The sequence below is a fragment of the Nostoc sp. DedQUE07 genome (genome assembly GCF_034530975.2).
In the GTDB taxonomy this organism is placed as follows: Bacteria; Cyanobacteriota; Cyanobacteriia; order Cyanobacteriales; family Nostocaceae; genus Nostoc.
On the sequence record NZ_JAVRCC020000019.1, the window covers coordinates 57,672 to 115,342 of the forward strand.

The 57,671-nt window shown below is 41.5% G+C and carries 48 protein-coding genes, 2 tRNA genes and 1 CRISPR repeat array (2 of these 51 cut by a window edge); of the genes, 20 read left to right on the forward strand and 30 right to left on the reverse strand.

Annotation, left to right across the window (positions count from 1 at the left end):
• Positions 1 to 76 carry the beginning of a DHA2 family efflux MFS transporter permease subunit gene (locus RMZ95_RS16475; protein ID WP_322673600.1) on the reverse strand. The gene continues 1,514 nt to the left of window position 1, outside the view, so the window shows 76 of its 1,590 coding nt (coding positions 1-76); it begins with the start codon at positions 74 to 76; its stop codon lies off the left edge, out of view.
• Positions 77 to 352: 276 nt separating this feature from the next.
• On the opposite strand from RMZ95_RS16475, the gene RMZ95_RS16480 reads away from it, so the two are divergent.
• On the forward strand, positions 353 to 949 hold the full coding sequence (locus RMZ95_RS16480) for a TetR/AcrR family transcriptional regulator (protein ID WP_322683535.1): 597 nt from the start codon (positions 353 to 355) through the stop codon (positions 947 to 949).
• A gap of 244 nt (positions 950 to 1,193) precedes the next feature.
• Here the strand turns inward: RMZ95_RS16480 and patD are convergent, their stop codons facing one another.
• On the reverse strand, positions 1,194 to 1,547 hold the full coding sequence (patD, locus tag RMZ95_RS16485) for a heterocyst frequency control protein PatD (protein WP_322673602.1): 354 nt from the start codon (positions 1,545 to 1,547) through the stop codon (positions 1,194 to 1,196).
• A 295-nt stretch (positions 1,548 to 1,842) separates the two neighbouring features.
• Here patD and RMZ95_RS16490 point away from each other — a divergent pair, with 295 nt between their 5' ends.
• A complete protein-coding gene (locus RMZ95_RS16490; RefSeq protein WP_322683536.1) occupies positions 1,843 to 4,113 on the forward strand; it encodes a bifunctional (p)ppGpp synthetase/guanosine-3',5'-bis(diphosphate) 3'-pyrophosphohydrolase in 2,271 nt (756 codons plus the stop codon).
• A 79-nt stretch (positions 4,114 to 4,192) separates the two neighbouring features.
• Here the strand turns inward: RMZ95_RS16490 and RMZ95_RS16495 are convergent, their stop codons facing one another.
• Entirely contained in the window at positions 4,193 to 5,395 is a 1,203-nt protein-coding gene (locus tag RMZ95_RS16495) for a HAMP domain-containing sensor histidine kinase (RefSeq protein ID WP_322683537.1), read from the reverse strand.
• A 583-nt stretch (positions 5,396 to 5,978) separates the two neighbouring features.
• Here RMZ95_RS16495 and RMZ95_RS16500 point away from each other — a divergent pair.
• From RMZ95_RS16500 to RMZ95_RS16515, 4 genes are all read left to right on the forward strand, one after another.
• Positions 5,979 to 6,695, forward strand: a complete 717-nt coding sequence (locus RMZ95_RS16500) for a class I SAM-dependent methyltransferase (RefSeq protein WP_322683538.1) — start codon at positions 5,979 to 5,981, stop codon at positions 6,693 to 6,695.
• A gap of 415 nt (positions 6,696 to 7,110) precedes the next feature.
• A complete protein-coding gene (locus RMZ95_RS16505; protein ID WP_322683539.1) occupies positions 7,111 to 8,190 on the forward strand; it encodes a M4 family metallopeptidase in 1,080 nt (359 codons plus the stop codon).
• Positions 8,191 to 8,363: 173 nt separating this feature from the next.
• Positions 8,364 to 8,663, forward strand: coding sequence for a protealysin inhibitor emfourin (locus RMZ95_RS16510; RefSeq protein WP_322683540.1), 300 nt, complete (start codon positions 8,364 to 8,366; stop codon positions 8,661 to 8,663).
• A gap of 340 nt (positions 8,664 to 9,003) precedes the next feature.
• Positions 9,004 to 9,402 carry a nuclear transport factor 2 family protein gene (locus tag RMZ95_RS16515; RefSeq protein ID WP_322673609.1) on the forward strand — a complete coding sequence of 133 codons (399 nt, stop codon included), beginning with the start codon at positions 9,004 to 9,006 and terminating at the stop codon, positions 9,400 to 9,402.
• A 36-nt stretch (positions 9,403 to 9,438) separates the two neighbouring features.
• Here the strand turns inward: RMZ95_RS16515 and RMZ95_RS16520 are convergent, their stop codons facing one another.
• The 6 genes from RMZ95_RS16520 to RMZ95_RS16545 all read right to left on the reverse strand — a co-directional run bounded on the left by RMZ95_RS16520 (position 9,439) and on the right by RMZ95_RS16545 (position 16,583).
• Positions 9,439 to 9,915: a hypothetical protein gene (locus RMZ95_RS16520; RefSeq protein ID WP_322683541.1), complete on the reverse strand. Its 477-nt coding sequence runs from the start codon at positions 9,913 to 9,915 to the stop codon at positions 9,439 to 9,441.
• 118 nt (positions 9,916 to 10,033) lie between these two features.
• Positions 10,034 to 12,430 carry a response regulator gene (locus RMZ95_RS16525; RefSeq protein WP_322683542.1) on the reverse strand — a complete coding sequence of 799 codons (2,397 nt, stop codon included), beginning with the start codon at positions 12,428 to 12,430 and terminating at the stop codon, positions 10,034 to 10,036.
• 621 nt (positions 12,431 to 13,051) lie between these two features.
• Positions 13,052 to 13,633 carry a hormogonium polysaccharide biosynthesis acetyltransferase HpsU gene (gene hpsU, locus RMZ95_RS16530; RefSeq protein ID WP_322683543.1) on the reverse strand — a complete coding sequence of 194 codons (582 nt, stop codon included), beginning with the start codon at positions 13,631 to 13,633 and terminating at the stop codon, positions 13,052 to 13,054.
• Between the two features lie 2 nt (positions 13,634 to 13,635).
• Positions 13,636 to 14,592 carry a glycosyltransferase family 2 protein gene (locus tag RMZ95_RS16535; RefSeq protein WP_322673613.1) on the reverse strand — a complete coding sequence of 319 codons (957 nt, stop codon included), beginning with the start codon at positions 14,590 to 14,592 and terminating at the stop codon, positions 13,636 to 13,638.
• 24 nt (positions 14,593 to 14,616) lie between these two features.
• The gene (locus RMZ95_RS16540; protein WP_322683628.1) at positions 14,617 to 15,549 is read right to left on the reverse strand and encodes a glycosyltransferase family A protein; all 933 of its coding nucleotides are present in this window, start codon (positions 15,547 to 15,549) and stop codon (positions 14,617 to 14,619) included.
• Positions 15,550 to 15,755: 206 nt separating this feature from the next.
• A complete protein-coding gene (locus RMZ95_RS16545) occupies positions 15,756 to 16,583 on the reverse strand; it encodes a hypothetical protein (RefSeq protein WP_322659702.1) in 828 nt (275 codons plus the stop codon).
• A gap of 403 nt (positions 16,584 to 16,986) precedes the next feature.
• Here RMZ95_RS16545 and cobU point away from each other — a divergent pair, with 403 nt between their 5' ends.
• Together cobU and RMZ95_RS16555 are read left to right on the forward strand one after the other, a co-directional pair.
• Positions 16,987 to 17,562, forward strand: a complete 576-nt coding sequence (gene cobU, locus RMZ95_RS16550; RefSeq protein ID WP_322683544.1) for a bifunctional adenosylcobinamide kinase/adenosylcobinamide-phosphate guanylyltransferase — start codon at positions 16,987 to 16,989, stop codon at positions 17,560 to 17,562.
• Positions 17,563 to 17,615: 53 nt separating this feature from the next.
• Positions 17,616 to 18,035, forward strand: a complete 420-nt coding sequence (locus tag RMZ95_RS16555; protein WP_322683545.1) for a hypothetical protein — start codon at positions 17,616 to 17,618, stop codon at positions 18,033 to 18,035.
• Between the two features lie 202 nt (positions 18,036 to 18,237).
• Here RMZ95_RS16555 and RMZ95_RS16560 read toward each other — a convergent pair whose 3' ends face one another.
• Positions 18,238 to 19,986 carry an endonuclease gene (locus RMZ95_RS16560; protein ID WP_322683546.1) on the reverse strand — a complete coding sequence of 583 codons (1,749 nt, stop codon included), beginning with the start codon at positions 19,984 to 19,986 and terminating at the stop codon, positions 18,238 to 18,240.
• A gap of 504 nt (positions 19,987 to 20,490) precedes the next feature.
• Here RMZ95_RS16560 and RMZ95_RS16565 point away from each other — a divergent pair.
• The 3 genes from RMZ95_RS16565 to RMZ95_RS16575 all read left to right on the forward strand — a co-directional run bounded on the left by RMZ95_RS16565 (position 20,491) and on the right by RMZ95_RS16575 (position 25,736).
• Positions 20,491 to 21,450, forward strand: coding sequence for a ribonuclease Z (locus tag RMZ95_RS16565; RefSeq protein ID WP_322683547.1), 960 nt, complete (start codon positions 20,491 to 20,493; stop codon positions 21,448 to 21,450).
• Between the two features lie 741 nt (positions 21,451 to 22,191).
• Positions 22,192 to 24,384: a polysaccharide biosynthesis tyrosine autokinase gene (locus RMZ95_RS16570; RefSeq protein WP_322683548.1), complete on the forward strand. Its 2,193-nt coding sequence runs from the start codon at positions 22,192 to 22,194 to the stop codon at positions 24,382 to 24,384.
• A 206-nt stretch (positions 24,385 to 24,590) separates the two neighbouring features.
• On the forward strand, positions 24,591 to 25,736 hold the full coding sequence (locus RMZ95_RS16575; protein WP_322683549.1) for a SpoIID/LytB domain-containing protein: 1,146 nt from the start codon (positions 24,591 to 24,593) through the stop codon (positions 25,734 to 25,736).
• 206 nt (positions 25,737 to 25,942) lie between these two features.
• On the opposite strand, the gene RMZ95_RS16580 is transcribed toward RMZ95_RS16575, so the two are convergent.
• Complete coding sequence (locus tag RMZ95_RS16580; RefSeq protein WP_322683550.1) at positions 25,943 to 27,241, reverse strand: hypothetical protein; 1,299 nt, start codon at positions 27,239 to 27,241, stop codon at positions 25,943 to 25,945.
• A gap of 216 nt (positions 27,242 to 27,457) precedes the next feature.
• Between RMZ95_RS16580 and RMZ95_RS16585 the strand changes: the two genes are divergently transcribed.
• On the forward strand, positions 27,458 to 27,937 hold the full coding sequence (locus tag RMZ95_RS16585) for a hypothetical protein (RefSeq protein WP_322673622.1): 480 nt from the start codon (positions 27,458 to 27,460) through the stop codon (positions 27,935 to 27,937).
• Positions 27,938 to 28,026: 89 nt separating this feature from the next.
• Here the strand turns inward: RMZ95_RS16585 and RMZ95_RS16590 are convergent.
• The 6 genes from RMZ95_RS16590 to RMZ95_RS16615 form a co-directional block, all read right to left on the reverse strand.
• Positions 28,027 to 28,098 (reverse strand) — tRNA-Gln (locus tag RMZ95_RS16590).
• A 252-nt stretch (positions 28,099 to 28,350) separates the two neighbouring features.
• Positions 28,351 to 29,148, reverse strand: coding sequence for a WecB/TagA/CpsF family glycosyltransferase (locus tag RMZ95_RS16595; protein ID WP_322673623.1), 798 nt, complete (start codon positions 29,146 to 29,148; stop codon positions 28,351 to 28,353).
• A gap of 492 nt (positions 29,149 to 29,640) precedes the next feature.
• Positions 29,641 to 29,895, reverse strand: coding sequence for a hypothetical protein (locus RMZ95_RS16600; RefSeq protein ID WP_322673624.1), 255 nt, complete (start codon positions 29,893 to 29,895; stop codon positions 29,641 to 29,643).
• A 33-nt stretch (positions 29,896 to 29,928) separates the two neighbouring features.
• Positions 29,929 to 30,012, reverse strand: a tRNA-Leu gene (locus RMZ95_RS16605).
• Positions 30,013 to 30,117: 105 nt separating this feature from the next.
• Positions 30,118 to 31,242 (reverse strand): alpha-hydroxy acid oxidase, encoded by a 1,125-nt coding sequence (locus tag RMZ95_RS16610; protein ID WP_322683629.1) that lies wholly within the window; start codon positions 31,240 to 31,242, stop codon positions 30,118 to 30,120.
• A gap of 567 nt (positions 31,243 to 31,809) precedes the next feature.
• A complete protein-coding gene (locus RMZ95_RS16615) occupies positions 31,810 to 32,043 on the reverse strand; it encodes a hypothetical protein (protein ID WP_322673625.1) in 234 nt (77 codons plus the stop codon).
• A 160-nt stretch (positions 32,044 to 32,203) separates the two neighbouring features.
• On the opposite strand from RMZ95_RS16615, the gene RMZ95_RS16620 reads away from it, so the two are divergent.
• Positions 32,204 to 34,369 (forward strand): flavin-dependent dehydrogenase, encoded by a 2,166-nt coding sequence (locus tag RMZ95_RS16620; RefSeq protein WP_322683551.1) that lies wholly within the window; start codon positions 32,204 to 32,206, stop codon positions 34,367 to 34,369.
• A gap of 61 nt (positions 34,370 to 34,430) precedes the next feature.
• Here RMZ95_RS16620 and RMZ95_RS16625 read toward each other — a convergent pair whose 3' ends face one another.
• Positions 34,431 to 35,954 (reverse strand): hypothetical protein, encoded by a 1,524-nt coding sequence (locus RMZ95_RS16625; RefSeq protein WP_322683552.1) that lies wholly within the window; start codon positions 35,952 to 35,954, stop codon positions 34,431 to 34,433.
• A 1,018-nt stretch (positions 35,955 to 36,972) separates the two neighbouring features.
• On the opposite strand from RMZ95_RS16625, the gene RMZ95_RS16630 reads away from it, so the two are divergent.
• The 4 genes from RMZ95_RS16630 (at position 36,973) to RMZ95_RS16645 (ending at position 41,911) form a co-directional block, all read left to right on the forward strand.
• On the forward strand, positions 36,973 to 38,427 hold the full coding sequence (locus RMZ95_RS16630; protein WP_322683553.1) for an aminotransferase class V-fold PLP-dependent enzyme: 1,455 nt from the start codon (positions 36,973 to 36,975) through the stop codon (positions 38,425 to 38,427).
• A 131-nt stretch (positions 38,428 to 38,558) separates the two neighbouring features.
• A complete protein-coding gene (locus RMZ95_RS16635) occupies positions 38,559 to 39,845 on the forward strand; it encodes a sulfite oxidase (RefSeq protein WP_322683554.1) in 1,287 nt (428 codons plus the stop codon).
• Positions 39,846 to 39,984: 139 nt separating this feature from the next.
• Positions 39,985 to 40,776, forward strand: coding sequence for a sulfite exporter TauE/SafE family protein (locus RMZ95_RS16640; RefSeq protein ID WP_322683555.1), 792 nt, complete (start codon positions 39,985 to 39,987; stop codon positions 40,774 to 40,776).
• Positions 40,777 to 40,918: 142 nt separating this feature from the next.
• Positions 40,919 to 41,911 (forward strand): RNA ligase (ATP), encoded by a 993-nt coding sequence (locus RMZ95_RS16645; protein WP_322683556.1) that lies wholly within the window; start codon positions 40,919 to 40,921, stop codon positions 41,909 to 41,911.
• 66 nt (positions 41,912 to 41,977) lie between these two features.
• Here RMZ95_RS16645 and RMZ95_RS16650 read toward each other — a convergent pair whose 3' ends face one another.
• On the reverse strand, positions 41,978 to 43,474 hold the full coding sequence (locus tag RMZ95_RS16650; protein WP_322683557.1) for an Ig-like domain-containing protein: 1,497 nt from the start codon (positions 43,472 to 43,474) through the stop codon (positions 41,978 to 41,980).
• On the opposite strand from RMZ95_RS16650, the gene RMZ95_RS16655 reads away from it, so the two are divergent.
• Positions 43,389 to 43,610, forward strand: coding sequence for a hypothetical protein (locus RMZ95_RS16655; protein ID WP_322683633.1), 222 nt, complete (start codon positions 43,389 to 43,391; stop codon positions 43,608 to 43,610). The genes RMZ95_RS16650 and RMZ95_RS16655 overlap by 86 nt on opposite strands.
• A gap of 42 nt (positions 43,611 to 43,652) precedes the next feature.
• On the opposite strand, the gene RMZ95_RS16660 is transcribed toward RMZ95_RS16655, so the two are convergent.
• From RMZ95_RS16660 to RMZ95_RS16680, 5 genes are all read right to left on the reverse strand, one after another.
• Positions 43,653 to 44,426 carry a TIGR03943 family putative permease subunit gene (locus RMZ95_RS16660; protein ID WP_322683558.1) on the reverse strand — a complete coding sequence of 258 codons (774 nt, stop codon included), beginning with the start codon at positions 44,424 to 44,426 and terminating at the stop codon, positions 43,653 to 43,655.
• A 105-nt stretch (positions 44,427 to 44,531) separates the two neighbouring features.
• Complete coding sequence (locus RMZ95_RS16665; protein ID WP_322683559.1) at positions 44,532 to 45,584, reverse strand: permease; 1,053 nt, start codon at positions 45,582 to 45,584, stop codon at positions 44,532 to 44,534.
• A gap of 685 nt (positions 45,585 to 46,269) precedes the next feature.
• Positions 46,270 to 47,340 carry a WD40 repeat domain-containing protein gene (locus RMZ95_RS16670; RefSeq protein WP_322683560.1) on the reverse strand — a complete coding sequence of 357 codons (1,071 nt, stop codon included), beginning with the start codon at positions 47,338 to 47,340 and terminating at the stop codon, positions 46,270 to 46,272.
• 78 nt (positions 47,341 to 47,418) lie between these two features.
• Positions 47,419 to 47,712, reverse strand: coding sequence for a hypothetical protein (locus RMZ95_RS16675; protein ID WP_322675596.1), 294 nt, complete (start codon positions 47,710 to 47,712; stop codon positions 47,419 to 47,421).
• Between the two features lie 365 nt (positions 47,713 to 48,077).
• Positions 48,078 to 48,248: a hypothetical protein gene (locus RMZ95_RS16680; RefSeq protein ID WP_099099534.1), complete on the reverse strand. Its 171-nt coding sequence runs from the start codon at positions 48,246 to 48,248 to the stop codon at positions 48,078 to 48,080.
• 479 nt (positions 48,249 to 48,727) lie between these two features.
• On the opposite strand from RMZ95_RS16680, the gene ald reads away from it, so the two are divergent.
• Positions 48,728 to 49,819, forward strand: coding sequence for an alanine dehydrogenase (ald, locus tag RMZ95_RS16685; protein ID WP_322683561.1), 1,092 nt, complete (start codon positions 48,728 to 48,730; stop codon positions 49,817 to 49,819).
• Between the two features lie 305 nt (positions 49,820 to 50,124).
• Positions 50,125 to 51,230: direct repeats of the CRISPR family, unit length 37 nt; unit sequence ATTGCAATTCATCAAAATCCCTATTAGGGATTGAAAC.
• 36 nt (positions 51,231 to 51,266) lie between these two features.
• Here ald and RMZ95_RS16690 read toward each other — a convergent pair.
• The 4 genes from RMZ95_RS16690 to RMZ95_RS16705 all read right to left on the reverse strand — a co-directional run bounded on the left by RMZ95_RS16690 (position 51,267) and on the right by RMZ95_RS16705 (position 55,019).
• On the reverse strand, positions 51,267 to 51,821 hold the full coding sequence (locus RMZ95_RS16690; RefSeq protein WP_322683562.1) for a Uma2 family endonuclease: 555 nt from the start codon (positions 51,819 to 51,821) through the stop codon (positions 51,267 to 51,269).
• Positions 51,822 to 51,971: 150 nt separating this feature from the next.
• Positions 51,972 to 53,027, reverse strand: a complete 1,056-nt coding sequence (gene dusB, locus RMZ95_RS16695; protein ID WP_322683563.1) for a tRNA dihydrouridine synthase DusB — start codon at positions 53,025 to 53,027, stop codon at positions 51,972 to 51,974.
• A gap of 187 nt (positions 53,028 to 53,214) precedes the next feature.
• On the reverse strand, positions 53,215 to 54,036 hold the full coding sequence (locus RMZ95_RS16700) for an Rpn family recombination-promoting nuclease/putative transposase (RefSeq protein WP_322675600.1): 822 nt from the start codon (positions 54,034 to 54,036) through the stop codon (positions 53,215 to 53,217).
• Between the two features lie 125 nt (positions 54,037 to 54,161).
• Entirely contained in the window at positions 54,162 to 55,019 is an 858-nt protein-coding gene (locus tag RMZ95_RS16705) for an acyl-CoA desaturase (RefSeq protein ID WP_322683564.1), read from the reverse strand.
• A 172-nt stretch (positions 55,020 to 55,191) separates the two neighbouring features.
• Here RMZ95_RS16705 and RMZ95_RS16710 point away from each other — a divergent pair, with 172 nt between their 5' ends.
• Positions 55,192 to 56,421: a TetR family transcriptional regulator gene (locus RMZ95_RS16710; protein ID WP_322683565.1), complete on the forward strand. Its 1,230-nt coding sequence runs from the start codon at positions 55,192 to 55,194 to the stop codon at positions 56,419 to 56,421.
• A 140-nt stretch (positions 56,422 to 56,561) separates the two neighbouring features.
• Here RMZ95_RS16710 and RMZ95_RS16715 read toward each other — a convergent pair whose 3' ends face one another.
• The gene (locus RMZ95_RS16715) at positions 56,562 to 56,975 is read right to left on the reverse strand and encodes a hypothetical protein (protein ID WP_322683566.1); all 414 of its coding nucleotides are present in this window, start codon (positions 56,973 to 56,975) and stop codon (positions 56,562 to 56,564) included.
• A gap of 652 nt (positions 56,976 to 57,627) precedes the next feature.
• Positions 57,628 to 57,671, reverse strand: the 3' end of a protein-coding gene (locus tag RMZ95_RS16720) for an NB-ARC domain-containing protein (protein ID WP_409882834.1). The gene runs 2,875 nt beyond the window's last position; the window shows 44 of its 2,919 coding nt (coding positions 2,876-2,919); its start codon lies beyond the right edge, outside the window — the gene reads right to left on this strand; the stop codon is at positions 57,628 to 57,630.

Genomic DNA, 57,671 nt, shown 5'->3' on the forward strand with positions numbered 1-57,671 from the left:
ATGCGATCGCCCACTTCAATGGCCCGTGGACATAACCAAATTGGTCAAAACTAGAACCTTTAATGTTGATAGCCATTATTTAGCACAAATAATATTTGGGAGATGTCAAGCAATGCCAAAGCTAAAATTAAGTATTGTATATATACGCTACGGTAGCGTATCATATAAAAACGGTCAAGAGAGTTTTTTCTGAAAAGTGGCAGAAATACCTATGCTAAAGATGGATGGTCATTGCTGCTGTTTTAGTGCGTGAGAATTGGGTTATAAAGCTTATTTGTTTCCCAGAAGCGATGTTCTATGCCCAACAGTGGAGTAAATGACCAAAAAGATATTGCTTGGGGATGATATTTTTATGAGTAAGCAAATCAACAGCACCTCTGGACGCCCACGCAGCATCCACGCCGACCAAGCGATTCTGCAAGCAACTTTGGATCTGCTTGCAGAGGTAGGATATGAAAGCATGAGTATAGAAGCGATCGCTTCTCGTGCTGGAGTTGGTAAAACAACCATCTATCGGCGTTATACTTCCAAAGAAGAACTAGTTGCAGACGCGATCGAAAGTCTCAGAGATGATTTAGCGATCCCCGATACCGGCAGCTTTTGGGGAGACATGGATATCCTGATTAAGAATGCCGCCAAAAAAATAGATAGTCCCCTTGGTCGTCAGACACTTGCACTGATTATTAGTACAGCGTCTAGCAATCCTCAGTTTGCCGAGGTTTACTGGACAAAATATACAAAACTCAGACGTGAAGCTTTTTCTAAAATACTTAAACGTGCCAAGTCCAGAGGCGAAATTCACAAGGACGCAGACGTAGACTTAATTATCGACCTTGTAAGCGGTTCACTATATTATGCACTGATTTTCAAACCCACAACCGAGCCAGTAGAAGCATACATGCGCCGCACCATGAATCTTCTCCTCAAAGGTATTGGGAATGGGGTATAGGGCATTGGGCATGGGGCATGGGGCATGGTGGGGCATGGGGCATGGGGCATTGGGCATGGAGCATGGGGACAAGACTAAGATAAAGCTTCCTTAAATCAGAACTTTAGAGGGACAACGAGAATAACCAATTCCCAATGCCCAATGCCCAATTCCCAATTCCCAATTCAACTTGTTAGCAAAATAACTTTTCATCATCGGTCATAAATGAGATGATGGAGAAATTAGAGAAAAAGGTGAACAATTGTTATTTTTCTCCTTCCGCTTCTGGTTGCAGAATAGCATCACAGTATTGAATGAGGGTTGTCAAGCGATCGCTAATCGTTTGAAGTCTCGTTTGTACAGTAGATGCTTGCCGCGCTCCTTGCAAAAACATCACATCTATTTCCAACAGGCGCAATTGCTTGCTCATCTCCGTTTGATAAGACTGCACTCGCCAGTTTTCATCAGCCAAAGGCACAATCTGTTGCCCGAAAAATTGCTGCAACGTGGCTACACGCTGCCGCAGTTCTGGCGCAGCGATTTGGGTAGTTGTGGCATCGGAGCGTAATTGCTCTAATAAAGTTACGAATGCCAGATATTTCTCACGGTTTAAAGACATCCAGTGCTAGTTAAGATAGTATTAATGTCAAGTAATTTTTCTTCTACAATAAACTTTCTTAAACACTTATCAGCACTAAAAGCCTCAAATCGTAATTTGGGGCTTTGTTTGCCATCAATGGATTTTCTTTAACGATTCTTGAAATTCAAACTGGATGACTACCACTGGCAATTGGAGAATCGTCCTTACACTGCTTTTTCCAACCCGTCTTTGGGCAACAGCATCTTTATCAGGGCGATGCTGCTAGTTTTATTTATCATTCACTTATCTACCGATCCATTCAAACCCAAATTGTATGAGCAGTATAGCGATAAATTCATCAGTTGACCTTGCCATTCCCGAATGGTTAAAAAAATGTTTGAAGGAGTCATCGACAACTAGCGGCGCAGCAGAAGATGACCGAAGACATAATGATGCAGTCTTAATTGGTCGGGCATTTGAATTTGCTTACCAACTGCATGAAGGTCAATACCGCAAATCGGGAGAACCATACATTGCTCATCCCATTGCTGTGGCTGAATTGCTGCGTGACTTGGGAGGCAGTGCTGCTATGATAGCAGCTGGATTTCTCCATGATGTCGTTGAAGATACAGAAGTTACAAGTCAAGAAATAGAAGAACGCTTTGGCCAAGAAGTGCGGCAATTGGTTGAAGGTGTCACCAAGCTTTCTAAAATCAATTTCACCAGCAAAACCGAAAGCCAAGCCGAAAACTTCCGACGGATGTTTTTGGCAATGGCGCAAGATATTCGGGTAATTGTGGTGAAATTGGCAGATCGTTTGCATAATATGCGAACTTTACAATATATGTCAGAGGCCAGCCGCCGCCGCAGTGCCCAGGAAACGCGAGATATATTCGCACCTTTAGCCAATCGCTTGGGGATTTGGCGGATTAAATGGGAACTGGAAGATTTGGCTTTTAAGTATTTGGAACCGGAAGCTTACCGCCAAATGCAAGAGCATGTTTCTGAAAAACGCACGGCGCGAGAAGAGAAGTTGGTTAGAGCTACGAATATGTTGCAAGAGCGTTTGCAGCAAGCCGGAATCCACTTTCAGGAGATTAGCGGTCGTCCCAAGCACCTTTATAGCATTTATCAAAAAATGCACCGCCAGCAAAAGGAATTTCATGAAATTTACGATTTGGCAGCGCTGCGAATAATTGTTCAAACCAATGAAGAATGCTATCGGGCGTTGGCGGTGGTTCATGATGCTTTTCGCCCAATTCCTGGGAGATTTAAAGACTACATTGGACTGCCAAAACCTAACCGTTACCAGTCGTTGCATACTGGGGTGATTGGATTAACTGGCCGTCCTTTAGAGGTGCAAATTCGGACAATCGAAATGCATCATATCGCCGAGTATGGGATTGCCGCTCATTGGAAGTATAAAGAAACAGGTGGTTCTAGCATTAGCCATTTGACAGCGACAGATGACAAATTTACTTGGCTGCGGCAACTGCTGGAATGGCAAACCGATCTCAAGGATGCCCAAGAATATCTTGATAGCGTCAAAGATAATCTATTTGAAGATGATGTCTATGTCTTCACCCCTAAGGGAGATGTTGTTCCTTTAAGTCCCGGTGCTACCACTGTAGATTTTGCTTATCGCATTCATACAGAAGTCGGAAACCACTGTTCAGGAGCGCGGGTGAATGGGCGAATGGTGCCACTGTCAACGCGGTTGCACAATGGCGATATTGTAGAAGTTCTCACCCAAAAGAACTGCCATCCGAGTTTAGATTGGTTGAACTTTGTCAGAACTTCGGCAGCGAAATATCGGATAAAACAATGGTACAAGCGATCGCGCCGGGAAGAAAATGTTGCCCGTGGACGGGAATTGTTAGAAAAGGAACTGGGTAAAACTGGTTTTGATAGTTTGCTGAAGTCGGATGCGATGCAGATTGTCGCCGAAAAGTGTAACTACCACAGCGTAGAAGATTTACTCGCCGGTTTAGGTTACGGAGAGATTACCTTGAACCTAGTACTAAATCGCTGGCGAGAAGTAGCCAAGGGACAACAACCAGTTGCCACTGTGTCGCTATTTATCCCCAAAGAACCAGCGACATCAAAAGCTTTGCGAGATGCACCTGCAACTACCTCACGTTCCACTGATTCGCCAATTTTTGGGGTGGAAGGTTTGGTATATTATTTAGCTGGGTGTTGTACCCCGATTCCTGGCGAACCAATTATTGGTGTGGTAACGCGAGGTAGGGGGATTTCAATTCATCGCCAAGGCTGCCATAATCTGGAGACTGTGGAGTATGAGCGCTTAGTACCAGTTAGGTGGAACCCAGCCGCCGAAAATAGTGGTCGTCCGCACACGTACCCCGTAGATGTTCAAATTGAAGCTCTGGATCGCGTAGGGGTGCTAAAGGATATTTTGTCACGGTTAAGCGATCAAGGGATCAATGTCCGTCATGCCCAGGTAAAAACCTCTACTGGTCAACCTGCATTGATCGACTTAGGAATAGATATACGCGATCGCCCCCAGCTAGAGCAAGTGTTTGTCCAAATTAAGAAAATGAGCGACATTTTGAATATCCGCCGCGTCGGTCAAATTGACGAGTAGATGCGCCAGTTAGGTGCGTTAACGGAGTGTAACGCACCAGTTTAAGTTGCGATTTCACTTTCAAATTTCGCTGAAATAGTCAGCCGTGGTTATAGGTGAGCGCTTCTAATGGCAAAATTACAGTAAATGTAGATCCTTTTCCTAGCTGTGAATCTACTTTAATTTCACCATCCATTAACTGAACCAATCGAGAGACTATTGCTAAACCTAATCCTGTACCATCAGAACTTTGCACTTGGGGAGCAGTTACTTCCCGAAAATAAGGATTGAAGATTTGTGCTTGAGCATCCAAAGAAATACCAATACCACTATCAGTAACAGAGATAGCCCACTGCTGTTGAGATACCGTCCAGCACTCCAAATGAATTGAACCAGATTCGGTGTAGCGAATTGCGTTACTGAGCAGATTTGTCAGAATTTGCTGAAGCCGAAGAGGATCTGCGATCGCCTGACTTGGGGCGCGATCGCATTCAACAACCAAGGATAATTCTTTCGCACGCGCTAATGGCTCAATCATCTCTAAAATAGAGTTGATTAAACTACGGACATCGGTTAGAGTCGGCTGCAATTTCATCTGTCCGGCATCGTAACGCGAAATTTCCAGAGTATCGTTAATTAACCGGACAATAAGTCTACCACTTTTGAGAACTCGCTCGATACTTTCAAGATTTGTATAGGTGTCTTTGAGTTCTGATTGTTGACGCTGCTGGCGCAGAAATAAGTCTGCATAACCGATGATTGAAGTAAGAGGCGTCTTCAGTTCATGAGCCAAATGAGAGAGACTTTCTTTACTAGCACGAACCAAACGAGTTAGCTCTTGGTTAGTCAACCGCAACTGACTTTGGAGTTGTTTAAGCTCTTGTAATCGTCCTTGAGTATAACTATTAAAGCATCGCGCGATCGCTTCATCAATTACTGTATCAATCAGGCGAACTGCCCTTAGCACCTCTTTTGCAGATCCCTGTAATAAATCTTCTTCTAAAAAGGAAAAAATCACAAACCGGAGTAAACGATACTCTCGCGCAATTTCCTCTGGTTCAAATCCCTGTTCGGCACGAAGTGTACCGTGTTCCAAACTTGCATCTACTACTGTCTGCAAATCGCTGGTTGCAGATTCAGAAAGTACTGTTGCTAATGCTTTCAAAACGCGGGGTAAGCTATCCCGTACAGCTTTGAAAGTAAGTTCATTAGTAGCTTCAATTTGTTGATCCTGGTAAACTGCTTCTACCCATCGATCGAGAATGGCATCACTTTTTGCAATTAGAGTCTGACTAAAATCCATCTTTTGCTCAACCAAACACAGCGAAGCCTCTCCCACTAGAGGTAGATTAGTACGTTTTATGTCAGTTCGCACCTGACAGAAGATAGAGGTTAGTGAAAAGACAGGTTCTTATTGAACTAATAACTTCAGCTTATTTCATCATAAATGCAAGAGCGATCGCTAAAAAGACTGTCGCACAGAAATGAGCAATGCGGAAATTATTACAACGGCAATAATCGCGGCAATGTTTTTTGATGGCAATCATAGTAAGGCTTGCAGCTATATGAAAGACCAAACATTCATCCTATATGTTAGAAAAATCACGATTTAATCGGCAATTACATAGAATCTCAATGCTAATTAACGATTTGTTTCATCTGGAAGCATATCGTTATCTGTTATATCAGGCTGCTCAGAATTAACTTTGCTCATCCTCACTCTGAACGACTTTAGCAATTTCTCAGCAAGATTGTAGGTTGTTTTTGAAAAAATATATTTTAGTCCATATATTTTAATACTAAAAGTTTCTCTTATCGATGTAGCATATACCACAGTAATGATGGATGATTAATATTGATTAATTTGTCTATTTTTTCCAAATCCTATGCAACAGTTATTTCCTGGAGAGGTATTCGCCAACACTGCGGATTTTGACACTGGTATTCGCCAACTGTTACCGCGATACGATGAGATGTTAGAGGTAATTACCCGTTGTTTAACTTCTACAAGTCGGCGTATTTTAGAATTAGGTAGTGGTACAGGCGAACTTAGTCTCAAGATACTCAACCGCTTTCCAGATTCTCAAGTAATTGCCCTAGATTACTCACCTAGAATGTTGCAATTTGCTCAAGATAAAATCACAGCAGCTGGATATCAACAACGCTGGACTGGTATACAAGCAGATTTTGGCGACTGGGCAAATAATCCAGAGAACTTGGATATTGGTAGCGAATTTGATGCTTGTGTCTCATCTTTGGCAATTCACCATCTCCAAGATGAGATGAAGTTGAAATTATTTGAGCGAATTGCTGCTAGCCTCACTCAAGACGGCTGTTTTTGGAATGCAGATCCTACCTTACCAGAATCACCAGCCTTAGCAGAAGTTTACAAAGCGGCACGAGAGGAATGGGCAATTGAACAGGGAATTAATTTGACAGAGATTCACGCTAAACGTGCCACCAGCAGCACTCAAGGTTACTCCAGTCAAGACCAGTTAGCTAGCTTAGATGCTCATTTCCAAATGTTGAGCAAAGCTGGATTTAAGACAGTTGCAGTACCTTGGAAATATTATGGTCTAGCGGTATTTGGTGGCTGTTTGTGAAAATTTTAAGTTTTGGATGCCTAGATTTGAGATTCCCCTGTCTCCAATAGGCATTTATAGAATTAACAACTTGATAGTAACAAAACAGCAATAAATAATATTATTTCTGTTGATAAGAACTAATATATAAACTCAATAGGCCTGTAAAGGAAGTCTTGCTAACTTACACAAGGGTTTTGACTGAAACTTGCGTTAATTAAGCTGGCTTGGTGTTTTTATACAATATTTCCACATCATAAGTAGCCGTGAGGATACTATCAATCCTCTACAGACCTATCCAAAAATACAGAGTAGAAAATTTTCTTCAAACAAGAAACCAGGAACACGCGATTTGGATTCGTTTTTCTGCTCCTTTCTCCAGTGGAGTTAAAGCCACTGTTTGCCATCACTTAGTTTCAAAAGGAGAATATCTTGGATGGCTCGAAATAAAAAGAAATCAGTCGGTTTCAAGCATGAGCAATCACCATACTCTAGATGCCCTATTTGTTGTATTATCCCACCCCATATACTAAAAAATGTCGTGGTCAATGGTAATCCCCAGCAACGTACTTGGGCATTTCATACATTAAATATTTCGGCACAATTTCAGGGACGGAGAAACGTCGTAGGTAATATCTCATTCGCGCCTTCTCCTGGTGAGAAACGCCGTACCATCTACGATGCCAAAAATGGGCAGCAACTTCCTGGTACGCTGGTGCGTGCTGAGGGCGATCCTCCCAGCAGCGATCCAGCAGTGAATGAAGCCTATGATGCTGCTGGTGCGACTTATGACTTGTTTAATGAGATGTTCGATCGCAATTCCATTGATGATAAAGGACTACGTTTAGACTCAAGTGTGCATTATGGTGTCAAATATGACAATGCCTTTTGGAACGGCGACCAAATGGTTTATGGTGATGGCGATGGAGAACTATTTCAACGCTTCACGAAATCAATTGATGTGATTGGGCATGAGTTAACTCACGGTATAACCCAGTACGAAGCAGGTTTACAGTATTATGGCGAACCTGGGGCACTGAATGAGTCATTTTCTGATGTCTTTGGTTCCTTGGTGAAACAAAAGACTAAAAATCAGACTGCACAAGAGGCAGATTGGCTGATTGGTGAAGGTCTTTTAGTACCGACTGTCAAAGGTGTTGCCCTCCGCTCTATGAAAACACCTGGAACAGCATACGATGACTCTGTAATGGGTAAAGATCCTCAACCAGCCCATGTGAAAGATAAATATACTGGTACTGAAGATAATGCTGGGGTACATATCAACTCAGGAATCCCTAACTATGCCTTTTATCTAGCGGCTGTTGAGATTGGTGGCTATGCCTGGGAAAAAGCTGGCAAAATATGGTATGTAGCTTTACGCGATCGCTTGCGTGCCAAAGCAGATTTTAAAAAAGCTGCCAGCGTCACCATTCAAGTTGCTGGCGAACTCTACGGTAATGACAGTAATGAGCAAAAAGCTGTGCGAAATGCTTGGCAAAAGGTAGGAGTTATTTAAAGTTAGGAGTGAGGAGTTAGGAGTTAGGAGTTTTTTCTTAACTTCTAACTCCTAACTCTTAACTTCTAACTTTTTAGATGTGTTGTTTGTTGTTGTTAAACTGGGAGTTGAGAAGTATCATCTCCCAGTCTTAGTATGTATTTCAACTAAATAACACAACGGAGAGCAAAAAAATGCGGGTATCACTTGAACGCACGGGTGGCTTTGCTGGAATTACCAAGAAGACAACCGTTGATACAGATACTCTCCCGCCACATGAAGCTGCCACACTTGCCCAACTAGTGGAAGTTGCTGATTTATTTAGGCTACCGGAACTAATTACTTCGCCAAATCCCCAGAGCGATCGCTTTCAATATAAATTAACAGTAGAAGATAACGGCAAGCAACATACAGTGACTGTCAGTGAGTCAGCATTGCCAGGAACCTTAAGACCCCTAATTGAATGGCTACAGATGGTAGCACAGAAAAAGTAAAAATAATTGATTAATTTAATTTTTGAGTGTAAGCAAAGGGGTATTTGATACCTGTGTTGCAAATTTGCCGATGCGAGGATATTTAGTAGTGGTTGGTTTTATCTCCAAAATACGCAAAAAACTTTCTTGTACTTTATTATAAATAATACAGAGACACGCGATCGCTTCTTAAACTTCTTCTACACGGATAAACCCAAAGTTGCTCTTGGACCAACACAGTTTCAAGGCATAAAATCTATACCTAACACTGTAGAATATCTCCTCAGTACTCAGAATTGTGGCACAGTGGTAGTGAGATTTTAAGCAACACGGTATTAGTTTATATCCAGGCGAGGGTAAAATGACACAAAATTCAGAAAATACTTTAAAAGTTGCTCAACAGGCATTTGAGGGTCTAACGCATGGTATGGCAACAGGAGAGTGGGAAGCATTGTTAGATATGCTCACAGAAGATTTCACCCTTTGGTTTCCAATGGCAAAATTCCACGGTTTAAACGTGGGAAAAGAAAGAGCTAGAGAATTTTTCGAGTACGTTTCTGAATCCTTTAGTCCTGGGTTGAAGCTGATTGGTCTAGACCGTGTTACTAGTAATGAAACGACTGCTGTCTTTGAGTTTCGGGACGAGGGGCTTTTATTCGGACAGCCTTACAGAAATCGGGTAGCAGTTTCTTTTGATGTGCGTGGAGACAAAATTTGTGGGTATAGGGAATATTTTGGCAGCGATGGTAAATCGTATTAAATAAGTCGGAATTATGAATTATTTAATTGATTTTTATTAGTTACTCTCAGGGTTGAGTTCGTTAATTTCTCTGCACTTAGCCTCTGCGGCTTGATATGCTGCCAGATAATCTTGACCACCCAACATTACATCACCGTAATATTCATAAGGTGGATCGCCATAAATTGGCAATGGATCGTCTTCTGGATAATCTTCTTTTGATTCTTCAATGATAGCTTTCAGTTTTTTAACAGTCAGACTATGTGCTGCAAAATACCAGATTTCTTGAGGATTTTTGTTCAGGTGAGGTAACGTGGGATCGATAATCCGAACATCAGAGGTATCGTCTAGCTCAATCCAACTGTGTTCGATCGGTCTATATGGTTTTCCAGCAAAAGCTAAAAATCCCTGAATATACTTTGCTCCCTCAGTAGATAATGCTGCTTTATAAGCATTATCAAACGGAGTGCTAGCTCTGCTGTTTATCTGTTCAGCAATTTTGATTGACAGCGTTTCATCCAATAGTTTGTTCATCAATAGCAAGGATTAGAGCAGCCATAAAAACATATTACCACTGCTACTGACCATTTTGCTTGGGCATTGGGAATTAGTTATTCACTAATGACAAATGACAAATGACTAATGACAAACTCTACTTTGTGCTAATCACCATCTGTAAATTTATTAATAAGTCGCTTGAGGTGTAGGGCTTGGACAAAAGGGTTTTAACACTATTACCAAGGTTTTTAATCATTTCATGATTGGAGGCTAATCCACTAACACCAATAATTTTGATATCTGGATTAATTTTTTTCAATACATTGATAGTTGTTGGCCCATCCATAGATGGCATCATCATATCAACTAACACCACACTAATTTCTTGTTGATGTTTTGTATATAGTGCGATCGCATCAATACCATCACTAGCCACTAAAACTTTATAAGCATTTTGTTCTAACCAGGTTTGAGTAACCTCTCGAATTGAATCTTCATCATCAACAACGAGAATTAATTCTCCATGCCCTGCTGGTAATTCCTGATATCTAGCTAATTTACTATCTGCTTCGATTGTTTGCGTTACGGGTAAGCAAACTTGAAACTCTGTACCTTTGCCCACTTCACTAACTACATTCACAAAACCGCTGTGGCTTTTGATAATGCCAAGGACTGTTGAAAGACCAAGCCCTGTGCCTTTACCCACTTCTTTTGTTGTGAAAAATGGCTCAAAAATTCTATCTACTATTTCTCTTTTAATTCCTATACCTGTATCGCGCACGGTAATCATCACATAAGAACCCGCTTTAGCATCAATATTCATCCGAGCATAATGGCTATCAACCCAGAAATTCTTCGCAGAAATCTTTAGGATACCGCCATGAGGCATAGCATCACGAGCATTAATGCAGAGGTTCATCAGTACTTGGTGTATCTGAGTTGCATCACCAAAGACATCCCACAGGTTTTGCCCAGGAACATCAATGTGGATTTCAATAGCTCTGGAAAATGTTTGCTTAACAATGTTTTCGATTTCTAAAATTGAATTCCGTATCTGTAAGGTTTTAAAGTTACCTACAGAGCCACGTGAAAACCATAGCACTTGTTTAACTAAATCTGCTGCACGTTTAATATTAGTTTCCATAATTGTCAGCCATTTCTGACTATTTTCATCCGGCAGCTTTGCCTCTAAAAGTTGTACTGTCATCATCATCGGTGTCAGTGCATTGTTGAGGTCATGAGCGATGCCACTTGCTAGAGTGCCAAGACTCTCCATCCGCTGGGCCCGGAGAAACTGGGCTTCAAGTTGCTTTTTCTCTGTGATGTCGGAGTTGACAATCAGGATGGATTTGGCTTGCCCCTCATCATCATTTACTAGTGTCCAGCGACTAGCAACGATGATTTCTTTGCCTTGTTTTGTGACTTGATATAACTCACCTTGCCACGCACCACTCTCAACTAAAGTTTCCTGGATGTTTTTCAATTGCCAAAAACTTTGCTTTTGATAAAAAAGCTGATTTGCATTCTTGCCCACTACTTCTTCTGCCATCCAGCCGTAGAGATGTTCAGCCCCTTGATTCCAAAATTGAATTTGGTTAATCAAATTTTGAACGATAATCGCGTCTGTGGTGATGTTAAGCAAAGCAGCTTGCTCGCGGATTTTCTGTTCTGCATCTTTGCGATCGCGTAGCGCAGCTTGCTGTTCGGTAATATCAATTACAAAGCCTGCCATCCGAGCAACTTTACCTGTAGAGTCTAAAAAGATATACCCATTGTTCTCAACTGTGATATAAGTGCCATCTTTACGACATACACGAAATTCAAGATGGAATCGCTCTTTTGTGGATAAAACCCGGTTAATCTCTTTGTTAAAAAAGCTGCGATCGTCAGAATGAATCAATTCTAACCAGCGGTTCAAACCTCCCAACATCTCAGGCATAGAGTAACCTAATATTCGCTCTACATTGCCATCATATTTAATCTCATTAGTATGCAAGTGCCAATCGTAGAGAATCTGACCACTTGCTTGAATTAGTGCTTGATAGCGATTGTTCCACTCATCTAATGCATCTGAATGACATCGTAGTTTTTCCTCTACCTGCTGACGCTCCAAGATTTCGCTCTCTAAACGGTTATTTTGCTCTGTAAGTTTTTTTGTGAGGTTCCGTAAACGTAAATGGGTATTTATCCTAGCTAAAACTTCTTGAGATTCTAAAGGTTTGGTAATGTAATCTACAGCCCCAAGATTCAAACCTTTAACTTTATCTACCTTGTCACTCATGGCAGTTATAAATATTACGGGAATATCTTGAGTAGCTGTATTTTTTTTCAAAAGTCTACAAGTCTCAAAACCGTCAATTCCTGGCATTAATACATCCAGTAAAATCAGGTCAGGTGAAGCATATTCTGCCATATAAACGGCACTTTGTCCATCTTCAGATACTAAAACTTGAAAGCTGTAATAATCTAAAAAGTCAAATAATACTTGTAAATTAACAGGAGTATCATCGACTATTAAAATAACAGGTTTTTCCTTTTTATTAAAATTCATACTTGCCTCTTATTAAATTTATTTTAAAATTTCTATAATTTGTTTTCCTTGAAAAAAAATTATAATACTTACGTAAAACTACAGGTGGTAGGGGCAATTCATAAATTACTCCTATCTAAAAATCAGGGTTTCAGCTATTGTTTGTGTAACTCCTGCTTTAGCAAGTTGATGAAGATGTGTGGCAGATGGCACTCGATCGCCTACTTGTTGGAATAGCAAAAATAATTTTGCTATTTAAAATGTCTCTTGGCTGATTTGAGATACCATACTTTCTGCCAATTTTTTAGATACACACAAATTTTAGACTTAAATTAAAAAGATTTAATTAAATAAAAGTAAACTATTTCCACAAAATAGCGGTTTCCAAGTGATGAAGTATATATAGGAATCCGGTTTGATTCCTGAATTTACTTGCGTGAGCAGGGAACAGGAAAGAAGGCATAGATCCGTACTGAGTCTTGTTCAAAAATAAAATAGGAGTCCTATACCTCATTCTTATTAGAAAAAGCTATATAGCGATCGCACTTTTATTCTCTTTCCAAAAACAAATAAATATATATATGGAAAAGTTAAGGGCGCACAGCTAGCTGCACGCCCTTACTATGTTTATCTATAAAAAATCTATGGAGTTGTGGAGGGATCGAGTTTTAGCCGAGCCGTTTTGGGGTGACAGGGACTTCCCCAACAAACCTGCCCAGAAGGCATATTAGTAAAAACACTACTCCGAGCGCCAATTACAGCATTAGCCCCGATTTGCACTCCTGGCCCAATAAAACAATCTGCCGCTACCCATGCACCATTTTCAATGGTGATACTTGCTGTTTTCAACCCAAAGGCAGGATCTTGGAGATCGTGAGTACCAGTACACAGGTAACTTTTTTGGGAAACTACGCAATGTTCGCCGACTTCGATCTGATCGAGGCTATATAAAACTACGTTATCTCCAATCCAACTGTAGTTACCAATGGTAACTTTCCAGGGGTAGGTAAATCGGGCTGTAGGTCGAATTAATACACCTTTGCCGATACGAGCGCCAAATAATCGTAACAAAGCACAACGTACAATATTTAACGGTTGAGGAGTTAGAGGAAAGGCGATCGCTTGTACAAACCACCATAATAAAACATACCAACTTGGACGCCCCCGGTCAAACCAAGATTGGTCATATTTGCGTAAATCTACGAAAGGTTGGTCATTAGTCATTATCAGGAATCAATGGTCAATAGCTTTGCTTCTGCTTCTCTGCTCCCCTGCTCCTCTGCTCCCTCTTTTGGGATAGTTGCAGTATTTAAGTGACCACCACAGTTGCGTAATTCGTAAAGTTTCACGCCAATTTGATATTCATATTGACTGAGTAAACGTGCATAGATATATCCTGCTTTGCCATCTAAAAAACCGCGTTGAATTATATAAAATAAAACAAACCGCAAAACGGGTTTAAATGGTAGGTGTACCCAAACTTTTTTCAAAAATCTTTTGCGTTGTACGGCATCGCCAAATAGATTAGCGCCGATAGTACCACTATCATCTTTACCTGTAAGAATATTAAAATAAACCCTGGCTTCCCAGTTGGAATATCTGTTGTGCCGTTCTAACCAGTGGTAAAGGTCGCGGAAGTCTTCGTGGAGCATATCATTTTTGAGATACCCAACTTTCCCTTGCAAAATCACGTGTTCGTGAACTTCGTTATCACCAGTATTAGGAATATCTTCTGTATTTAAATTTTCGTAGCGACCTTTTTTATGTTGAAATAAACGTAGATTCCAATCAGGATATTTCCCGCCATAACGAATCCATTTTCCTAAGAAAAATACGCGGCGGTTGAGATAATAACCTGTATATTCATCATTTTGAATTGCTTGCTCAATTTCTGACCAAAGTTCGGGGGTGATGCGCTCATCACAATCTACAATTAGCACCCATTCATTACGAAAAGGCAAATTATCTAAAGACCAATTTTTCTTTTTAGGCCAGCGTCCATTGAAGTTGAATTGTACGACATTTACACCGTAACTTTTAGCAATCTCAATGCTGTTGTCGGTACTTTGAGAATCTACTACAAATATTTCATCTGCTCTGCTGAGGCTAGTAAGGCAAGCAGGCAAGTTAGCTTGTTCGTTCTTTGCTGGAATTAGTACTGAAACTGGTATTTTAGATGACATATTGAGTAAAAATTATGTTACTGGTTATTTCTTATTTGATGTAGATAAAAGACCCTGAATAGCAGCATTTAAGTAACCAATCTGACCGTAAGCATACACCAGTTTGTCAAACCGTTCTGCTGGATCGGAGAAATACTGTAAAGCTTTATACAAGCCTCGCACAAACCGTTCGCTACCTCGCTGTAATTGAGCGATCCCAGCTTTACCAGCGAGTTGTTCTCGATAGCATTCACTGATACCCTGCCACCAGCCCCGGTTTAAAAACCAGGAGCGTTGGAGGCGTTCTGGGGCTACATTGTGAGCGACGAGTGCTTCGGGAAGATAAGCAACTTGCCAACCACGCTGTAGAGCAAATTCGGTCATTTGCAGTTCTTCGTTAGATAATAAATTTTTACCCACTCGACCGAGATGGGGATCGAAACCGCCAATTTCTTCGAGGAAACTGCGGCGGATGGAATAATTTAAGCCTCTGGGTGTTAAACCAGGTTGCTCAATGTAAATGTTACTGTCACCTAAGTCGTATGCACCCAGATTTGCAGCTAGCCCCGGAGATAGCCATCGTGGTTGTTGAATTCCTGGAGGCCACAGGAGAGTGACTTTGCCACCTGCGATCGCTAGCTTAGAATTATTGTAATAGGCAGAATATAAAACTTGTAGCCAGCCCTTACTGGCAACGGCATCATCATCTAGATAAGCAAGAATATCACCACTGGCTACCTTTGCACCCGTGTTGCGGGCGACAGATAAACCAATGGTGGGTTCAAAAACATACTTCAGGCGCGGATTGTGGCTTCTTTGTTCTACAACCTCACGAGTGCGATCGCTAGATCCATTATCAACTACCACAATTTCAAAGTCAGCAGCAAAATCCTGCTCTAAAAGACTATCAATTGCAGCCCCTAAATAGGTATCTCGATTGTGGGTACAGATAATGGCAGAGATTTGGATGTCTGGCATAGATTGAATTTTGGATTTGAGATTTGGGACTTCGGCTCCTTTCGACTCCGCTACCTCGGCTTCGCTCGGCACAAGTCAAGGCAAGTCGCTCAGTCGAACGATTTTAGATTAAAATCTAAATCCAACGCTATAACTGCTGAGAGTTAATCTAAACCAAAAGTTACCGACCTACCAACCGAGTTTCTTCGGAAATAATCTTTAAAACTTTACGTTTGTTGAATATGACTGTGTAAAACTACAAGAGTTTGCGCCAGTTGACTAAGGCGGGTTTCCAAAGATTGCTTGCGCCCTAACAGTTGACGTAACTTTTGGTAACGAGCGATCGCCATACTAACATTGGGAACCTGATCCGGTGGACATGGACGCGACCAAACTTTACCAGTATCGTCTACACCACAGAGGCGATAGCCAGTAATAGATGATTGATAAGATACTTTTCCACCAGTGGCACAAATTTCTTCTACGTAGTTCATCAGGCGGTCAACTTCTGCATGGCGCAGTGTCGCAGTTCCTCCTGGTTCTGGTTCGGGGGGATTGGATTCTAACCAGCCATTGACAATTGGCCCTTCTAAGTAAATATCCTGAATTTGTTTCAAAATATTTTGCAATTCTGTTTGCCAACCAGCAACAGTTTCCTGAATTTCTTGCAATAGATTCATTGCCAATGCTGGATTCGCTCCGTGGCGATGGCTACTAAAAGTGGGAGTTTTCAACTTGGGTAGGCTGGGTGTTTTGTTACCATTCTCTTCTGCTTGAAAGGTCTGCACAGATTCATGGTGAGGAAAGAAATTTTGGTCAGAAGGAGAATAATTTTCAGTATTTACGCTTAAGTCAACTGTTTGTCCTTGTGACTTTACTTCCTCATCCTGAGAGGATGGAATTTGTGTACTTTCTGTAGGTTCGTTAGCTCCGACGCTGATTCTAAAGGAGAAAGGCCGTTTTGTTGTCGAATCAGTTGTTTCGGCAGTAGAGGCAGTGCCGCGATTCCCTAAATCGTGTAGAGTTGCTTCAATGCGTTTTAAGCCTGCGTTCATAAAGACATCCTAAAGTTTGCTGTCCCCAGTAGTATTGAATAATTAAGAATGGGGTAGTTGGGATTTTTGGCTTTTGCCAGTTGTAGCATCTAATGATGCTGGTGCTAATTTTATCCCTTAAAAGTTATTTGAAACCAAAAATCTCACCCATGAAGTAAAAAAATGTGGCGATCAATTGTAACCGTGGGTATGTAGAGGAGGCAGGAGGCAGGAGATTGGAATTTATCTGTTGCTCTTAACCCCATCTAATTCCAGACCACGAAATTGTAGATTTTGCTGGAGGACTTAAACCACAAGCTTACTTGCGATAATAACCATAGGAGGCGACGGCAATATTCCTTCTGCCTTCTGCCTCCTGCCCTCTGCCTCCTGCCTCTCTTGTTAAAATACTCAGTAAAAAACTTTGGGTAAAATCATTTTAGTAACAGGGCCAGCACGATCTGGTAAAAGTGAATGGGCAGAAACTTTAGCTATGCAGTCAGGAAAAGCAGTTGTTTATATAGCAACAGCCACCGATAACCCAGATGACCAAGAGTGGCACCAACGCATTTTAGAACACCAACAACGTCGTCCCCAAGACTGGGTAACTTTATCTGTACCTGTGGAACTGTCTGCTACCCTTGCTGATGCCAAACCCTATACTTGCCTCTTAGTTGATTCTTTAGGGACTTGGGTTGCCAATCTCCTAGAACAGGATGAATCTAGCTGGGAAAATACCCTTGCAGAATTATTAGAGACGGTGGAATTGGTTGCTGCTGATATGCTGTTTGTAGCAGAAGAAGTGGGTTGGGGTGTGATCCCAGCTTATCCCCTTGGAAGGATGTTCCGCGATCGCCTCGGTTCTTTAGTACGCCAGCTAGCAACACTTAGCGAAATTGTTTATTTAGTGACTGGCGGCCATGTTCTCAATCTCAGCATCCTTGGTTCGCCATTGCCAAATAGAGTTGATGCTGGAACACTCAGAAGTCAAGATTCTTAACTGTTGATTCAAATTAATCCAAAATCTAAAATCTAACAATCTAGAATTGTAATATGGCAACCAAACAAGAAGTAAGAAAATACCTTGCCTACTGGTTTCAGTTGGGTAAGAGAGTGATTACGGGCAACGGTGAGGCAAGCTTTTTGCCCCAATCGGTGCTAAATGGCGATCGCTATAGTGAAGAATTTGAAGAATGCTGGCAAAAAATTATTTCATCGGAATCGGGTGATTGTTACCTTGAGGGTACACATGAAACTATTGCTGAATTGTTGACGCCAACATGGAATATGCTACCTTGCAGCCGATGCAGTATGCCAATAGCTGCGCGAAACGTCGGGATGCCGGCGTTGTTATGTCCCTGCAATGATTTACCTAACTGGCCGAATACTGAATTGCCAGCACCGCGAGAGCCAATTAAAACTCAAAACCAACTCCAAACAATTCGCGATCGGCTTGTAAAGAATATTACATAAAAAAATTGCTATGGGACTTCCAAAGAAAAAAATATCCCACAATTAACAGTCAGCAACTTCAAGCGGGATAATTTATTTTTTGGAGTTCCCTATAAAACCAATTGCAACTTCAACGGCTGTCGAAAAACCCATCTGCTCAATTTCTCAAAAATGCAGGTCTAAAACTCTTCCCACCAGGATAGAGTTAAGACCTATGTATTTTTTAGTTGCAGTAGGTTCGTTGTGGCAGGGTAGAATCTAATACAAAGGGATTATCATTACCTTGGGGTGTTTTAGCGATCGCATGACTGCGTGCTACCTCACCAGCATCAATTGGATCGTCTGCTTGCCACTTACAGAGAGTATCCTTTTGTGCTTCAAAGAAGCTTGCATTCGCCAGTTCTGGATAGACTGTGCGGAAATAGAAAATTACCCGAGCAATATCTCCTTTCTTTGCCTCCCGTGGTTCAAAAAATCCCCGTCTGAATTCACTGTATTTGTCAATATCCTGCGGACTTGGTTGGAAACTTAGCTCATCATCATCGAGATACCAAGACGTAGTTTGATTATCAGGAATATCTCCAAATGGAAAGTTTGCGCGATCGCTGTTAACTTCCACACGTGAAGCAAAGAGGTTATGCAAATCGCTTTTTGCTGGGCCTTCAGCTCCCATACTCTGTGGCCAGACGTGTTCAGCATTGATTCTGTGTCGTGCTGCTTCCTCTCTGGGTTTATCTGAATTTGGGTCGAGCGGAACACTGTAACCAGCGTAGATGTCCGTTACTGTACCGCCTTGGTTATCTATTTTGGTGTAGAGCAAATCACGGGCGCTACCATATCCGAGGCTAGCACGAGGGGAGTAAAGGCTGTCTAGTTTTTCCAGTAAATCGTCTCCTGTAACACCAGAAAGAATTGTGCCTGGTGTAACTGGTGGTTCAGGACTGCTAACTGGGACTGATGGAATGGGAGTAGTCTCACCAATCGCTGATAGAGTAAATCGAGCAATCACAGGGTCGTGATCGCTGACTACTCTAGAAATCCCTGCGTTAACGTGAACAGCATTGATCTCAGGATTTCCATTGTTAAACAAATTTGGGGTAATCAGGATTTGGTCAATTTGTTCCTTATTCCCTTGAAAGACATAAGAGAAGCGGTCATCTTGAGGAATTTTGTTTACCAAATTTTTCAGCTGATTTCCTTCAAGGATTTTAATCGGCTGGGAGTCTGGAGTATCGTTTAGATCGCCAAGGACGACAATATTTGCATTTGGGTCAGTAGTTAAGCGATTTTCGACAAATTTGTTAACAATTGTTGCCTGCTGTATCCGTTTTGGGTTGGAAGCTGCTCCTCCACTTTTAGAAGCAAAGTGATTGTTTATTAGGGTGATGGGAATATCGTTGAAAGTAAATTCACCCACTAAAGGTTTGCGACTTTTTAAAAAAGCTGGATCGTCCGCAAAGCGTTCAAGCTTTTGTAGCTTAACTCGTTGAGGATTGAACAAAAAGCCTACCCGAATATTGCCACCTGGTTGGCCTCCATCAAGTCCGTTCTGAGGAGGAATTTCCCGATATTCATAGGCTGGGCCTCCTACAGATTGGATAGAACTGATTAGAGTCTCAGCAGTCAGAGTAGCATCAACTACAGAACTTAACTCAGCTCCATCATTGTCTTGTACTTCTTGCAAAGCAATAATGTCTGGTGCTTCAAGATTAGTAACAATCTGGTTTGCCAAAGCTGCAAACTTACCGTTTTTCACATCATCATCGACGTTTCTCGCCGACCTATTATCAACCTTAGAGACGTTTTCCTTTTTAGGATCGAGGTTTTCGACGTTAAAGGTGGTAATCGTTAATTGCGTAGGACTTCCTACCAAAGATGTAACTTGTACACCATGAGCGATTCCTGAAGGAAACCAGAATGCAAGAAAAACGATAAAGCACGCTGTATGCAAGACTTTTCGGAAAGAACTCATGAACATTCTCCTTAATTGCAAATAGAGACTTAACTCAGTTGGAGCGCCATTCCGAAGATATGAGAAACAAAGAAATTGAAGTTTTTCTAAAGCCATTTGACTAAGAAAAACAAGCAAAACAATCTATCTGTTTCAGTCCAAAATCAAGTATTGAGTGCAAGCTTATGTTTGTATTAAGAGATGTACTTCGATTCCCAAGAATAAGTCATAACACAACCAATAATACAGCAGTCATTTGGTATTTATCAACTTATTATCTAGTCACTTGCAGATACTAAATTGCGATCGTAACTAGTAACAAATGCCTTATGCTTCTCAAGAGTGCTGAATGGGGAATCTTACTTTTTTACTCAGGACTGAGAACGGGCTAAATGCCCCGCTAATAAAACTTTGAACTGTTTTGGCCCATACCCAATGTTCAAATTCCTAAATATTTTGCTCAATAACCGTGCCACTATAGAAAATAGAGCTGCAAATTGAGCAATAGGAAGACTAAAGAACACTGTGCAGATAACATTCTTAGGGACGAGTTCCGGTGTACCCACGCGATCGCGCAATGTTTCCAGTGTCGCTCTGAGATTACCCCAAAGGGCAGAACTGTGGTTATTTGACTGTGGCGAAGGTACTCAGCATCAAATTATGCGGAGTGAACTGAAAATCAGTCAACTCTCCCGAATTTTTATCACCCACATGCACGGCGACCACATCTTTGGCTTGATGGGACTTCTTGCTACTTGCGGCTTGGCTGGCAATGTGGAACGAATTGATATCTATGGCCCACCTGGATTAAATGATTACATTCAATCCGCCTCACGTTATTCCTACACGCATTTTTCTTACCCGATCAAGGTTCACGCCATCCGTCCAGGGATAATTTATGAAGACAATGACTTCACCGTTAGCTGCGGTAATTTGCATCATCGAATTACAGCTTTCGGCTACCGCGTAGCCGAAAAAGACCGAGCCGGACGCTTTGATGTGGAAAAAGCCAAGGCGTTGCAAATTCCTCCTGGTCGGGTTTACGGTCAACTCAAGCGGGGTGAAACAGTTACCCTTACAGACGGACGGGTGATTGATGGCACCCAATTGTGCGGCCCTACAGAAATTGGTCGAAAGATTGCCTATTGTACAGATACAATTTATTGTGATGGTGCAGTGGAATTAGCTGATGATGTCGATGTATTAATTCACGAAGCAACCTTTGCCCATCAAGATGCAGATATGGCTTTCCAGCGGTTACATTCCACAACCACAATGGCAGCGCAAACAGCTTTAGCTGCTGGCGCGCATCGACTGATTATGAGTCATTTCAGTCCCCGCTATGCTCCCGGAAATACTTTAGAGTTGAAGGATCTCCTCAAAGAAGCTCGTGCTATTTTTCCCCGTACTGATATGGCTTACGATTTTATGATTCATGAAGTACCCAGACGACGGGAAATAGAGTTAACCAAGGTAAGCGTTTAAATTTTGGACTTTCCTGCGTAACGCTACGCGTAGCTTCCCTGGAAGGGTACGGCTACGCTAAGTCTAACGATTTTAGATTTTAGATTTCCTACTGAGCGCTTCTAATCTAAAATCTAAAATTAACCAGGTTCTATTTTAGATTTTAATAGTCTCAATCATAAAATCAAGCAAATAAACAGTAGCTTTATTTTCTGAGTAAGTAAACTATTTAACCAACAATTTACGGTTAACTAGATGTATCAAGAATATACAAATAGTATGGTTTAAATATTTTTATCAATGTGTTTTTTCTATTACAAGTTATTAAAATAACTATAATATATCTAGTAATATTATGAGTTGGATAATTTTATACTCAAATACTTAGGAAAAATAATTAATTTTTCGTCAAGATTTTTATTCCTTAAATAAAATATTTATTAAAAATTTATCCTTCTAACACTGATTCAGAATTTATATGCATGAATTGATGAACATGAAAGCGCCAATTGGCATAATGTTGTGCCAAATTAGCTTGTCATTGTTGGAAGAAGAATTAAGTATGCGATCGCAGCTATTATACCATTTTGAAAAATGATTGCGACACATGGATTCACACCAAGCCAGACGCACCAAGGCAATTTCCAATCCAAAATCTAAAATCCAAAATCTAAAATGGTATTAGGTGTAAAAAAAATCATTTCATATTTCTCATCAATCTTCCAAATAAATATAGTGTTTCGATATTAGAGGAGTTTAATAGTGGCTAAGACTAGTCTGAATCAAAAGCAACAGGTTACTACTTCAACACAAGGCGCAGTTGACATCAGACAACTATCTACTATTTTGCTTCGCCGACGCTTTCTGATCTTTGGGGTTTCCTGTGTAGTTATGTCAGTTGCTAGCCTCTTGGCTATCAATACCAAACCTACTTACCAGAGCAATATGCAAATATTGGTGAATTCCCATTTATCTCAAGGATCGCAGTCAAATACTCAGGTTACTAATTCAAATTCTCAAGTTGTTGATTCCACTACTCAGATGAAACTTATGCTGAGTTCTAAGTTGCTTCAAAAAGCTGTAGATTTACTCCATTATGATTATCCTGAGCTTACTTTAGAAGATATCAATGGTCAAAAACAACATAACAAAAAAGCACCTTTAGAAGTAACTCCAGAAGCGGGAGGTATAGGAGCAAATAAAGTTTTTAATCAAGCATTTAAAGTTTCTTTTAATGATGACGATCCAGTAAAAGCACAAAGAGTACTTCAAGCGCTACAGAAAGTCTATCAAAACTACAACAAACAGCAGCAAAAAGAACGTCTGAATCAGGGATTAGCTTTTGTAAACACTCGCCTACCTGAAATGAAAAAAGAGGTAAGTAAAGCTGAGAAAAACTTAGAACAGTTTCGCAAAAAACATAAATTACTCGATCCCGAAGTCCAAAGTAAAATTCTGCTAGAATCTCTAGCCGATATTCAACAACAATTACAAACCACTCGTGCCAATCTTCAAGATGTAAACGCTCGCTACGAGAATCTAGAGCAATTAATAGCGTCTTCGTCTCAGCAGAATACACTACTTTCTTCTCGTTTAAATCAGTCAAGCCGCTATCAAGCATTATTAAGTGAAATTCAAAAGACTGAACTAGCGTTGGCTAAGGAGCGGCTCCGCTACACAGATGATTATCCATCGGTACAAAAATTAAAACAGCAACGCCAAAGTCAACTTTCCCTCTTGCGAGAAGAGGTGAAAACTATTACTAATACTAGTAAGGAAAAGCCTTTATTCAAAGGACAAATGTTAGGGGTCGATCCAACGCTAGTAGATGAGTTTGTTTTGGTACAGACAAGTGTTTTAGGACTCACTGCCAATGAAAAAAATTTAGTCGAATCAGAACAGCAACTACGCTCTGAGCTAAACAAATATCCAAGCTTAATAGCAGAATATAATCGTCTGTTGCCAAAGGTAGAAACTAGTCGTAAAAACCTTGAACAACTAATCCAGGCGCAACAGTCATTAGGACTGAAAATTGCTCAGGAAGGATATAACTGGCAAGTTTTGACAGAACCTTCTCCCGGTATTTATATGGGCAACAACAGATTATTCCTTTTGGTTGGAGGAGCAGTAATTGGGCCGATTTTAGGTATCTTAGCCGCTCTGATTTTGGAAAAGTTTAATGACGCTATTTATTGTGCCGAAGATTTAAAGAAACTGACGAACCTACGTATATTAGGATCGGTACCAAAACTACCGTCACGTGGTGTCAAAAAACGGCGATTTGGCCTGCCTTGGAATGTCCGAAGTAGGTCAAATTCTTCTGTAATAGAAGCCAGCAGTAAATTGCCCGTCCATGAAACTTTGGACATGATTTATCAAAATATTCAAATATTAAAATACCCCTTACCATTCAAGTCGCTGATGTTCACTTCAGCATTACCAGGGGAAGGAAAGACAACCTTAGTATTAGGACTTGTAGCTAGCGCTGCCCGGATGCATAGACGGGTATTAGTAATTGATGCTAACCTACATAATCCTAGCCTACACAAAATCTTGGAACTATCCAATGATTGGGGACTCTCTCTGTTATTAGTTGATGAGACAACTACTCATTTTCAAGATTACATCCAGCCGATTCACCCCTCTATTGATATTTTGACTGCTGGGCCAGAACCAGAAGACACAGTGAAGTTGCTCAGTTCTCAACGAATGAAGGAACTAATAGAGCTATTTGAGCAAAGTTATGATCTAGTACTAATAGATGCTCCATCTATTTTAGGCACGGTTGATGCCAGGATTGTGGCATCTTTTTGCAATGGTATTGTAATGGTAGAGCGTATGGGGAAAGTGACTCGAACTGAACTGACTCAAGCAACAGAAATTTTGAGTAAGTTGAATTTAATTGGAATTATCGCTAATGAAGCGAGCAATTCTCAAAAGGTATTGGCATCGTAAATCGAAGAATAAAAGTTTCTCTTCCACAGCAGTCAGATTTGGACGATTCACTTTCCCCGATTTCTGATTTCTACCTTATATTTAAAGCAAAATGCATAATTAGTAGGAGGTGGCAACCTCCCGCGTTGGAGAACTGTCTCATCTTAAAGTAGTAGACGCCATAATCCAGAGCGTCAATTAGATACTAGTGTGATTAGATGATCGGTATGAAATTCCAACTTTACTTAGGCTCCTTATTTTCTCAGATTAAAGTACGTTATTGGTGGGTAAGTATCTTTTTGTGGATTGCTTTGGTTGCCCCAGCCCAAGCGTCTGTAATTTTACGCGTGGCAATTGAGAGGGGTGTTAATCAGGTAAAAGTAGGCAGTTCCACCACTGGGATTGTTAAGGATAGTACTGGCCGGACTCTCGGACAGTTGCCAGCGATGAGCGCATATTATGCCCAAGCCGTTCCTGGCGGAGTTGCTTTAGATAAGTGGCAGTCTGGTTTATTTTGGATTGAGCCAACTGGTAAAGGATTTGTTTATATTGGCGATCGCTGGTATCGAGGCAGAACTCTGGTTGTCCCCACAGAAAAAGGCTTAACGGCTGTTAACTGGGTTGACGATCAAGAATATCTTTACAGCGTTCTTGGTGGGGAAATGGATGCTAGCTGGCCCCAAGAAGCACTAAAAGCCCAAGCGATCGCAGCCCGCACTTACGCCCTCTACGAACGAGAAAGACAACGCAATAATCCCGTTTACGATTTAGGCAATACCCCCGATCGCTGGCAAATTTACAAAGGTGTCATCAGTGAATCTCCTGCTACTTACGCCGCAGTGGATTCTACTTTAGGGCAGGTACTAACTTACAAAAACCGGATTATTCTCTCAGTCTTCCACGCTTGTTCTGGGGGACACACCGAAAACGTAGAAGATGTTTGGGGAAATACCCTCCCTTACCTACGTGCGGTTCAAGACTACGATCAAAATATCCGCGAATGTAATTGGGTAAAAACTTTCTCGCCCAGTGAAATTAGCGCTAAATTTCCTGAAGTGGGCAGCGTGACGGCGATGATTCCAGAGACATACTCACCTTTTCGCAGTGTTAAAGTTTTAAAAATTGTCGGTAACAAGGGTACGAAGGTGCTACAGGGTGAAGAAGTGCGAACAGCCCTCAAGTTAAAAAGTACCAAATTTAGCGTCACCAAGGGGAGCGATGGTAGTTTTGTACTGCAAGGGCTTGGCTATGGTCATGCTTTAGGCATGAGTCAGTGGGGGGCGTACAATCTGGCTCGGCAAGGAGTGAACCATCTGCAAATTTTGGGACATTATTATCAAGGTGTAGCTCTAACACCAATTCAGGCGAAGTAATCAGGGATTGGGGATTGGGCATTGGGCATTGGGCATTGGGGATTGGGCATTGGAAAGAGGACTTGGAGACAAGGAGAATTGGGGACAAGGGGAAAGACTTGTTGTAAGTTCTAAACTTTTGTCACCTTGTCACCTTGTCCCCTTGTCCCCTTGTCCCCTTGCTTCCCCTGCTCCCCTGCTCCTCTGCTCCCCTGCCCCTCTGCTTCCTATTCCCCACTCCCACGTTCTAAGCGCCGTTGCCATTCAGCATCAATTTTTGCAGAACGTTCAACTTCTTGGTCGAGTAAGTCAGTTTCGCTAGAATACACTAAATCTTCGTTGCCAATGACTTTTTCTGTTGCAAATTGTTGAGCATAGTTGATTTTTTGTTGTAAAAGTGCATCAGGACTTGCCAATAGCCTTGCTCTGGAAAGGCGATCGCGGTTGCGATCGCCTATTTTGCGATTACGCCACCCAATCCAGAAATAACGCAATAACGGTATACCTAAAAAACCTACTCCGTAAGCCAATAGCAGCCAATAAATTCCTTGTACAAAAGCTACCAGTCCACCTAACTGGACGGCAACAGTTCCATCTCTCAATAAACTTCCCAGTACTAAAGCACCAACAAAATTTAGTATCCCTAACCCAGCACTCAGCATAATTTGCCCGGAACTTGCGGCACTAAAACGCCAAGGAAATTCCTCTAAACGATCTGATATTGCATGACGACGCTTTTTAACTGCACTCACCTGCAACTCTGGGAAATAATAAACAATTTGCCCTTCTGGACTTACCCCTGGTTGCCCATTAAACCGCGTCAGAACGGGCAGCATATAATCTTCGTACTCTCTTGTGTATCCTTCGCCAATGTCATCCAAATATGGGGCAATTTGTTCTGCTACCACTGCACCACGGTTACTCCGAATCACCGTAGCAATTTCTTGCCAGCGACGTTCTTCTAAGTTGGCGTTCGGATTACCATCGCCAAACAAAAACGAAAACACAGCTTCAAAGAAATTCAGATTGCTTTCTTCCCGCCTTTCAGGTCGGCGTTCCTGATAGTGGGTGTCATAATTTGGGCTAAGATACCAAAAGAAATTTGGAAAATAGAAGAAGCCTCCACCGCCGGAATTACTGCCCCGATTATCGCCGTCACGGTCTGAATTGATAGAGGTAATGATAATGAAGATGGTAACAGTTATCAGAGCGATGGAAACAGTTAAGAAAATTCCAAAAGAAATGCGAATCAGGTAAAACAGAACACTCCAGACTTTTTTCCACCATTCCTGCAATCGTAGCCGAAAGTATTTATTACGCAAAATTGCTCGAAAATTTTGTGGAAAAAGGAAAACTATATCACCTGAATCCGCTACCTGCAAATGCCCGCCAGCATCAGATGCCAGAGCTAACAAGCTTTGATTAGCTTCAGCGACGTTCAATCCTGCCTGAGTTGCCACATCACCAACGGTGACACGGTAGCCCAGTTGTTCCACAGCCTGCATGATGGTGGGACTGGGAGCCATTGCTCTCCCCTCCTATTGAAAATTATTCCTTTTCTTAAGTATAAAGTTTTATTTTGAGCGACTTAGCTGGGATAGAGGTAACAATTCAAAATTCAAAGTGTTGACGTTCGGTCTTCAACTCTTTAATTGACTAGACAATCAACAAATGATCGGACACGCAAAATGATATAATTACTTGCCTCAGCTTGGTTAAATCAGCAAATTTACTGCTCAAATATGGTTCAATACACTCTCGCTCAAAGCCCAGAAATTATCCTTACTGTTTCTGGAAAAGATTCATCCAAAGCTCGTGATAAAGCAATGGATCAGCTAATGGAACTGATGGATGCAGGTAAGCTACCCACGGAACTGGAAGAAGGATTTGGCCCTCAACAATTAATTGAGGTAAAAGAGTCAACTATTGATACTGCTAATGGTGAAGATACGATTACACAAGCTGTCCAGATTCTGAGTAACCTGGCCACGCTCAAACTGAAAGTTCAGGAGTCACGATCTGAAGCGTTGGAAATTCGTAAAGCTGTTGATATTCTATTTACCGATGACTCGGTGACAGAAGAGGAAATGACTCGACTCAAGGAAGGTTTTAAAGTTCTCAAAAACTTTGCCCAAGCTAATGTGCGTTACCAAGAAGCACGAGCTAAAGCAGAACTAGCTAGGCAGACCCTAGATCAAGCTCTCAAATCCCCTGATAAGTAACATTCACAGAATTAGATGCATTGAGATAGATCTTAAAAATTCAATTAAATACTGTAAAAGACAGGTATGATAACCTGTCTTTAGATTAACTGGGGCGCTAGGATTCGAACCCAGGGATGGCGAGACCAAAACCCGCTGCCTTACCACTTGGCGACGCCCCAATAATTTCACTATGGTTAATATAACACTTAGTCCTGGGTTAATGTCAAGTACTTTAATAGTTGATTTCAGATAATGGGTTTTTACAACAGGATAGTGATTGGTGGGAATCCTTGTATTTGAATTCTTTCATCACTTCAGGTGAACCCTTGAATCTTCGTGCTTCAAGCAGAAGATTTTTTCCTGAGCATCTAAAGTCTGGTTATTTTGATGATGAACCGCTTTGAGTCTCGTCTTAACCTATTTGTTTTTCTTTAATCTCCAGTCTCGTGAAGAAAGACGCCTGCAATCCGACTTGATGACAGTAGTTGCTTAGTAGCCAGCCATATAAAGAGTGGAATAGTCTTAGCATAGCGGCCGCAAAGTCGGCGCGGTTCTTGAATCCATCGATACAGCCATTCAAGTCCTAAGTCTCGAACTATGCGGGGTGCGCGCTTATGAATTCCGGCATAAACTGGGAAAACTCCACCCAGTCCAATCATTACAGCTTGTATTTTGCCCTTATGTTGAGCTATCCAATTTTCTTGTTTGGGACATCCCAAAGACACTAAGACAGCGCTAGCACCACTAGAGTTAATCTTTTTAACCAAGGCTTCGTCTTCAATTTCAGTTAGGGGACGAAAGGGTAGAGGTTCCATTGCCGCAATCTTTATCTGCGGAAATTCTTTCTCTAACCTGTTTTGCATCCTAGAAAGAATTTCTGTTTGGGAACCTACAAAGAAAATGCTCAGATTTTGTGTTTGAGTTAGCTGACACAAGGCGAGAAAAATATCCATCCCTGCCACACGGTCTTGGTAAAGCGCTCCCATTTTTCGCATCATCCACACCAGAGGCATACCATCAGGAGTAACTATATCTGCATTTCGCAATACGATGGCAAACTCTGGATTCCAATGGGCTTCAATGAGCATGTGTACATTGGCTACATATACTGTTTTACTCTCACGCCTACTCGCCCACTTCAGTATTGTTTGTATCTGCTCGTCAAACCGTAAAGCAGTAATAGGAAAATCAAGCACTTTTTTAGTAGGTAGAAGCACTCTCGCCACCATCAATAACTCCTGTATCCAAGAAAACAATTCATAGATTACCTAGACCAATCACAACGATTTAATATTTAGATTGGATGACTCCTGACTTTTTGTAAACTTGTGTGATTGTTGGAAGTTAACACGTGGAGGTGCAATTGCCTTTTTAGTATACTTTTGGCTTAATCGGTAATACTAGAATTATTTACTGTTGTGTCCTAGCTTACTGTTTTATGTTAAGGATTTTAGACACTGCTTGACAAAATTCATACTTCCTTCATAATTAATTTTCAGTTAGTTCATCCAAGCATTATAATTGCGATAAATTCCTAGAGAAAAACTGTATATTAAGTAGTATACACTACTTAATTACTTAAGTATAAATGTAAAATGCTAACCAGTTAATCTGCGGGTTTTATACGTCAATATGCGCTTAAGAGGTTGAATTAATTTAGTATATTTTAAAAAATAATAATTTTCTTTTCTCTTATAATAATTTCCAAATTTATTACAGATTTAATAATGTAGTGTCTGTATTGAAAAATCTCTAAATTTTCTTTTTTTCTGAAATAAAAGCCCAAAAAATAAGGGAAAGATAAATTTATCTTTCCCTGGTCTATCGTTTTTGCTATTGTCTGGCTTGTTACTTTCTTTAAGTCTTTGGCGTAACATTTGCCTTTGTTTTTTTAGTTGACGCTTCCTAGCAGAACCGCCTCTACCTTTATCATTTCTGCCTTCTTTACGGGGAGATTCCCATCTTTTCAGGCGCATAAGTTTTTAACCTCTTTAGTACTTGTTTGGTAGTGGGCAGGAGGAGAATCGAACTCCTATGACCGTAAGGCCGCCACATTTTGAGTGTGGTGCGTCTACCAATTCCGCCACCCGCCCTTGTATCTAACCTTAACTAGTATACTCTAATTAAGGGATTTTGTAACAAGTCTGAAAATTATTTCTGAAAGTTTTGCTGGAATCACATTTCTAACAGTTCTCCGACTAAAAGCGTGGCAGGGTTAATAAACTAGGGTCAATATCCTGCATTTTGGCACAGCCGCTAAGTGCCATTGCCACATTTAACTCATCTTGTAGGAGCGAGATGACATGAGATACGCCGATTTGCCCTGCTATGGCTAGTCCCCACAATATAGGTCGTCCGATTAGTACTACTTTTGCTCCTAATGCCAGAGCTTTGAGAATGTCTGTGCCTCTACGAATGCCGCCATCCAACACTACTTCTACCTTGCCATCCACTGCGGCTACTATTTCAGCGAGGGCATCTAAAGAAGCGATCGCACCATCAAGTTGTCTGCCACCATGATTGGAAACAACAATTGCTTTGGCTCCATATTCTACAGCCCGCACAGCATCATCTGGGCGTAAAACTCCTTTGATAATTAAAGGTAGTGGAGATAAAGACTGCAACCATTTCAAATCGTCCCAAGTGACTGCTGGGTTGAGTTGTTGGGCAAAGTAGGTAAATAAACCAGATTCGCCTTTTTCATGGGAAATATCTAGTCCTGAGATACTAGCAAGATTAGCCAGGTGTAAGTCTTGAGGTAAGGCAAATTCATTACGTCTATCTCTCTCGCGCTGTCCGAGAACGGGTGCATCCACAGTGAGACAAAGTGCTTTGTAACCTGCTTTATAGGCTTTTTCTACCAAAGCACGAGTTAATCCCCGGTCTTTATGGATGTAAAGTTGGAACCATCGCAGAGAATCTGGAAACTGATTACATGCAGTCGCCACTTCTTCAATGCTCTTTGTTGCCATTGTACTTAACACCATACCCACACCAGCTGATGCAGCAGCTAGGGCCGTGGCAACTTCTCCGTCTGGATGGGCTAGACATTGGAAAGCCATCGGTGCAATTAACAAAGGTAGTTGCAGGGGTTGTCCTAAAATAGAGGTACTTAGATTACGATCGCTCACATCGACTAATATTCGAGGTCGCAGCTTGACTCGCTCAAAGGCAGCACGATTATCTCGTAATGTGATTTCGTCCCAAGCACCACTGCTATAGTAATCAAGTGTCGTTTGAGATAGATATTCTTTTGCTAGCTTTTCGTACTCAAAAAGGTTGATGGGTCGAAAGCGATCGTTAGTAGATAAATCGGTAGACATCATTAAATCTATAGCAAGGGACTGGGGACTGGGGACTGGGGACTGGGTGAAAAGTCTTTTTGTGTCTAAGTTTTATCATCTGTTGATGTCCTAATCACCAAGGCTTGTGCTATGAGATAAAACTTTTGTTCGTAGTGAGCGATTTATCGCTCTGCATAAGATTTTAAATGGCTAGAGCCGCTGACTACGATTATTCTTTGTCAAGGCTTGCAAATGTATTTATTTTTACTTAGTTAGCGATCGCTCAATTAATTTATGTGTTGAGGCGTTGTTCAACAAATAGTATCAAGATTGCTCCCAAAAAAAGACCTCTGGCGTAAAGCAGAGGTCTTTCTGTTTCAGAACATTGTAAAATTTATAAGCAATGTAAAACGCTGATATGGTTAATTTAGTGGCTTTTGTGCCACGAACACAAAAATAGCAACCCAATTGCCAATCCCATACTGACCATTATTATTACTCCTATACCGAAAATGCGTAGGCGCAGCCCGCCGCAGGCATCGCCAACATTTAGGTACAGATATAGAAATCTAATGCTGCGACCAAAACTTCATCTTATGCAAGATTTTAGGAGAACTTTTCCCAGGATTGGGCAACTAATTGGCTTAACCAGCGGCGTTGTTCCCGATCCAGTAGTGGATCGTCTGCTAACAACTGAGCGGTCAATTCTTCCAAAGATTGACCCTGAGCGCGGACAATTTTAATTACTCCAGCGATCGCACTGGCAACTAGTTCTTCATCAATCGGCTGTTGTCGCAGAGCAATAATTTCTTGGGGACTGTCTGGAATGGGATAATTCATGGCGTGGGTTTACAGAAATACAAAATGAACAATAACTTTGACAAACTCTTAAAATTTCTTCACTGAATCTTTACGAAACTAATAGGGCGGAGTTTACCTTATTTTATGCCTTAAGAAAATCTGTCTTAGTGAGTAGATTGATGGGAGATGTCAGGAAAAAATGAAAGAAATACTTTATTTAGAAGTTCCAACTCCAGATATAGACACTGTGCGTAGTTGGTTACAAACAGATTTTGAACCTGGAAATGGAGAAAAAGTGCTTACCCCGGAAGGCTTTCGCCTTCAAATACCCAGTGCTATTACACCTGCAAAAGTGAGTCTTTCCGAAAACTTGCCTACAGAACTTTCGGTATTTGTCTGGTCGGTGCAACGAACTACCTATCTGAAAGTGTTTCGCTGGGCAGAACAACCTTTTCCCAGTGAAGGACAAATTCTGCAACGCTTGACCAAGGAAATCAGAAGCCGTTTTCCGCATCATTACCCAGAACCGCCAGCAATTGATTTATCCCAGCAATCAATATTTGCCGCACTAGCCTCTACTTACCCCCTTACCGTCAAGTATTTTCAGAAAATGCCCAACGGTGAATATGACCTAACTCGTGCCTATTGGTGGGAACAACGATGGCGCGAAGGGGTGCGGAATCCGCAACAGCCGCGTCAAGTGGTGTTTTCGCAGGGGAGCAGGGGAGCAGAGGAGCAGGGGAGCAGGGGAGCAGAGGAGCAGGGGAGCAGGGGGGAAATAAGCAATGCCCCATCCCCCATGCCCTATGCCCAGTACGACATCATCTACATTGGCGGCGCATTAGGCGTAATCCATGCAGCACTGATGGCAAAACTCGGATATAAAGTCTTGCTGGTAGAACGAATGCCCTTTGGGCGGATGAACCGAGAATGGAATATTTCCCGCGACGAGATTCAAAGCTTGGTTAACTTGGGTTTACTCACCCCCGCTGAGTTAGAAACCATCATTGCCAGGGAATACAAAGACGGATTCAATAAGTTTTTTGATGCTAATAATCCAGCCAAACTGCGATCGCCCGTCCTCCACACACCCACAGTCCTAAATTTAGGCTTGGATTCCGACAAATGGCTCCAAATGTGTGGGCAAAAACTGCAAGCGGCAGGCGGTGAAATTTGGGATGAAACAGAATTTATCCGTGCAGATATTGATATATCACAGGTAGTTTTGCAAGTCAAGCACTTGCCCAGTCAGATTGAGAAGCAAGTAAGTGGAAGACTGCTAATAGATGCAATGGGAACCGCGTCCCCTATCGCTTGGCAATTAAATGGTGGTCGTGCCTTTGATAGTGTCTGTCCGACAGTGGGAGCGGCAATTGAGAGCGGATTTGAACCAGGGGTATGGGATTCCCAATATGGGGATGTTCTTTACAGTCATGGGGATATTTCGCGGGGAAGGCAGTTGATTTGGGAATTGTTTCCCGCAGCAGATGAGGAACTGACGATTTATTTATTTCATTACCACGAAGTCAATGCTGAAAATCCCGGTTCTTTGCTGGAAATGTACGAGGACTTTTTCACAATTTTGCCAGAGTATCGCAGGTGCGATATGGACAAATTGGTGTGGAAAAAGCCGACATTTGGGTATATACCAGGGCATTTTAGTGTGGGGAGTCGCGATCGCACAGTTGCCTTCGATCGATTGATGGCGATTGGTGATGCAGCATCACTCCAATCTCCGCTCGTTTTCACCGGTTTTGGTTCCCTAGTTCGCAACTTAGAGCGCTTAACAACGCTCTTGGATACTGCCCTCAAACATGACTTGTTGAGTTTCCGCCACTTGAACCAAATTCGCGCCTACCAAAGTAACGTTTCTGTGACTTGGCTATTTTCCAAAGGGATGATGGTTCCCACAGGGAAATTTTTACCACCACAACGGATTAACTCCATGCTCAATACCTTTTTTGGGCTGTTAGCAGACGAACCGCCAGAGGTGGCAGATAACTTCATCAAAGATCGGTGTGATTGGTTAACCTTTAACCGTTTAGCACTGAAAGCAGCCAGGAAAAATCCTGCCTTGCTTTTATGGATTTGGGAACTTGCTGGCCCTAGAGATTTAGTGCGATGGCTTGGTAGTTATTTCAACTTCGGTCGTCATGCCCTGGTTAATGCTTTATTAAGCCCGTGGTTGCCGCGCTTCTTAAACCGGGTAGGTTCTTGGCTAGAACCCCGGAATCCAGGCTTGTGGCTGTGGTTATTGGCGATTAATTATGCGATCGCCACAGGCAAACCGCGATCGTCAAGTCAGGTAGCAAAAACCAACCCAGAAGCCATAATTCCGAAGTCAGAAGCAAGAATTCTGAATTAGGAATGGAGCATGGAACATTAGGCATTAATCACTTGTACAGACGCGATTAATCGCGTCTCTCCTAACTCTTGGGGCGAAAATTCGGCAGTTCTACAGATGCCAATGATTTACGCCCCTTGGGTGGGCGCTGGGGATAAACTACTGGTGAAGGTGAATTGTCATCATTGGTGTTATCACCTAATGACTCTGAGGACAAATCACTTGCTGACAATTGGGAAACTTCTAACCAGTAGTCTTCAGTTTCTCCAACAGACGTTTCGGTGTGAGATGGATTAGAGGAAAGCAGTAAGTTATTAGCTGGTGAAAGCACAGAATCCGTCGTCCAAGAAGTAGAGGTAGTTGCAGAAGGATTAATTTCTGCCTTCAAATCTTCCTCGTGTGGATTTTCTAGTTCCTCATCGTCTTCTAAGATTGTTGCTAAAGTCTCCCAAATAGGCACATCACTAACATCCGTTTTCGCAGCAGGTGGTGGTGATGTAGATGCAGGCTGGGAGGTGAAAAACATTTGGATTAAACTATCTAATTGCCGATCTAAATTTGATGAATCCGCAGGTGAAACCGCTTCAGTTGTATCTGGATCATCAACTTTTGGAGATGGCGCGGGTTGTGTTGGTGTTGGCGTATCTTTCTTAACTGTCCAGTTCCAAGGAGATGATGGCGGTGTTGCAGGAGCTTCATTTCTTTGGAATGGAATTGGTGCTGAAGGTTCACCCCAAGAATTATCTAGATCGTTACTTAATGATTCTTCTTCTCCTGACCAAGGTTGAATTGGCTGGGCGTTAGGAAACAAAGACCGAGCTTTTCTAGAAAATCTTCCTTGGCTACTAGTTATGTCTTTAGGATGTTTGGCAGCATCCTCTAAGGAGTCATAGCTAGGAACCGAGGTATCTAGACATTTTTCCAAAGCTGCTTTGAATTGCAGCGTCTGGCGTTGTTGTCGCATCAGTCTAGTACGTAACTCCCGACAAACATTTTCTGATTGCAATAACTGCTGAGATTGTTCGTTGTTATTAGTGTGTAGCAACGTACATTCTCGCTCTAACTGGGCTAGGCGTTGTTGGCTAATTTGTAGCTGTGCTTTATAAGTATCAGTGAAAATTTCCTGACGTTGAACAGTCTGTACAGCAGTTTCTAATTGTTGAAATAAAGATTTTATCTGTTCTTGAGCCGCAGCTAGTTCCTGAGTGTGTTGGTTGAGCATCGACTCACTAACGCTAGAACGCGTTTTCTGCCACTGCAAAACCTTTTCTGACTCAGCTAGGTTGTCTTTTAGCTGCTCTACTTGTTCATACAATTTATTGTTAGCCGCACGTAATTCTTCGTTCAATGCCAGCAATTTTTGAAATTCCGAGTCAATAAGTGCTTGTTTGCCGCTTTCAGGCTCTGCAACCCAGTCCTGCCGGGTGGTATCTTGTGAAAATTGTGTATCTTCAGCTGGCATAAGGAGTGGCAGTTTTTTAACCGTCATATTGTCATTAGGCACAACTGAGTAAAAGGGACAATTCGCCTGCTCTGATTGTGGCGAATTAGCAGAATTTAGGGATTCCATCACAGCCCCCTTGTTTGAGGTGTCAGCTTCATTCATCACTCTTGACTCACCTGCTTAAAAATATTTAGCAGTGCTGGCATTAGCATTGCTTATCAACTGTGTCTAATCAGGGTTTGCTCTAGAAGCTAAGTTTAACTCTCTCCAAGCACCAGCAATTAATTATCAATTGGTGTTCCCCATTTTGTATCTAGACTGATGCCGTTATAACATTATGATGCTCTGCCCCGTCAAGAAGAGGTGGAAGGGGAACTCTGGCCGCCTTTGAAGATAGGCCAGAGCAAGGAGAAACCCGATACATTAAAAATTAAACTGTATTGGCTGGCTGATGAAGTTTTTTACATAAAAAACTGCCTTGATATACTTTATTTTTTAATATCGCATCTGTCTTAAGATATAAAATATGATTCTTTTCTGAAATACATTTTGTAATTCCTGATTGAGTACTTAGATTTAGATATAGATGTCCGTACAAGTATCTACTCTTCAATGATAATTCTCTCATCCGAAGCGATCGCTATTTAATGTCAGCAAACAACTAAGAGCTTTCGCTATAACTGCAATCTTAAGAGATATCGCTCAATACGAATAAATACTTATAAAGTCTTAATAAAGACGTAACAATTCGTTTAAGTAAAATATAAAACTTTTTTAAAGAGTAATCTCAACTTAGTGAGGACTTTTTTCTCGATAAATACATTGCCAGTAGGGAATTGCAGGTTTTATTAGTTATAAGCTTTTCGATCGACTTATCTTCAATACGTCAAGTTTGTTTAATGACTGGAATAAAATTGTTTAAAGTATACTTTATTACTTAATAACATTATTTACACTGTATATTAATTTACGATAAAAATATTTAAGTTGAGCATTAATACGGATACTAATTTTAATTTTTTTATTAAAGAATAATTGTAATAACCGCGGTTTCTACTATAAGTAAAGTAATTATAAAGACCATAATTACTGAAAATTAATCTGGTTGTAGCGCGAAATAAAGTGTTGCAGCAGTTAGGCTTTTTCAAAAAAATCAAAATTTAAAATCGGGGTGCTAAAGATGACTGATATACTTGCAATGAGCGCAAATATCAAGCAAGAGAATGCTAAATTACCGCAGTTTGTAGAAAATTGTGACAGCTTTTGGGACAAAGAAATCAGACCGTTATTTACAGATGAGTCTCTATCTTTCAAGGTTAAAACTCTTAACGGAAACTATGCCAAGTACGTGAACTTGGATAATGGAGCTACAACCACACCCTTTGCAACCCTCAAGCAGTACGTGGACGAAATGCTTGACACCTATGGCAGCGTACATCGAGGTTCTGGGCAAAAATCCATCATCACTACACGAGAATATGACGCCAGTCGAAACATCATTCGTGACTTTGTCGGGTCATCTTCAAATAACTATGTAATCTTTGCCAAGAATACAACAGAAGCAATTAATGGAGCTGCCACACTTTGGGCAAAAAAACCTGGAAAAATTCTAGTTTCTGATATCGAGCATTCATCTAACCTGCTGCCTTGGGTTACTAGAGACGAGGTTGTGCAGTACAGAACACAGCCAGATGGGAGTGTAAGTATTGCAGAAATTGAAGATATCTTCAAGGCACACCAAAATCTCCCCGAAGCCGAGCAAATTAAGTTAGTAACTATTACAGGTGCTTCGACAATTACAGGTTATAGACCACCAATTTACGAAATCGCAGCTTTAGCACATCGGTATGGTGCGAAGATATTCGCTGACGTGTGTCAGTTAATTCAGCATGAACGAGTCGATATGTGTGCTGATGACGATCCATGTCATTTAGATTTTGTAGCTTTCTCTGGACACAAGATGTATGCCCCTTATGGAACCGGGGTTTTGCTGGGGCCAAAAGAATTTTTTGATAGCTCCTACCCTTATCAAATTGGGGGTGGAAACTTGCCTTATATCACTAGAAACCTAGAGATCAAGCGTTTTTATACAGAACGGGCCCATGACCCCGGAACACCAAACGCAATGGGTGCGATCGCTATTGCCAAGGCGATTGAAATTATCGAAGCAGTAGGGCGCTCGCGCATTGCTCAGTATGAACACTCTCTAGTTGAATTTACATATACACGGCTTGGGCTGATTCCTGGTGTCAAATTACATATTCCTGGAGATAATTTAGCCCATGTTATTCCCTTTGATATTGATGGATTTGACGGACGCTTAGTAGCAGAAATTTTGGCACAAGAATACGGTATTGGGGTTCGGGCTGGGGCTTTCTGCACTTATGAATACATTCGCAAACTCAAGAATGTTTCAGACGAACAAGACTGTGAGATTGCTCAAGAAGTAGACAGAGGAATTACACGGAACATTCCTAGTATTATCCGAGCCAGCTTTGCTGTATATAATACATTAGAAGATTGCGATCGCTTTATAAATGCGATCGCTCAAATAGCTAAAAACGGATTAGCTCACTATTTGCCTAACTACACACAAGATCCGATAACTGGTGTTTGGACAGCAATAAACAGCTAGTTTTTTAGGGCATTGGGCATGGGGGATTGGGCATTGGTTTTTCTCCTTGTCTCCCTTATCTCTTTCATCTCCCTTTGCCCCTTCATTCTCTGTGCCTTAATTACGAATTACAAATTATAAGGGGGTATAGCTTGAGCGATGAAAACCTCTTTGACCAGGAGGAGTATTTACAGGCACGGGTTGAACAGTGCATCTGGCAAAAAAGTACAGATGCGGGTATTTCGCGCCAGCGCTTTCTGAAAATACTAGCTACTATGGTTGGCGCTACAGCCATCGGGGGGTTAGCTAAACCTGCGCTTGCTCACAGTCAGGCAGCTATTAAAACTAAAGGCAGTAAAATACTTAAGCCATTGCCACCAGGGTATATCTCTCATAGCAAAGGTACATTAGAGATGAACTGGGAAGCGATGTATGGGCGTGGTTATTTAGTACCAAATGATTGGTTCTATGTTCACAACCGCAGCGCACCTCCCCCTTTTGATCCGTCTACATGGCGTTTGCAAATTCATGGAACTGGCGTTTCTGCCCCTAGTGAGTTTACTTACGATCAAATCATCGCCATGCCATCCATCTCAGTCACTTGTGCCATTGAATGTGCTGCTAACGGTCGGCGCTTCTTTGAAGAGGCTTACAACACACCACTCCCTGGAACACGGTGGAGACTTGGGGCTATTGGTGTGGCTGAGTGGACTGGTGTACCACTTGGTATGTTATTAGAGCGAGCTGGATTGAAATCCACAGCGAAAGACGTACTCGTTGAGGGTGCAGATGTGGATTCGCTGGACTCTAAGGAGACAAATAAATCCAAGTTCAGCAGTGTAGTTCCAATTAGCAAAGCATTAGCAGATAACTCGCTCGTCGTCTACGCAATGAATGGAGAACCATTACCTCCAGATCATGGTCAGCCGTGCCGTGTGTTATTCCCTGGTTGGGGAGGAAACGCCGACGTTAAATGGATTGAGCGAATTGAAGTTTCCCAAACACCGATATATACGCAGTGGGTAACAGAGCAAATGGTGCTAGTTGGTGCAGATTACCCAGCGATCGCACCATATAAAGGTAAGCTGATTACCTATCAAAATGTTAAGAGCGCTTTCGAGTTGGCTTGGCCAGCTACGCTTTCTGCTAAAACCCACTTACTACGTGGACGTTCTTGGTCTGGGAAAGGAAAGATTGTCCGTGTGGAAGTCAGCCTGGATGGTGGCAAAACTTGGCAATTTGCACGACTGAGAGAACCAAATTTTCCATTTGCGTGGGTACGCTGGGACATTGAATGGAACCCACTTCCTGGGGAATATTTTCTCCAGGCTCGTGCTACTGACAATTTAGGTAATACACAACCGAGTACAGTTCCGTGGAATGACTCTGGATTGCTTTACGGAGGCGTTGTTAGCCATCCGGTGACAGTACAGGCATGAGGAAAATAAGGGAGTATCAGGGGTACAAGAAGAATAATCTATGCCCAATGCCCAATGCCCAATGCCCAATGCCCAATGCCCAATGCCCAATGCCCAATGCCCATTTAGTACTATCAGTTCTCTAGAAAAATAATTATTTATGATTGATTTTAGTTGGTTGATTTTAGTGAGTGGAGGTTTAATATCTGGAGTCATAGCTGGACTTTTAGGAATAGGTGGCGGTATTATCACAATTCCTCTTTTAGTCACACTAGGTTATACTCCCGTTCAGGCGATCGCTACTAGTAGCCTTGCTATTGTAATTACTTCAATTTCTGGAAGTTTGCAAAATTGGTGGATGGGTTACTTTGACTTTAAACGAGTAATTTATTTAGGAATTCCAGCTTTTTTAACTACTGGAATAGGTGTATATTTCGCCAATAAAATTCCATCTTATATAATACTGTTTACATTTGGCATCATACTACTTGCTAACATCTATCTGATTGAGCTTCGCAAGCAACTGTCCTTGCAGGAAAAAGAGGATACAGATCCAGTATTTAACCCACTAGTTTCTAAAATTGGCACTGGGGGAGCAGCAGGAATTTTAGCAGGTTTATTCGGCTTAGGTGGCGGTACGATTATGGTGCCACTGCAAATGCTGCTATTAGGAGAAGAAATTAAAGTAGCAATTCAGACTAGTTTGGGTGTGATTGTCATCACTGCTTTAGCTGCCTGTACGGGACATACATTAGAAGGAAATATTCTCTTTACTCAAGGTCTAGTTTTGGGATGTGGTGGTCTTTTAGGCGTTCAAATGAGTACTCGCACATTGCCAAAACTACCAGATTATACTGTCAGCTTAGTGCTTCGTATCTTCTTAGGAATACTATCAATTTATATTTTTTGGCAAGCTTGGATAAATTATCAACAAATAATTATTAATTCGTAATTCGTAATATTATATTTGGTTAGTCTATATCTTCAAGGGTTTCAGCTTTAATTTGACACCTATGTATGGCTAACTATGCACTCATACTTTGTAACAAATTTAGATTTTTCCTAAAATTGATTATTTTGAAAATAGATGAGCTATGAGTATTTTTAAAGTTGAAGTTGTCAAAATCAATAGCATTAATCCTCATCCCAATGCCGATCGGCTAGATATTGCCTCTATTGAAGATATGGGGTATCAGGTAATTATAGTCAAAGGTAACTTGAATCCTGGAGATTTAGCTTTTTACTTTCCTATTGATAGTGTTATTCCAGAAAACTTTTTAGATGAGTTTGGTATTCGTAACTACTACTCGAAAAAACTGCGTGCTGCGAAACTTCGCGGAATTTTTTCTGAGGGTTTGCTTATTCCCGTTGGTAAAAACTTTACGGGAAATATCGGAGACGACTACACGGAGTATTTTGGTGTAACAAAGTACGAATATCCAATTCCTCAAGGAATGAGTGGGGAAGTAGAAAGTTTTATTGGACATTACAAATTCCCCAGTCCAGAAAACCTGAAACGTTACAAAAACATCCTAATGGAAGGTGAAGAAGTTGTTGTCACAGAAAAGTTGCATGGAACTAACTTCACTGTCTTAGTTGATGCTGATGGCACAACTAAAATTGGCAGCCATAATTACTTCTGGAAAAACAGCGAAGTCAACAAAAAATTAGTTTATATTCGTGCTTACAACGAAAACGAAGCTTTCCAGAAACTTCCGCCAGAAACTCAGATTTTTGGTGAAATCTACGGCGTGCAAGATATCAAATATGGCTTGAATAATGGCAATATTGGAATTGCTATATTTGCTGTGCGTCGCGGTAGCTATTTTCTCAATTACAGCGATTTTGTGGCTTTTTGCGAAGAATTTGCTTTGCCGAGAGTACCTGTACTTTATATCGGTGCTTACACTTGGGAAGCGGTGTCTCAGTTCAATAATGCCAATAGTGTAGTCAGTCCCAATTGCATCATGGAAGGCGTTGTTGTGCAACCGGTTATTGAGAAAACGCATCCAGAAATAGGTAGAGTAGTCTTGAAGTTGATTAGCGATCGCTATCTACTCCGTAAAGATGGAACTGAACTCCACTAGATTCAACTTGATTTTTGGTGGCGACACCTTAACTAACCTTCCAAAGTCGAATTACGAATTATTCGCTCAAGGTAGCCAGCGAGGATGAAATCCGGCTAAGGGGAGTTGTTCTGGTTTAATTTCAACAGTCGTAGCATCAGCGATGGGCAATAGAGGCATTAACCACAAGCTACTGGTAGCGATTGTATCTCCATCATCGGTTTTTAAAGTGTTTGGGGGTAATGATCCTGGGGGATTTGTCTGCGGTACTACTTGGTCAAATAATAAGCCCAAACCGTCGGCAGATAAACTCATTTGCACATTTCGTTGAGCGGGAGGCAGTACTAACAGTGGTTTCTGTTGCCCAGTTTTCAAATCAATTGCCACTACATAAGGCTGTTCTATGTATTGTTCCTTCGATACTAACTGTGTAAGCAAGCAGTAGAGAGTGGGTGAGGCGATGTCAAATTGGCAACTGAGAATTGAACCTGTTGTTTTTAGTAGCTGTTTCTGCACGCCTTGGTTTGTCACCAAAAATAAATCCCGCGTGTAATCTGTATTAAACTTTACCATCGCTGCTTGAGAGCCATCTTTGGAGAAAGCTTGTACCAAACCAAACTGCGGCAGAAAATCCAAAGGTTTACTGGCATCACCTTGCAGTGGTAAAATGGCTGCTCCCTGTCCTTGAGCAACCGCTACGGCTTTACTATCTGGTGTCACCATAAAGTCTCCTCCCGGCTGGCTTTTTAGGCGTTTCGGGGTGGGTTTTTCTGCTGAACCATCACTGGTTGCTGGCATAAACCATAGTCCAAAATCACCAGGATTAGTTTTGTTTCCCCGTTGGATCACAATAGTTTGCCCATCAGGTGATAAATCAAATTTCAGGTTTTGATAATCTTTACTATCTAAAGTCAGGTCAACTTTGCCTTCTGGTTCTGCTGTTTGTCCAGATTTAGCAGAAACGCCTGTTGTCACTGTATACAGTTGGGCTGAAAGTAAGTCTTGATTGTTTGCGGCGCGAGCAGAAAATAAAATTTTCTCTCCATCAGGAAATGACTCAAAGTCGATTACTATCAGGTCTTTGGGGGTAAGTACCCTTTTTTGCTCTTGGGTTAAGTTGTAAAGAACTAGCCGTCCCTGTTCTTCTTTGTCGGTTCCGATGTAAAGGATAACGCGATCGCGTGTACGAAAGCTACCTGTAAAGGGCTGTATCAGCCGATTTTTGCCTTCTTGCTCCGCAAACTTATCTTTAGCTCCTTGTAACTGCACTTTATAATTTGTGCCATAAGGGGCTGGTGTCACCAGTGTATAAACCATCCGCCGCCCCGCCCAACTGAATTTACCTGCTAGGGGTGGATCGATTTTCAAGTTATCCTCGACGCTTTTTGTTTCCATTGGGCGGCTGAAGGTGAGGGTGAAGGAATTATCTTCTGCCCCAATTTGTTGATTTTGCCAAGTAAATTCTCGGACACGAGCAGTTACCACATCACCTTGCAAGATGATTAACCCAATCAGCACACTCAGCAGTAACATTAGTGCGATCGCTATACGATCCAGTGGTTGGAATGCTTTAGATTTAGTCATTGGTTATGGGGCATTGGGCATTGGGCATGGGGCATTGGGCATGGGGCATGGGGCATTGGGCATGGGGCATTGGGCATTGGGCATGGGGAATGGGGCATTGGGCATGGGGCATTGGGCATGGGGCATTGGTTGTTAGTTATCTACAAATGACAAAGGACAAATGACAAATGACAAATGACTAATAACTATAAGGATTCTGAGGTTGAGGAATTTTTTTGAGAGAGGTGGCGGCAATGGTAAGTTGGCGTTTACCTGCCAAATTTTCTGTCACCATTTGTCCTTCTACTTCCAGCCATGTATCAGCAGAGTAAGGCTCTTGATTATTTTGTAGTTTGACGGGCAATCCCACAGGGTAAGCATCTGCTGCACAGCAACTTAAGACAAATCGTGCTAAAAACAAATATTCTTTTCCGATATCGGGCGGGTGAATCACAAATCCTTGTACCTTGACTTTTTGCCCTGTATATGTATCCGGCTCAGGATAGACATTGACAGTGCGTACCCAGTCTACAAGCGATCGCTCCTCTGGACGAACAGTAACTCGAAAGGCTTGGGGTTTGACGCGTGTGCTTCCCAATAAATCAGTCGTCACCCCCCTTTGGAGTGCTTTGTCACTAGCAAAAACTTGCGGTGTAACGATAAAACCTAGAATCGCTGTAGTCAACAATAAAGTACTGCCCCAACCAGGGGGAAATAAACTAATATGCTGGGTGTTTGGCGTAACATCATGGCGACGCCGTTGCCAAAGTTCCTGCATCTTGAACAAACCAATAATGATGAAGCTGATACCAGTTACAATCACCAACCAAAAGTAATTTGGATGAATCAACAGGTTCAGCTTATTAGTTAGCCAATATCTCAGCATCAAAATGCCCCAAGCCGTAATTGCTAGAGCATCCAGCCAAGGAAGTAACAGATTTGGGATTTTAGATTTGGGATTTTTGTTAGTCATTAGTCATTAGTCATTGGTCATTAGTCATTGGTCATTTGTCATTGGTCATTTGTAAAGGACAACTGACAAGGGACAAAGGACAACTAACAAATGACAAATATTTTCTTAAAAGACGTGCAAGTTCAGGAAAAGAGTAAAGACAAATGTCAATTGTGCTGCTAAAGCAAATAAGTAAAAAATAGTCTTGGGTTTAAAAATAGATAACATCAAACCAACACTTTTGATGTCAATCATTGGCCCAAACACCAGAAATGCCAATAATGAACCGCTGCTAAAGGTTGAGGCAAAAGATAGGGCGAAGAAAGAATCGACTGTAGAACAAATTGATACTATTACAGCTAATATCAGCATGACCACAATTGAGGTAATGGGCCCAGCACCCAAACTAAGAATTAATTCACGGGGAGCTAGGACTTGAATAGCAGCAGCGATCGCACTTCCTAAAATCATCACTCCGCCCAATTCCCGCAATTCTTGGATGCTATTATCCACAACTAGGCGCAGTTTAGCTGCTAGCGGTTTATCAGCAGTAGAGACTGAGGTAGGCAGTACTAAATTAGGATCTATCCGTAGAGGTATACCTGCTTTTCCTCCTAAGATATAAGTCCCGGATTGCAACAAATTCGGTACTGTTTCTTCTTGTTGTCCTTGGTAAGGCTTACTACGGCGTTTGGTTTGGGGCTGCGCGGCTGGATTAAACTTCATATAACGAGCGATCGCAGGTTGGACTATGGGATTTAAGTCCTTTTGAAAACTGAAAACATACCCGATAATTGTGGCAATTGTTAAGGAAAATACGACTCGTAAGACTACTATTTCTGGCTGATCTCGAAATGCTGTCCAAGTAGCCCAAATTACAACTGGGTTAATTGTTGGTGCTGCTAGCAAAAAACCAATTGCGACTGGTGTGGGTACTCCTTGAATCAGGAATCGCCGCGCTACTGGTACATTCCCGCACTCACACACCGGAAACAAAAAGCCGATCGCGCTGCCAACTAAAGCACCCAACAGCGGATTTTTGGGCATTTTTTCTACTAGTTTGCGCTCATCAACAAAAAACAGCAGCAAACTGGAGAATAAAACCCCAAGAAGCAAAAAAGGCATCGCCTCGACTAGCAGACTTAAAAATAGCGTAAAACCATTGTTCAGTTGATTCATGTGCGTCGCAGTCAAAAGCGGTTTTTAGTTTTAGGGTTCTGCCTAGTCATTCTATCGAAATGGGGATCAAAAGCAGTTCGGGAAAATTAAACATCATTTAAGTAGCAAGTTATCCTATCTTCAAAATAGCGGTTAAGCACTACAAACCTTGGCTTTACACGAGTTTGTGACTTTTAACTGAGTGCATTTACTGACGATGACCATTTCTAAGATTGTCTAAGTTCAGAAATTGTTCCGATTTAGAGGGCAAGTAACTGCACAGATAATTTGAAATTACCTATGTTTATACTTACAGTAATTTGCTGGATTAAGATATTAGTTCGGCTGTATTTTCATCAAGTATTCACAGTTCTTCAAGATTTGGGGTAGGCGTAGTCCATCGTAGACATCGTTATTGGTTGCTATCATCATTGATTTTGACTAGTTATAGCAAAATTCGATCTGAGCTTTGGTTGATTTTTTACTACAAAAACTTTAAAAAGGCAAGTCCAAAGTTTAGCAGATACAGGAAATGATTGGGGAAATTTTTCGGCGTTAGCGATCGCCTAAGTTTCTATATGAAGTGAGAATTCGAGCTATGACAAGTCACAAAGCCTTGAAAGGAGCGTCAAAATAATATCCCCGACTTCTTAAAAGAAATAGGGGATATAGTTTACTCTTTGACGATTATTTTGTTCGATCGCTGTTAGTTTCGTTTTGTGGGAATCCCCCAAATCTTGATTTGTCGATCGAATCCACCACTGGCAAGAATTTTACCATTTGGACTAAAAGCGATCGCACTTACCCAGTCTGTATGTCCATTTAGTGTATTTATTAACTCACCTGTAGTTAAATCCCACAATTTAATTCCATCTCTACCGGCACTAGCAAGGGTTTGTCCATCGGGATTAAGAGCGATCGCATTTACCCAGTTATTATGTCCTGTAAGAGTGCGGACTAATTCTTTAGTATTAATATTCCACAGTTTTATGGTGCGATCGTGGCTAGCACTAATTAATGTTTGTCCATCTGGTGTAAAGATCACAGCGCTAACAGCACTAGAATGAGCTGGCAATTGACTGATGAATTTACCAGTACTCAAATTCCACAGCTTGATTACACCCTTATTATCACCACTAGCTAAGGTCTGTCCATCAGGACTAATAGCGAGAGTATAAATCAAATTATCAAAGCGTACTATAGTCCCTAGAGGACGCTGCTGTAGCAAATCCCACATCCGAATCCCATCTAAAGCTCCACTGACAAGAACTTTACTATCAGGAGACACCGCTAAAGATAAGACGTTACTGGTATGTCCGACAAAAGAGCGGCTAAATTTTAAATTTTTTAGGCTCCAGAGATTAATCGTATTGTCATCACTACAGCTAGCGAGGGTTTGTCCATCTGGCGAAATCACTAAAGATTCTACGGCTGCTTTGTGTGCTTTGTTAATAGTCGCTAACTTTTTGCGCTTTGCTAAATTCCACAGGCGAATTATACCCTCGTTTTCTGCACCTCCACTCACCAGAATTCTGCTATCTGGAGTGAAAGCGAGGGATTTAATGGTTCCGTTATGTCCGATGAGTGTGTAAAGTAGTTGAGCATTAGCAAAGTTAGTGTTAGCTGGGGGGGAGTTTGGCGTTACTTCAATGGCAGCATGAGCTTGATGAATATAAAACCCTTCCCAGGTACTCACTGGAAGGGCAACAGCTGCCATAAATGCCAGGATAATATACGGCCGCAGAAAATTACCGCCACCTCTTCCCTCACTACTCACTCTTTTTCCTCACTTTTATAGATACAGTTAAACCCAATAAATTTTGCAGAGTTATTTTAAGTCATAACTCTGCACATCTTAAAGAGGTGGTTTTTTCTTAGAAACGCTTAACATTGGTAAAGGCGCACTAGAAGAACGAGAGGGCAAATAATGTTGCACTACAGGCTCCTCTGGTAAAGAACGACGCTGCTGGACACGCCACAACTTAAAGCCTAGCGCTATCCCTGCCGTTCCCAAACCAAAAGCAAACAACGACCAGCTATCATTCAATCCGCCAATCAGGGCATCCATAACGCCCATCGTCATCAATACACTGATTAGTGGCTCTTTTCGGTAGGTTGACTTCAAAAAACGAGGTAATACAGCATTCATCACAGCTTGGTTGGTTCCAGTTCACCTTTTGTGTATATTTACCAAGAATACCTCACCCATAATTTGCCTTTCTCATTCAAGGCAGATACTAAGTTATGATTTTTTTAGTATGGGGAGGAAATTTACTCATTAATCGCCTTGCACATATTAGTTGCAAGTCTATAATATTTCAATCGCTAATAGGTATTTCGATTCCTCTCTTGCTTACATTCTAGGGCAGTTATTTATGAATAAGTTTAATTAATCTATCTAGAGCGAAGTACTCCGCTATTAATTATTGAAGTCAAAACCAACTGGTTGTTCCAGCTGGTTGAAACTCTTTTAATTACTAGCTTACAACTTCAAGATTGTGCTTGTTGATGGCACTACTTCAGACCCAGCCATGATAGCACTCCTTGATTAGTGACATACTCAATCACCAGCATCAAACCAAAGCCAATCATTGCAGCTCGACCATTCAAGCGTTCGGCATATTCGTTAAAGCCAAACTTAGGCTCTTCTAGTTTAGGTGTAATTGTTGGTTGTGTTTGTGTCATTTTTTAAGAAACCTTTTTTGGCAAACGGGACTTGATATCAGACTTCTGGTAGAAGTCGGGAAAAATAGGGATAATCACTACTTACTTTTCATGGTATCTGGAAAACCCCTCTCTAAATCTCTCTCGTTTTAAAAGAGAGACTTTGAAATTCTCAGATGACGTTGAAAAGTCAGGTTAACTTAAAAGCTAATTGCAGTGCTGGAATGCCAAGGTGACTTGAAAAATTCAGCAATAGCTCCCTACTAGGGAGCTATACAATCGCTTTTTTAATAAATTGTTACTATTCTTTATATATTGTATAAATACTGGGGCAATAGTCAAGAGTAAGAGTTTGGGCTACTCAGATTGAATTAAGAAAGTTAGAACAGAAATTAGGTATCTCTAATCCAGCTATCTCTAATACGGAACTAGCAAGATAGAAGTAGCAAGCTTGAGATTGGAAGGGTACAGTTAAACAAAAAAATTATCAGAGGCGATATATGGAAATCGGCGTTCCCAAGGAAAACAAGGATCAAGAATTTCGGGTAGGGTTAAGTCCTTCTAGTGTGCGGGTGCTGCGAGAAAATGGTCATAGCATCTTCGTCGAGACGCAAGCAGGTAATGGTGCTGGATTCTCCGATGATGACTACAAAAGTGCTGGAGCCGAAATTGTCCCCACATCAGAAAAAGCTTGGAATCGGGAATTGGTTGTTAAAGTCAAAGAACCACTGACGGCTGAGTATAAATTTTTGCAAAAAGGGCAGGTAATATTTACTTATTTACACTTAGCAGCCGATCGCAAGTTGACAGAGAATCTAATTGATTGTGGCACAACTGCGATCGCTTACGAAACTGTAGAACAACCTGGTGCTAACAGATTACCCTTGCTCACCCCCATGAGCGTAATTGCCGGTCGGCTAGCAGTACAATTTGGAGCCAGATTCTTAGAACGTCAGCAAGGTGGTAGAGGTGTACTTTTGGGCGGTGTCCCTGGAGTCAAACCAGGTAAAGTAGTAATTTTAGGTGGCGGCGTTGTCGGTACAGAAGCAGCTAAAATTGCCGTAGGCATGGGTGCGAGCGTGCAGATTTTAGATGTGAGTGTCGAGCGTTTGTCTTACTTAGAAACCCTCTTTGGCTCTAGAGTCGAATTGCTTTACAGCAACTCTGCTCATATTGAAGCCGCAGTCATTGAAGCCGATTTGCTCATCGGTGCAGTTTTAGTGTTAGGACGTAGAGCGCCAATACTAGTATCCCGCGAATTGGTCAAACAAATGCGTCCTGGTTCGGTGATAGTTGATGTAGCCGTTGACCAAGGCGGTTGCATAGAAACTTTACACCCTACATCCCATACAAATCCGGTATACCTTGAAGAAGGTGTAGTGCATTATGGCGTTCCTAATATGCCAGGAGCAGTACCTTGGACAGCAACTCAGGCACTTAATAATAGTACATTACCTTATGTTGTCCAGTTGGCGAATTTGGGAATTTTGGCATTAGAGGTTAACCCAGCATTAGCTAAGGGTGTGAATGTGCAGAATCATCGCTTAGTGCATCCTGCTGTGCAAGAGGTATTTCCTGATTTGGTCAATTAAGGTATGCAAGGATTAGGCGATCGCTTATTTCATTTTAATAGAGGTAGCGATCGCCAATCAGATTAATTTTCTTGCCTTATGCGCGGATGGGTAGGTGTACAAAACGAGAAGGAGCGAAAAAGGCTGTACGCTCCTTCTATACAAAACTTTCAGGGCACTGGTACTTTCAAAGCATCCGCGCACCTTATGGGGACTGGTTTTCAGCGATTTGCATCTTGTGCTATGACTATTCCCTATGCTATGATTCACTCATTCGCGCAACCGCACCTTGAAAATCAAATACAGCAACGCTTTCAGAAGCCAGCATTGCAATTCATCAAAATCCCTATTAGGGATTGAAACCTTTATCCTAGATGGATAAAAAGAGAAAGTAAACATTGCAATTCATCAAAATCCCTATTAGGGATTGAAACCAGAAATTCAAATAGCACGCTCTATCTCTATTTATTGCAATTCATCAAAATCCCTATTAGGGATTGAAACAAATCGGTAATTGAGGCGATCGCTTATAATGATATTGCAATTCATCAAAATCCCTATTAGGGATTGAAACCTGCTGTACCATTACCATCTTTCTTAAACCCAAAATATTGCAATTCATCAAAATCCCTATTAGGGATTGAAACTTTCTTGGAACAAAGGATGCTTCTACATTCCGAAACATTGCAATTCATCAAAATCCCTATTAGGGATTGAAACAGAAGAAGTTTTGGTATTAGATGAAGCACCATTATTGCAATTCATCAAAATCCCTATTAGGGATTGAAACGGGTCGTTCGCCTATCCTCTCCAAAAATTTGAGAATTGCAATTCATCAAAATCCCTATTAGGGATTGAAACATCTGGATAAACATTTGTGTATCTGGCGCAATATATTGCAATTCATCAAAATCCCTATTAGGGATTGAAACTCTACTTTCCTTATTGTACTACACTTCCTAAAATTGCAATTCATCAAAATCCCTATTAGGGATTGAAACCCTTCCGCTAACATTTTTAGAATATTTTACAGACAAATTGCAATTCATCAAAATCCCTATTAGGGATTGAAACGCGTCGTTTCGCGGATCGAGCCGGGAGTAGGGGGAGAATTGCAATTCATCAAAATCCCTATTAGGGATTGAAACATTTTTGAGATGTCCAAAATCTCTTTCAGCCGCATTTGCAATTCATCAAAATCCCTATTAGGGATTGAAACAGTAGCGGCCTGATTGGCTACCTGCACCGCGTCATTGCAATTCATCAAAATCCCTATTAGGGATTGAAACAAATCCTACTGCCTTGTATTCTGAGGGCTTATTAAATTGCAATTCATCAAAATCCCTATTAGGGATTGAAACTCCTAAAACGCCCATTTTGATAAGTGATGTTTACATTGCAATTCAATAAAATCCCTATTAGGGATTCAAACTTTTTGACTCTCTAAAGTGTAAGTCCTAATTCATTTTCAAGCCAACAATTCGTCTACAGCTACACTAAAACCCAGTAATACTCTTTGAGTACTAACCATATCACCAGCTTTAAACCCGCAAACCTGATTATCTGTCATGACAAAAACTAACCGACTTTCAGGAAATACTAGCCAAACTTCCTCACAACCGGACTGCAAATACTCCTGTGCTTTGAGAAATAATTCTTCAGCTAAATCGGTGGGTGAAACTATTTCAGCAATTAGTGGGAAACTTTGTGGCAAAGTAGGAACATCACCAAACTGAGCTACCAATTCAGGCGTAAGATAAGCCACATCAGGACGGCGACCCTCTTTATATGTACGACAAGGTACTTCAGTGTAAACTTTCCCACCTTGTTGATTGGAGTTAATATAACTTCTCCAGTAAAAACCAATATTCAATTGAATTTCACTATGTTTTAATGTCATCCCTGTTTTTTCTACTAATTGCTCGTCTACCCACTCCATCCCCTCTGGAGGATTTGCCATGAAGTCTTCTAATGAAAGGATTTCGGGGACGGTTACAACATCATTGTGTTTGGAAACTAACATTGTGAGCCTCCATTTGGGCTAGTTAAACATTCAAAATTCAAAAGAGTTACATCAGGAGATTTAAACCCTAACTGAAATAGTCGTATTCAAGCGATCGCGTCACTTTTAGCAACCAACAATATCACCCCAAGCTAGGTTAAAATCAGCTTCTTAAAGCATTACCAAACTACCTTCTGCTTCTTCCTCTAGTTCATAACCATTAGCTAATTTTTCAATTGCTTGGTCAATCATTGCCAAACCTTGATCTACTCTTTCAACTAAACTTAACTGTCCGCGGAGTTCGGCAGCACCGACAAAACCTTTAGCATACCAAGTCATGTGCTTACGGGCTTGACGTACACCGCGATCGCCTTTATATTCCCACAAGGCTTGTAAATGATCTCTTGCACATTCCAAACGCCCAATTGGGGTTGGTGATGGTAATATCTCTCCTGTTTTCAGAAAATGATCGATTTCTCCCACCAAAAACGGATAACCCAAAGTTCCACGGGAACACATGACGCCATCAGCGCCAGTTTGTTCTAAACATTTCACTGCCGCTTCAACGGAAAAAATATCTCCATTCCCAATCACTGGGATAGAAAGTACTTCTTTCACACGGGTAATCCATTCCCAACGGGCATTGCCATTGTACGCTTGAGCGCGGGTGCGTCCGTGGACTGTGATCATTTGTGCCCCGGCATCTTCCATCCGCTTGGCAAAGTCGAGAATCGTAATTTCGTTGTCATTCCAGCCAATACGAGTTTTTACTGTCACAGGTACATCAACAGCTTTCACCACTTCCCGCACAATTGCTTCTGCTACTTCTGGTTGCCGCAACAACGAAGAACCACCACCATTTTTAGTGATTTTATTTACCGGACAACCCATATTAATATCAACAGTATCAGCACCTTCGGCAACTGCCTTGATTGCTGCTTCTGCTAAGAAATCGGGACGGCAATCAAATAGCTGAATGCTAATTGGGCGTTCGTTGGGATCTACCTCCATGATTTTGGGTAACTGTTTAACATAATGCAACCCCGTAGCATTCACCATTTCGGTATACATCATCGAATCTGGCGCATAGCGACGCACAATCCGGCGAAACACCATATCTGTGACTCCAGATAGAGGCGATTGGAGAACCCGACTTTTTACCTCGAAAGAGCCAATCTTTAAGGGTTGGGAGAGTCTAGCTTGCAGAATGGGAGAGAGGGAAATCATAGAAAAAATTATCGGAATGGGAAATAGTAAGAATATGTAGATAAATCCGTGATAAAAGATACAGCTAATTTCAAGTTAGTGAGTTACACAAGCTAAGTCTCAAAACCAAGTATAAAGCCTGTTTTACTTCTGTTAGCGCAGCGATGCGTAGCCCATTTTGACTTCTGAATTCTGCTGTAATTGTAGGTTACGTATCCTGACTTGGAGGCTGTTTTTGCATTTCTTGCTGAATCTCTTCTAGGCTCAAACCTAACTCTTTCGCAGTTTCTTCAAAACTCAATCCCAACCTCAACAACAAAGGTATCATTCTAAACTTTTCTTCACGCGCTCCTTCTTGTTTGCCTTCTTGTTTGCCTTCTTGCTTACCTTCTTGATAAACTCGTGTTTGTTTCAAATCACTTAACCCAAACATACCTTCAATCTCCTCTCGACTCATCGTCGGAAACTTATAAACTAATATTGTCTCTATCAATTCTAGTAACTGCCGCCGTTGTGGTTCGATGTTGATTTCTTGCTGGGTTCTCTCTATTAACTGCCTAGCAGATGTAATTGCTGTCTCCTCTTCATCGACCACTAATTTCATCGTAGCAATTCCAACTGGCAATGATGCAGTTTCACCTAATTCATTAAGGTAAATACGACTAATGCGCCCGCTAGTGAAAAATTCACTGTAATTCTTGATATTTGCTGTATCTAAACTGCGATTGGGATAAATAACTACTCCTCGCCAAGAATTTTTCGGTTTATTTTGGTGTAAGTATAAAAAAATTTCTGAAAATAGGCGTGAATAAATTTCTGTGTCAGCTTGGAACTGGACTTCAACGAAGTAAATCAGATTTTCTTCCCCTTGTGTTGGGAGAAAAACACCATCAATACGAAATGCCGTTTGCTTGATTTCAATTGAGGAGAATTGATAAGTCTCTGCCGTTTGGGGTGGATTACCAATTAATTCAAAAAAGATGCTAGGAAGTTCTTGAAAAAGGCGATAAAAAATGCTATCAGTTTTCACACTTAATGCACTATGGTGATTTAATTCGTTAGATTTTACCGTGAAACACTACTGATAAAAATTAGTAAGCCGACTGCAAGAAGCAATCGGCATAACAAACAAATTCACGATCGTTTAGTTGCAATTTAGCCGTGAGTTGCACCTTGAGGAGGACGCGAGACAACTTTTTTAGCTAAACCCAAAGTCTGCAACACTAAGATGCTCCACCAAGTAACATCAATTTCCCACCAAGAGAACCCAGATTTCGCCATGTGGGGATAAGTATGATGGTTGTTGTGCCAGCCTTCTCCATAAGTGACGAGGGATACCCACCAAAGATTACGAGCGCCATCGTTGGCATCAAAGGTGCGATAACCCCACAGGTGTGATGCTGAATTTACAAACCAGGTTGAATGCCAAAGCAAGACACATCTGAGAAACACTCCGTAGAATACAAAAGACCATCCTCCTAATGCATAAAGCAGCAAACCGAAGGGTATTTGCAATAGCAAGAAGTAACGATCTAGCCAACAATAAAAGGGTTGTTTGGCTAAGTCAGGGGCATATTTTTTATAAGTGTCATAGTCAAAAAATTCTGGACGTGGGTAGAAAATCCACAATATATGGCTCCACCAAAAGCCTCTTTGGGCAGAGTAGGGGTCTAAATTGATATCTTCTGTGTGGGCGTGATGTTGGCGGTGTCCACCTACCCAAAAAATTGGCCCGCCTTGTAAAGCCAGCGCTCCAATCAGGGCGATCGCATACTCTAACCACTTAGGAACTTGGAAACTTTTATGGCTCAGTAGTCGGTGATATCCCAGGCAAATACCAATACTCCCGAACAACCAGTGGAGAAACACTAGCAAACCTAATGCTGGCCAGGAGAAAAACCAAGGAGACAGAAGTGCTAAGGCATGAAATGTAGTAAAAAATACTACATTTGTCCAACTGAGTTGAGGTGAGTTGCCTCTCTCAGGAGCGAACGCCCCAAAATTTGCGGTCATAAAAATTCCTGTTGATGGATGATGCAGTGATTTACTTTTTATTGGGCATAATCCCACTAAGGATTTATCCAACCTCTCACTAGTTAGTTACAGTAGAGTAAAGCAAGTATCACTTACATTTGTTATGCTAGCAGAACTCTGATACCCCTGCAAGTGCCACTTGCATTTCTTTATGTCATCTCAACTTATTTCCACTCGTCAACGCCTGATTCAAGCTGCACTTGAGTTGTTTTCTGCTCAGGGAGTTAGCGCTACCACAACCCGCCAAATTGCTGAAAAAGCCGAGGTCAATGAAGTGACTCTATTTCGGAATTTTGGCAATAAGCATGGATTACTTTTAGCTGTACTGGAAGAGTCCGCAGCCTTTAAGGATTTAGGTGAGTCGCTGGTGCGGCGGGCAACACCTCCCGGCAATGTCTACCAAGCTCTGAAAGATTATGCAAGTGATAGCTTACATGCATTAGAACGAGTACCAGAGTTTGTCCGATCTGTGGTAGGTGAAGCCGACCAATTCCCGGCAGAAAATCGCCGCGCACTAGGCAGGGGAGTCACAGAAGCAAACCGTTATGTAGCTCAGTATTTAGCTACTGTAATCCAGCAAGGACACCTAAATACTTATTTACCCGCAGAAAAATTAGCCAGTTTGCTGAATGGGATGATTTTGGGATATGCAGTAATTGAGTTCACCAGCGAATTTCACGAACTTTGGGAGGATCGGGACGACTTTCTGGAAAATTTGGTGGAGTTGTTTTTACATGGAGCCATGTCATCTTCAACAGAATCAGCAATAAACTCCTTACAAGGAGGATTCACCACCACAGAAATAGCTGATTTACCAGCTAGTTTGGTTCACGAAATTCTGCAACAGGCCAGGAAATTTGGAGTACGAGATTATGCCTTAGCTTACGTATTATTTGGGGCTGGATTATCCGCTACAGAAATAACTAGCTTGGAGCGATCGCACCAAATTTACGATAGTCAAGGGCACTTCCTGCAAATCACAATCCCCGGATTTGTCCGTCAAGTACCCGTGAATCAGTGGATTTTGGGCAAACGCTACGGTTCTTTTACTAATAATCCTTTAATTAAATGGCTGAAAAGTCGTAAGGATGCTCAAACAGCCATGTTTTTGAATGATACAGGCACACCCATCTCAGAATCAGAGCTTGAAACACGTTGGCAAGTATGGAGTGAAAGATTGTTAACTCCCCAAGCACAAGCGCCAGCGATCGCTCAGGCACAACAAACCTGGCGCGTAGAAATGTTAATGCGGGGGATTACCTTAGAAAACCTGATTATTTTAACAGGTTGCGATCGCACCCAATTACAACCTTATGTCCGCCGAGCCAAAGAAAAAGCCGCCCTAGAGCAAGCTACCCGTTTGGATCATAAGCCAGGATAGGGAGTATCAGGTCGTGTTTTCTGACGCAGAGCCAGTGAGCGAATAATTCGTAATTCGTAATACTTCGGCTACGCTCAGTACAAGTTCGTAATTCCTAATTCTTAATTAAGAATTTATTAGATGCAGTTAAACAATTAAAATCAAACAATAGAGGTTCTTTTACCATTGTTTGCACCATTCAAGGTTGTAGCTGTAGTCTCAGATGGGGATTGGGTGTTGCTCGAACGGCGTGATAATTTCTTGCGTGGCTTGCCTCCCGCCTGGATATATTGCAAACTGTCTTTGCCATAATCGGTTGCCACACTCATTAACATCTTTTCAGAGTAGCCGCGCAATTCTTCTTCAATTAGAGAGAGGCGACCTGCCATTTCATCTAGGGTAGAGAGTAAAGTGTTGTATGTAGATAGCTGGGTTTGCAAGTTTTGGATGCGGCTGTCGTAGTCTGTCAAATTTAATCCGTTGCCAAATTCTAGCGTCGGGCTAATCGATCGCATTCCTGCAATTCGACGGAGAGCGTTTTCGAGAGTACGTGAACTGCGTTTTAGTCGTGCCATAAAATGCGCTCCTGAAGGAAGTTATAGGATTACTGCATGTACTCTAGCCAATGCAACAATAAACTTCTCTGAGAGATAATTCGGAAAAATTAAAGCAAACTAAGAGCGACCTAATTATTTTTAGTTGATTGTACTGAGGTATTTATTAAACTTGTCAAAAAAGTAACACTTAATAAGCAACAGATACCTGAAAGTCGTTTCAAGGTACCTGAAAGTCGTTTCAAGGTACCTGAAAGTCGTTTTGAGGTACTTAAAAGTCGTTTCGAGGTACCTGAAAGTCGTTTCAAGGTACCTGAAAGTCGTTTTGAGGTACTTAAAAGTCGTTTCAAGGTACCTGAAAGTCGTTTCGAGGTACCTGAAAGTCGTTTTGAGGTACTCCAAAGTCGTGTTGAGGTATTAGATGATGAGTTTTTTTGCCTTAACCCGATTTACGGCGAAGGCGATCGCGCACAAAAGTATCATAAATATAATTCAACTATAGGAGTCCTATTTGATTGCGTGAAAAAAACTCAGCTTTACCTTAATCTTCTAGAATTCTTTTGCAAGAGTGCCTTTTGTCTCTTGCCTGCCTATGGCGCTTGCGGTGCGCGAAGCGCACCGTAAGTGACGCAAATGTCAGGCTGGCTGACTCACCCCAACTACAAGTTATGAATTACTCTTTTGTGCCTTGCAATCGCAAAAAATGCACCTGTCCTG

Coding starts and splice junctions, on each gene's coding strand:
- RMZ95_RS16480 (WP_322683535.1), top strand. CDS start 353: ATGAGTAAGCAAATCAACAGCACCTCTGGACGCCCACGCAGCATCCAC.
- patD (WP_322673602.1), bottom strand. CDS start 1,547: ATGTCTTTAAACCGTGAGAAATATCTGGCATTCGTAACTTTATTAGAG.
- RMZ95_RS16490 (WP_322683536.1), top strand. CDS start 1,843: ATGAGCAGTATAGCGATAAATTCATCAGTTGACCTTGCCATTCCCGAA.
- RMZ95_RS16495 (WP_322683537.1), bottom strand. CDS start 5,395: ATGGATTTTAGTCAGACTCTAATTGCAAAAAGTGATGCCATTCTCGAT.
- RMZ95_RS16500 (WP_322683538.1), top strand. CDS start 5,979: ATGCAACAGTTATTTCCTGGAGAGGTATTCGCCAACACTGCGGATTTT.
- RMZ95_RS16505 (WP_322683539.1), top strand. CDS start 7,111: ATGGCTCGAAATAAAAAGAAATCAGTCGGTTTCAAGCATGAGCAATCA.
- RMZ95_RS16510 (WP_322683540.1), top strand. CDS start 8,364: ATGCGGGTATCACTTGAACGCACGGGTGGCTTTGCTGGAATTACCAAG.
- RMZ95_RS16515 (WP_322673609.1), top strand. CDS start 9,004: ATGACACAAAATTCAGAAAATACTTTAAAAGTTGCTCAACAGGCATTT.
- RMZ95_RS16520 (WP_322683541.1), bottom strand. CDS start 9,915: ATGAACAAACTATTGGATGAAACGCTGTCAATCAAAATTGCTGAACAG.
- RMZ95_RS16525 (WP_322683542.1), bottom strand. CDS start 12,430: ATGAATTTTAATAAAAAGGAAAAACCTGTTATTTTAATAGTCGATGAT.
- hpsU (WP_322683543.1), bottom strand. CDS start 13,633: ATGACTAATGACCAACCTTTCGTAGATTTACGCAAATATGACCAATCT.
- RMZ95_RS16535 (WP_322673613.1), bottom strand. CDS start 14,592: ATGTCATCTAAAATACCAGTTTCAGTACTAATTCCAGCAAAGAACGAA.
- RMZ95_RS16540 (WP_322683628.1), bottom strand. CDS start 15,549: ATGCCAGACATCCAAATCTCTGCCATTATCTGTACCCACAATCGAGAT.
- RMZ95_RS16545 (WP_322659702.1), bottom strand. CDS start 16,583: ATGAACGCAGGCTTAAAACGCATTGAAGCAACTCTACACGATTTAGGG.
- RMZ95_RS16555 (WP_322683545.1), top strand. CDS start 17,616: ATGGCAACCAAACAAGAAGTAAGAAAATACCTTGCCTACTGGTTTCAG.
- RMZ95_RS16560 (WP_322683546.1), bottom strand. CDS start 19,986: ATGAGTTCTTTCCGAAAAGTCTTGCATACAGCGTGCTTTATCGTTTTT.
- RMZ95_RS16575 (WP_322683549.1), top strand. CDS start 24,591: ATGAAATTCCAACTTTACTTAGGCTCCTTATTTTCTCAGATTAAAGTA.
- RMZ95_RS16580 (WP_322683550.1), bottom strand. CDS start 27,241: ATGGCTCCCAGTCCCACCATCATGCAGGCTGTGGAACAACTGGGCTAC.
- RMZ95_RS16585 (WP_322673622.1), top strand. CDS start 27,458: ATGGTTCAATACACTCTCGCTCAAAGCCCAGAAATTATCCTTACTGTT.
- RMZ95_RS16595 (WP_322673623.1), bottom strand. CDS start 29,148: ATGGTGGCGAGAGTGCTTCTACCTACTAAAAAAGTGCTTGATTTTCCT.
- RMZ95_RS16600 (WP_322673624.1), bottom strand. CDS start 29,895: ATGCGCCTGAAAAGATGGGAATCTCCCCGTAAAGAAGGCAGAAATGAT.
- RMZ95_RS16610 (WP_322683629.1), bottom strand. CDS start 31,242: ATGTCTACCGATTTATCTACTAACGATCGCTTTCGACCCATCAACCTT.
- RMZ95_RS16615 (WP_322673625.1), bottom strand. CDS start 32,043: ATGAATTATCCCATTCCAGACAGTCCCCAAGAAATTATTGCTCTGCGA.
- RMZ95_RS16620 (WP_322683551.1), top strand. CDS start 32,204: ATGAAAGAAATACTTTATTTAGAAGTTCCAACTCCAGATATAGACACT.
- RMZ95_RS16625 (WP_322683552.1), bottom strand. CDS start 35,954: ATGAATGAAGCTGACACCTCAAACAAGGGGGCTGTGATGGAATCCCTA.
- RMZ95_RS16630 (WP_322683553.1), top strand. CDS start 36,973: ATGACTGATATACTTGCAATGAGCGCAAATATCAAGCAAGAGAATGCT.
- RMZ95_RS16640 (WP_322683555.1), top strand. CDS start 39,985: ATGATTGATTTTAGTTGGTTGATTTTAGTGAGTGGAGGTTTAATATCT.
- RMZ95_RS16645 (WP_322683556.1), top strand. CDS start 40,919: ATGAGTATTTTTAAAGTTGAAGTTGTCAAAATCAATAGCATTAATCCT.
- RMZ95_RS16655 (WP_322683633.1), top strand. CDS start 43,389: ATGATTAACCCAATCAGCACACTCAGCAGTAACATTAGTGCGATCGCT.
- RMZ95_RS16650 (WP_322683557.1), bottom strand. CDS start 43,474: ATGACTAAATCTAAAGCATTCCAACCACTGGATCGTATAGCGATCGCA.
- RMZ95_RS16660 (WP_322683558.1), bottom strand. CDS start 44,426: ATGACTAACAAAAATCCCAAATCTAAAATCCCAAATCTGTTACTTCCT.
- RMZ95_RS16665 (WP_322683559.1), bottom strand. CDS start 45,584: ATGAATCAACTGAACAATGGTTTTACGCTATTTTTAAGTCTGCTAGTC.
- RMZ95_RS16675 (WP_322675596.1), bottom strand. CDS start 47,712: ATGAATGCTGTATTACCTCGTTTTTTGAAGTCAACCTACCGAAAAGAG.
- RMZ95_RS16680 (WP_099099534.1), bottom strand. CDS start 48,248: ATGACACAAACACAACCAACAATTACACCTAAACTAGAAGAGCCTAAG.
- ald (WP_322683561.1), top strand. CDS start 48,728: ATGGAAATCGGCGTTCCCAAGGAAAACAAGGATCAAGAATTTCGGGTA.
- RMZ95_RS16690 (WP_322683562.1), bottom strand. CDS start 51,821: ATGTTAGTTTCCAAACACAATGATGTTGTAACCGTCCCCGAAATCCTT.
- dusB (WP_322683563.1), bottom strand. CDS start 53,027: ATGATTTCCCTCTCTCCCATTCTGCAAGCTAGACTCTCCCAACCCTTA.
- RMZ95_RS16705 (WP_322683564.1), bottom strand. CDS start 55,019: ATGACCGCAAATTTTGGGGCGTTCGCTCCTGAGAGAGGCAACTCACCT.
- RMZ95_RS16710 (WP_322683565.1), top strand. CDS start 55,192: ATGTCATCTCAACTTATTTCCACTCGTCAACGCCTGATTCAAGCTGCA.
- RMZ95_RS16715 (WP_322683566.1), bottom strand. CDS start 56,975: ATGGCACGACTAAAACGCAGTTCACGTACTCTCGAAAACGCTCTCCGT.